We start from the raw sequence: 56,271 nt of genomic DNA, 5'->3' as shown, positions 1-56,271 counted from the left end.
CGCTTGGTCAGGAAGTGGATATTGCAGCGGACCGACCACAGGAAGTCTTCGCAACGCTTGAAGGTGCGGTATTCCTGCGGATCGAACACGCCCCGCGCCACCAGCTCCTTGCTGTCGCGCACTCGATAGACGTATTTCGCGATCCAGAACACAGTGTGCAGGTCGCGCAACCCGCCCTTGCCGTCCTTGACGTTGGGTTCGACCAGATAGCGCGACTGGCCGCCACGGCGATGACGCTCCTCGCGCTCGGCAAGCTTGGCCGTCACGAATTCAGCGGCCGTGCCCTGCACTACTTCTGCATCGAAACGTGTGACGAGTTCGTCGTAGAGCGCCTGATCACCTGTAAGGAAGCGCGTTTCCAGAATCGCCGTGCGGATCGTCATGTCACCGCGCGCCTGGCGGATCGATTCATCCACCGACCGCGTAGCGTGGCCGACCTTCAGGCCCATGTCCCACAGGCAATACAGAATGACTTCGGCGACCTGCTCGCCCCAGGCGGTCTGCTTGTAGGGCAGGATGAACAACAGATCGATGTCGGATTCCGGCGCCATCAGCCCGCGGCCATAGCCGCCGGTGGAGACCACCGCCATGCGTTCGGCGCCGGACGGGATTGGCGAATGATACAGATGCTTGGTCGCCGCGGCGAACAACATGCGGATGATCTCATCCTGCACGTGGCAGAGTTGCTCGGCACAGCGTCGGCCGTGGCGGTCCTTTAACAGGACGGCTTCGGCGGCTTCACTGGCCTTAAGCAGTTCCGCCTTCAGCAGCTTGGCGACCGCGGCGCGAAACAAATCGTTCTTGCCGCGATGCTGCGCTGCAAGCGCATCGATCTCTGCGGTAATCCGCGTCGTGTCGAAGTCGGTTTCGGTTGTTGGTCTGTCTTGTGTAGCAACGCTGTCCATGAACAACCCGGATATCGGACGGCGCAAGCGCTGTCACGGTGATTGTAGCCCTACAGCTAGTCCATGCTGCCTTTTGCGCAATCCGGGCAACAACGTTCTCGCGGCGGTGTCCTTGGCGCATCATATCTTCTCGTTGACGGAACGCCATAACTAATTGAAATTAAAGCACGTTTTCGCAAACAGAGCGACCCCGGCGTGGCGCCATGACGCCTGCAGGATGCAAGTCGCCTTCGAACCTCACGTTTCGACAGTCCATCAGGGAGAGACCAGAATGTTCACGATGTCACGGCGCGCTGTCGCCGGTCTGATTGCTGCGGCTGCACTGCTGCCCGGAGCTACGTTCGCGGCCGAGCCGCTCAAGGAAATCCGGCTCGACTGGGCGACCTATAATCCGGTCTCGATCATCCTCAAGCAGAACGGCCTGCTGGAGAAGGAATTCGCCAAGGACGGCATCAAGGTCGTCTGGGTGCAGTCGGCCGGCTCCAACAAGGCGCTCGAATTCCTCAATGCGGGGTCCATCGATTTCGGCTCGACCGCCGGCTCCGCCGCGCTGGTCGCCAGGATCAACGGCAATCCGATCAAATCGGTTTATGTCTATTCCCGCCCGGAATGGACCGCGCTGGTGACCGGCAAGGACTCCAAGATTGCCTCCGTCGCGGATCTCAAGGGCAAGCGCGTCGCGGTGACCCGCGGCACCGATCCCCACATCTTCCTGGTCCGCGCTTTGCTCGGCGCCGGCTTGACCGACAGGGACATCACGCCAGTTTTGCTGCAGCATGCCGACGGCAAGGCCGCGCTGATCCGCGGCGACGTCGATGCATGGGCCGGTCTCGACCCGATGATGGCGCAGGCCGAGGTCGAGGACGGCGCCAAACCGTTCTTTCGTAAGCCCGACGCCAACACCTGGGGCATCCTCAATGTGCGCGAGCAGTTCCTGAAGGACTATCCGGACGCGGCGCGCCGCGTCCTCGCCGTCTATGAAGACGCCCGCAAATATTCGCTGGAGAACTATCCGGAGCTGAAGAAGGCCTTTATCGGCGTCACCAAACTGCCCGACGCCGTGGTCGACAAGCAGCTCAAGGAACGCACCGAACTGACCCACAGCCGCATTGGCGCACCACAGCGCGAGTCGATCCTCGCCGCAGGCCTTGCCTTGCAGCAGGCTGGCGTGATCGACGCCAAGGTCGATGTGAAGGCCACGGTGGATGCGCTGATCGACGATCAGGTCCCACTGCCAAAGAGCTGACGCTTTCGCATCTGCGAAGCCACCCTTCACCCTCCCCGCAAAGGGAGGGTGAAGCTTTTGAGTATCTTGCAAACCAAATCGAGACGCGCTTCAGCTATGGCCATGACGCTCGACACGACCGCACCCGACGTAGCGGAGACGCGTGAAAAACCCGCATCCAACAGGCGTTGGCAGCGTTTCGCGCGGCCAGCGCTCGGCGTTGTGCTCCCGCTCACACTGGCGCTGGCATGGGAGCTGGCTGTCTGGTCCGGCTGGTCGAACGGCCGGCTGGTGCCGCCGCCGTCGCGCGTCTTCACGACCATCATGGAGCTGGCACGGACCGGCGAACTCTCGCGCCACATCACCACGACGCTGTCGCGCGTTACTGCCGGCTTCGGCCTCGGCGTTGTCGCCGGCACGTTGCTCGGCGCTATCTCCGGCTATTGGGGCATCGCAAGGCAATTGCTCGATCCGACCATCCAGGCGCTGCGCGCGATCCCATCCATCGCCTGGGTGCCGCTGTTCATCCTGTGGCTCGGCATTTTCGAGACCTCGAAAGTCGCGCTGATCGCCGTCGGCGTGTTCTTCCCGGTCTATCTCGGCGTGATGGGTGCGATCCTCTCGGTCGATCGGAAGATCGTCGAGGTCGGCCGCACCTTCCGCCTCTCCGGCCCCGCCATGATCCGTCGCATCCTGCTGCCCGCGGTGCTACCAGCCTATGTCGTTGCACTCCGCGTTGGCCTTGGACTCGGCTGGATGTTCGTGGTTGCCGCCGAATTCATGGGCGCATCCGAAGGCCTCGGTTATCTCCTGATCGACGGCCAGCAGCTCGGCAAGCCAGCGCAGATCCTCGCCGCCATCACCATCTTCGCGCTGCTCGGCAAGACCACCGACTGGCTGATCGAACTGATCACCACGCCACTGCTGCGCTGGCAGGATGCGTTCCGACCGGGTGGAGAGGCCTGATGCTCGCCCTCGACAAGGTCGGCAAGACCTATCCCAACGGTGTCCATGCGCTGGAGCGCTTCTCGGCCGCGATCCCGCAGGGCGAGATCGTCGCCATCATCGGCGGCTCCGGCTGCGGAAAGTCGACACTGCTGCGCGCCGTCGCCGGCCTCGATCGCGCTTCGACCGGCAGCATCCGCATCGACAATATCGATATCACCGCGCCGCATGAAAAAATTGGCATCATCTTTCAGGAGCCACGGCTGCTGCCATGGCTGAGCGTCGCCGACAATATCGGCTTCGGCCTGTCCGACCTTCCCGCCGCCACACGCCGTGAGAAAGTCGCGCAGGCCCTGGCGCGCGTCGGGCTGTCGGATAAAGCCAAGGCATGGCCCCGCGAATTGTCCGGCGGTCAGGCGCAGCGCGTGGCCATCGCCCGCGCATTGGTGCCGCAGCCGGAGGTGCTGTTGCTCGACGAACCATTCTCGGCGCTCGACGCCTTCACGCGCCGCGATCTGCAGGATCACCTGCTGGATCTGTGGGCAGATACGCGACCGACGCTGATCCTTGTCACCCATGACGTGGATGAAGCCGTTGTGCTGGCAGATCGTGTGCTGGTGATGCGGCCACGACCCGGCCGGCTATTTGCTGAAATACAAGTCAACCTTGCACGCCCACGCGACCGCGCCTCGCCGCTGTTCGAAGCGGTGAAGCGCCGCGTGCTCACTGCGCTGGATCGTTCGCTCGATCGCAATGTGCCTGATAGCGCACCTGCCGAGACCGTCGGCGCGTGGTGGTGACAACATCGCCGCAGGCGAATAAAAGCTGCAACTAACAAAATTCAGGGAGAGATATCATGGATGCCGCCACGCTTCGCGCCACACAGGCCCCCATCAAGGAACTCTACAAGACCGATCCCAAGGCTGCCTTCATCACGCTCAAAGCCAAGGGCTCGATCGACAATGACGGCATTGCCTGCAAGGTCGAGACCGGCCGACAGATTGCAGCCGCTGGCCTGCATCCGGCCACAGGCGGCTCCGGCCTCGAACTCTGTTCGGGCGACATGCTGCTGGAAGCGCTGGTGGCATGCGCCGGTGTCACGCTGAAGTCGGTGGCAACCGCCATCGAAATCCCGCTGAAGTCCGGTAATGTGACAGCCGAGGGCGATCTCGATTTCCGCGGCACGCTCGGCGTCGACAAGGAAGCCCCGGTCGGCTTCGCTGAAATCCGTCTGCGTTTCGACGTCGACACCGACGCGCCGCAGGACAAGCTCGACCTGCTGCTGAAACTGACCGAGCGTTATTGCGTGGTCTACCAGACCATCAAGCATGGCCCGAAGGTTTCGGTGTCCCTCAACAGAGTGTAAGCAGGCTGGACGATTCATAAGGAAAGAGGAGGCCAAGTACCTCCTCTCGTCTGGCTGCCATGTCCCCCGAACTTGCCTTCATCCTGACGCTCACTCTGCGCATGGCGATCACCGCCGCCTTCGTAATCACTGCTTCCATCATCACCGAACGCTCCGGCCCGGTGATCGGCGCATTGGTGGCGACGCTACCAATCTCAGCGGGTCCGTCCTACGTTTTTCTCGCCATCGATCACGATGCCGCCTTCATCGCGCAGGGCGCGCTGACGAGCCTGCCGATCAACGCCGTGACAATGTTCTTCGGATTGACATACATCTACCTGGCCCGACGCCATAACGTCGTTGTCAGTCTCGGCACGGCGATGGTGGTGTGGTTCGGCCTTGCCATACTGGTCCGGCAATTCGAATGGTCATTGCTGGGAGGTCTCCTTGCCAATGCGGTGGCCTTCAGCATCTGCCTGCCGCTGATGGCGCGGTTTCGCCACGCGAAGATGCCGCTCATCACACGGCGCTGGTACGACATACTGCTGCGCGCGGCACTGGTGTCCTCGTTGGTCGGCGCAGTCGTCACGCTATCCGCAACCATCGGCCCGGCCGGTAGTGGCATCCTTGCGCTCTATCCCGTGGTGTTCACCAGCCTGTTGCTGATCCTGCATCCGCGCATCGGCGGTCTGCCGACCGCTGCGGTAATGGCCAATGGCGGCTGGGGTCTCATGGGCTTCGGCATCGCCGTCGCTACCCTGCCCTTGACCGCGCCACGCTTCGGCTCGGCGATCGCGCTTAGCGTCGCGCTGGCAACTTGCGTGATGTGGAATCTCGGCCTGTGGTCGCTGGGCCGCAGGAATATTCGCAGCGTTTAGCCTTTGGGTAGCTTGGCCTTCAGCGCATAGAGAGCATCCAGCGCCTCGCGCGGCGACATCTCGTCGGGATGCAGCGCCTTCACCGCATCCATCAGGAGTTCCGCCTCGCTCGGAGGAGCCGCCTCGGCCGGCGCACGCGCGGTGATCGCAAACAGCGGCAAATCATCCATCAGCGCCTTGGCGCTCTGACCACGATCCTGCGCCTCAAGCTTGGCCAGCACCGACTTCGCGCGCGCGATCACGGCCGGCGGCAGGCCCGCGAGTTTGGCCACCTGAATGCCGTAGGAACGATCCGCCGAACCGGGCAGCACCTCGTGCAGGAACACCACGTCGCCGTGCCATTCCTTGACCCGCACCGTGGCATTAAACAGCCGCGGCAGTTTCGCCGACAGCGCCGTGAGCTCGTGATAATGCGTCGCGAACAGCGCACGGCAGCGGTTGCTCTCATGCAGGTGCTCGATCGCCGCCCAGGCAATCGACAGCCCGTCGAAGGTCGCGGTGCCGCGGCCGATTTCGTCGAGGATGACCAGCGCGCGTTCGGTGGCCTGATTGAGGATCACGGCGGTTTCGACCATCTCGACCATGAAGGTCGAACGTCCGCGCGCGAGATCGTCCGCCGCGCCGACGCGCGAAAACAGCCGGTCGACGATGCCGATGCGCGCCCGCGAGGCCGGCACAAAGCTGCCGATCTGCGCCAGCAGTGCGATCAGCGCGTTCTGACGGAGGAAGGTCGATTTACCCGCCATGTTCGGACCGGTGATCAGCCAGATCTGCCCGGATTTTTGCCCCGGCCCCGGCGACAGGTCGCTGGCATTGGCGATGAACGACTGGCCGTCGCGCTTCAGCGCCTGCTCGACGACGGGATGCCGGCCGCCTTCGATGGCAAACAGTAGCGAGTTGTCGACTTCGGGGCGCACATAGTTGTCATCGACCGCCAGCTTCGCCAGCGCCGTAGCGACATCCAGCAGCGCAAAAGCATGCGCCGCTGCTCTGAGATCTTCCGACGCCTCAGCCACCATGCCCGACAGTCGCTCGAAGATTTCCAGCTCAAGACCCAGCGCACGGTCGCCAGCATTGGCGATCTTGGCTTCGATCTCGCCGAGTTCAGACGTCGTGAAACGCACCTGCCCCGCCAGAGTCTGGCGATGGATGAAACTCGCATTCAGCGGCGGCTGCATCAGCTTGTCACCGTGCTGTGCCGTCACCTCGACGAAATAACCGAGCACATTGTTGTGACGGATCTTGAGGCCCTTCACGCCGGTGTCATCGGCATAGCGCGCCTGCATCGCGGCGACCACGAGGCGCGAGGCGTCGCGCAGATTGCGGGTCTCGTCGAGCGCGGCTTCGAAGCCCTCACGCACGAAACCGCCATCGCGCTTCAACAGCGGAAGATCTTCGGCCAGTGCCCGCGCAAATGTCTGGGCGAGTTCGCGCGACGGCCGCTGCAGCGCAGCCATGGCAGCAGAGATATCCGCCGGCAAATTGTCGATGGCACCGAGGCGTGCAAGCACCTGATCGGCCGCAATTACGCCGTCACGCAGGGATGCCAGATCGCGCGGGCCGCCGCGACCGACCGACAGACGCGCCAGCGCACGGGACAGATCCGGCGCGGCGCGCAAGGCGACGCGGAGATCGTCGCGCAAGCCGCTATCGGCTACGAATGTCGTGACCGCATCGAGCCTGCGGCCGATGGCCACGTCATCGGTCAGTGGCGCGGCGAGACGCTGCGCCAGCAGGCGGGAGCCGGCGGCCGTCACGGTGCAATCGATGGCGTCGAGCAGCGAGCCTTTACGCTCGCCGGCCAGCGTCCGTGTCAGTTCGAGATTGGCGCGCGTCGCCGGATCGATCGCCATGGTGGTACCGACCGCCTCGCGGGTCGGCGGCGACAGCGGCACGCGTTTGCCGACCTGAGTGCGCTCCACGTAAGTGACGCAGGCAGCAGCCGCGGTCGCTTCCAGCCGCGACATCGCGCTCAGACCATCCATCGTGGCGACGGCAAAATAGTCGCACAGCCGGCGTTCGGCAGTGGCGCCGTCAAACACATCGCGGGTCAGCGGCGTCACGGCGGATAATTCGCGCAGCAACTGGCTGAGGTCCGGATCGCTGTAGAGCGCGTCCGTGACGATCACTTCGTTCGGATTGATCCGCGCCAGCGTGGCGCCGAGTTCGCCGGTCGCACATTCGGTGACAATGAATTCGGCCGTCGAAATATCGATCCAGGCCAGACCGATGCGATCCGCGCCCGATGAGCCTTTGCTGCGCGCGATCGCCAAAAGATAATTATTGGCGCGGGCGTCGAGCAGATTCTCCTCGGTCAGCGTGCCGGGCGTGACCACGCGCACGACGTCGCGACGGACCACGCTTTTGTTGCCACGCTTGCGCGCCTCGGCGGGATTCTCCATCTGCTCGCACACGGCGACGCGGATGCCGAGCGCGATCAGGCGATGCAGATAGTCGTCGGAGCGCTCTACCGGCACTCCGCACATGGGAATGTCGTTGCCCTGGTACTTGCCGCGCTTGGTCAGCACGATGCCGAGCGCCCGCGAGGCAACTTCCGCGTCCTCGAAGAAAATCTCGTAGAAATCGCCCATCCGATAGAACAGCAGCAGGCCGGGATTGGCGGCCTTTATTTCAAGGTACTGTTCCATCATCGGCGACACCTTCGTGGTGTCTTCCACGCGGGCGGCCGGCTGGTCCGGGGCGGTAATGGCTTGCTGGATTGTCATGGCGGCGGACGCTAGCAAATTTTACCCGGCCGATCCCACCCGCCCTGGTTTCAAATCCCAGTTTTCCCCATTGAGCGATCCAGTTGACAAGTCAACTGCGATTTCATATCCGCAAATGGAGGGACAGGCCTGCCATCTGGTGGGCGCATTTGACCGGGTCAGTGGGGGTTCTTAAAACCACCGCGAAAATCCGGCAATCGAGCGCGGATGCAGTCCCCCAGGGAGAGAATTGATGAGCGATGTCTTCATTTGCGACGCCGTCCGCACCCCCATCGGCCGTTTCGGCGGCTCCCTCGCCAAAGTCCGCGCCGACGACCTCGCCGCCGCCCCCATTAAAGCCCTGATGGACCGCAATCCTGGCGTGGATTGGACTGCCGTCGAGGAAGTCTATTTCGGCTGCGCCAATCAGGCCGGCGAAGACAACCGCAACGTCGCCCGCATGGCAGCGCTGCTGGCCGGCCTCCCCGATTCCGTCCCCGGCGCCACGCTGAACCGTCTCTGTGCCTCCGGCCTCGATGCCGTTGGCGCCGGTGCCCGCGCCATCCGCGCCGGTGAAATCGATTTCGCCATTGCCGGCGGCGTTGAATCCATGACCCGCGCGCCGTTCGTGCAGGGCAAGGCCACCGAAGCCTTCTCCCGCTCGGCGGAAATCTTCGACACCACCATCGGCTGGCGTTTCATCAACCCGCTGATGCGCGAAAAATACGGCGTCGATGCGATGCCTGAGACCGGCGAGAACGTCGCGCAGGATTTCCAGATCTCCCGCGCCGACCAGGACGCTTTCGCGATCCGCTCGCAGCAGAACGCGGGCAAGGCGATCGCTTCGGGCTATTTCGCCGAGGAAATCGTCCCAGTGATGGTGCCCGGCGGCAAGGCCGGCCCGACCGCCGTCGACAAGGACGAGCATCCGCGCCCCGAAACCACACTGGAAGGCCTCGCCAAGCTGCGCCCGATCGTCCGCAAGGATGGCACAGTCACCGCCGGCAACGCCTCGGGCGTCAATGACGGCGCCTGCGCCATGATCCTCGCTTCCGGCGCCGCAGTCGAGAAGCACGGCCTAAAGGCCCGCGCCCGCATTCTGGGCCTCGCCTCGGGCGGCGTCGCGCCGCGCATCATGGGCATCGGCCCCGTACCGGCGACCAAGAAGCTGATGGAACGTCTCGGCCTCAAGATCAGCGACTTCGACCTGATCGAGCTCAACGAGGCCTTCGCGTCACAGGGCATCGCCGTGCTGCGCCAGCTCGGCGTCAAGGAAGATGCTGATTTCGTCAATCCGCACGGCGGCGCGATCGCGCTCGGCCACCCGCTCGGCATGAGCGGTGCCCGCCTCGCGATGACGGCCGTGCACGGCATGGAGAAGCGCGGCGGCAAGCTGGCGCTCGCCACCATGTGCGTCGGCGTCGGTCAGGGCGTCGCCATGGCCATCGAGAAGCTGAACTAAAAAACTACGTCCACAAGCAAGCCGCCGCGGGATCCGCGGCGGCCAAAGGGGAAACCAGCATGACGCTAATCTATCCCGTCGAAAGCAATGCGGCCCACGCGCCGCGGCTGTCACCCGGCTACAAGAGCACCATCAAGCGCGCCCCACAGAAGCCGCTGATCATGATCAAGCAGTCACTGTCGGAACTGACCGGCCCGGCCTATGGCCACGAGACCGTGCGCCCCGGCGATGCCGACCTCACCACCATGCACGCCGGCGAACCGATCGGCGAACGCATCATCGTGCACGGCACCGTGATGGACGAAGATGGTCGCGGCGTGCCGAACACGCTGGTCGAACTGTGGCAGGCCAACGCCTGCGGTCGCTATATCCACGTCGTCGATCAGCACCCCGCCCCGCTCGATCCGAACTTCACTGGCGCAGGCCGCGCCGTGACCGACGCCAAGGGCAACTACAAATTCGTCACCATGAAGCCCGGCGCCTATCCATGGGGCAACCACCACAATGCCTGGCGCCCCGCCCACATCCATTTCTCGGTGTTCGGCCACTCCTTCATCTCGCGTCTGGTGACGCAGATGTATTTCCCGAACGATCCGCTGTTTGCGTTCGACCCGATCTTCAATTCGGTGACCGACGAGAAGGCGCGTCTTCGCATGGTGTCGGATTTCGATCTCGACGCCACCGAGCCCGGCTGGGCGCTCGCCTATCGCTTCAACATTGTGCTGCGCGGCCGCAACGCGACCCCGATGGAGAACAAGTCATGACCGGCATCACGCCATCGCAGACTGTCGGTCCTTTCTTTGCCTACGGCCTGACGCCGAACGGCCAATACGCCTGGAACGACGCCTTTACCAACAACTTGCAGACGTCGGACGTATCCGGTGAAAAGATCCGCATCGAAGGTGCGGTCTATGACGGCGACGGCGCGATCGTGCCGGACGCTATGCTGGAAATCTGGCAGGCCGACGCGCAGGGCCGCTTCGCCGACCCGCAGGATTCCCGCGCCATCCCGAACGCCTCATTCAAGGGCTACGGCCGCTGCGGCACCCATGTGACCGGCGGATACTCGTTCGACACCATCAAGCCCGGTAGCGTCCCCGGCGCCGACGGCAAGCCGCAGGCACCGCACATCCTGTTGTCCGTGTTCGGGCGCGGCATGACCATGCAGTCGACCACGCGTATCTATTTCGACGACGAAGCCGCAACCGCAACGGATGAAGTCGTGAACATCGTGCCGGTCGACCGCCGTGCAACGATCATCGCGAAGAAGACTGCGCCTGGTGTGTATCGTTTCGACATTCACCTGCAGGGCGACAACGAGACGGTGTTCTTCGACGTGTGATGGCGCTACCCACGCGATACAAAAGAGCGGCCCGCGGGCCGCTTTTTTTATTCCATCACCGCCGGATGCTCGTCCGCGCCCGGCTTCGCCGCCTGTGCGCGCAAGGTCGCCTTGGACGAGCCGATAATCAGCGCCATCGGAATCGCGCAGAGCGTCACCAGCATCACCATCTGATAATCCAGCCCGAAGGCGATGATCGTTGCCTGCAGCGTGACGATGGCGTCCATCATGGCGCGACCAGAGTCGGTGGCGAGGTTGATCGCGCTGGTTACATTGGGCATCTGCAGCGCGTTGTTGAACGGTGTGATGTGCTCGACCAGTACCGCATGAGCCATCCGCGTGCCTGACGTCAGCTGCGCGATCACGATGGAAATGCCGATCGAGCTCGCGACATTGCGCAGCAGCGTCAGCATCGAGGTGCCGTCGGTGCGCAGATGATTGGGCAGCGTCAGGAACGCCACCGTGGACAGCGGCACGAAGACGAGACCAAGGCCAAATCCCTGCGCGATCGAGACGATCACGATCTCCGGCACACCGGTCTGGTCGGTCCACATCGAGGTGAAGAACAGCGACACCGACATCAGCGCCATTCCCACCATGATCAGTGTACGCGCCTCGACATATTTCATGATGCGCCCGACCAACATCATCGCCACGAAGGTGCCGGAGCCACGCGTCGCCAGTAATAGACCTGCCGTGAGGATCGGATAGCCGATCACGTTCTGCAGATAGGGCGACGACAGCGCCATGGTCGAATACAGCACCAGCCCCATGACGGCCATGAACACGCAGCCACCTACAAAATTCTTGTCCTTGAAGATCGCGAACTGGATGAACGGCTTCGACGTCGTGAAGGAATGCGCGAAGAAATAATAGAAGCCGATGACCGAGACGATCGCCTCGATGACGATTTCGTTGGATTCGAGCCAACCGAGCTGCTCGCCGCGGTCGAGCCCGAGTTGCATCGCGCCGATACCGATGGCCAGCGCCCCGAAACCGAACCAGTCGAATTTCAGTTCTGCATTGGTCTTGGTCTCGTCCATGAAGGCCAGCAGGCCAAACACCGTGACGATGCCGAAGGGTAGATTGACGAAGAACACCCAGTGCCAGGAATAGGTTTCAGTCAGCCAGGCGCCCAATGAAGGCCCCATGATCGGGCCGAGCATCACGCCCATGCCCCAGATCGACATCGCCTTGGCGCGTTCATGCAGCGCGTAGCTGTCGAGCATCACCGCCTGCGAGAGCGGCACGAGTGCCGCGCCGAACACGCCCTGCAACAGGCGAAAGCCGACCATCTGGTTGATGTCCTGTGCGAGCCCGCACAGCACCGAGGCGACAGTAAAACCCGCCGAACAGACGATGAAAATCTTCTTGCGGCCGAACCGGTTGGCGATCCAGCCCACCGGCGCGGTCATGATCGCCGCGGCGACGATGTAGGAGGTCAGCACCCAGTTGACCTGATCCTGCGACGCCGACAGCGTGCCCTGCATATAAGGCAAGGCCACATTGGCGATGGTGGTGTCGAGCGCTTGCATGATGGTCGCGGTCATGGCGCAGATCGTCACCATGTTCCGGCGAAAGCCGGGGACCGCACTGGGGGATGGCGCCGACGTGCTCATGGGATCAGTCCTGAGCAGCCTTGGCCGACGACAGACCGAGCAGGCCCGCCAGCGACCGATGATGCTTGGTATCGATGGTGGTGTAGGTGCTCATGCCGGCCTTGAGCCGCTTCACGAACGGATCCGCGTAATCGAGATAGATTCGCACCGGTACGCGCTGCACGACCTTGATGAAATTGCCGGTGGCATTCTGCGGCGGCAGGATCGCGAATTGCGCGCCGGTGCCGGGGCTCAGCGAACCGACGGTACCCTTGAAGGCATGGTTCGGAAACGCATCGACGTCGATCTCCACGGTCTGGCCGACGGCGATGTAAGTGAAATCAGATTCCTTCAGATTGGCATCGACCCATGGCCTGTTGTCGTCGATCACCGTGAGGATCGGTGTGCCGGCCATCGCGAAGCGGCCGAGCTGGATGTTATCGACCTGCGTCGCGACACCGGAGATCGGCGCCTTCAGCACGGTGTGGTCGAGATTGCGCTGCGCCTGATCGAGCGCCGACTGCGCCTGCGCGTAAGGCGGAAACTGGGCCAGCGGCAAGTCGGGATTGCCGAGCAACTGGTTCATCGAGGTCGCGAGCTGCTGCTTCAGGAGTTCGAGCTGTGCTTTCGCAGTCACCGCTGCGGTCGCCGCATTATCGAGATCGAGTTGCGAGCCGAAGTTGCTCTTGACCAGCGTCGACTTGCGTTCGACGTCGCGCTGTTTGAAGTCGACGCCCTGCTGCGCCAGATCCTGCATCTGGCCGTAGATCTTCACGTTGCTGACGAGATTGTCGTAGGTGGTCTTTGCCTGGGCCAGCTTGGCCCTGGCATCGTCGAGCGCCAACCGGAACGGGACCGGATCGATCTCGAACAGCACATCGCCTTCCCTCACGTGCTGACCTTCACGTACGACGACCTTGTCGACCTTGCCGGAGATGTCCGGTGTGATCAGCACCTTCTGCGCGCCGACATAGGCATCGTCGGTGCCGACATAGCGACCGCCCGACAGATAGAAGGCGATGCCGCCGACAAGAACGATGGCCGGCAGTACGACCAACAGCAGCGTTCGCCGATAGCGCTTTAGAAATCCTGTCAGACCCTGACGCTGCGTCGTCGCGGCGCCATCGGATCCGCCCTCGGGCGCATCCTTGTCGGGAAATTTCAGCACGGGCTCAGCCATAGACTTGTTCCTTGGTCTTTGTGGCTGCGGGGTTCAGCGCAGCGCGGATATTGTCTTTGATGGTTTCGAGATGCGCGACCAGCTGGTGCATGTCGGCCTCGCTCACGCCCTCGAACGCGACCTGCATCAGGTTGCCGCGTAGCACCGCCAGCTTTGCCGTCAGCGGGCGCGCGGCCTCGGTGAGATAGAGGCGCTTGATGCGGCGGTCGGTGTCGTCATTGCGGCGTTCGATCAGGCCACTGTCGCAGAGCTTGTCGATCAGTCGCGTCAGGCTGATCGGCGCCATTTCCATGGCGTCGGCGAGATCGGTCTGTTTTTGCCCCTCATTGCGCTCGACCTTGGCAAGCACTGCCCATTGGGCGCGGGTCATGCCGAACTGGCGCGCTTCCTTGTCGGCCAGCAGCCGCAACATGCGCTGGGTCTCGAACAAAGCGGACAGGAAATCGGTGCCGGTGTCAGGCTGGCAGGACATTGATGCGCTCCGTAAACTTAGCTTATTGTAAGCAAGCTTATGAATAACGCATCGCTGGACGATACGACGCAGCCCCGCGACTAGCGCATGGCTGGATCTTCCGACAGCAAAAAGCCCGGCTCGAAGGCCGGGCTTGAAGTTTTCGGGAGCGATCGAAAGGATCAGTATTTGGCCACGACGGCCGGGCTGAATGCGTAATTGATGCCTGCGCGGAAGATATGGTCGTGGAAAGCGACCGAGGTCTGGTTGGCGGTGCCTCCGAAATAGGTTGCCGAGCCGAGGTCGAGATACAGATATTCCAGTTTGGCCGACCAGTTGGTGCCGAACTTCTTTTCCAGACCGGCGCCCAGGGTCCAGCCGACTCGGGTCTGCGATTCCGACAACAGCGTGCCGGGAATGGTCACGGCGGCGCCAGCAGGCGTCGTACCTGCAGAGCCCGGCCCGAAGATCTGGCCCGTCACTGTCGTCTGGGTGGAATACTTGACCTCGCCGACAGCGAGACCGCCGGTGCCGTAAAGCAGCAGGTCCGGCGTTGCCAGCAGGCCGACCCGCCCGCGGAAGGTCGCAAACCACGGGAAGCTCCACGAGCTGGTGGCCGACGTCTGCGTCAACAGATTGAAGTCACCACCGGGCAAGGTGGTCCGGAGCGAACTCACCGGCGACGTGGCGCTGCCTCGTTCACCGGTCCCCTGGATGTCGGCTTCGAGACCGACGACCCATGTGCGGTCGAGCTGCCAGTTGTAGCCGATCTGGCCGCCACCGAGGCCACCATTGACGTCCTGCTTGACCGGCGACGCAAAGGCGGTGCCTGGCAGGAAAGTGGCGTCGCCCTTGCCCCAGCTATAGCCGCCATTGAGGCCGACATAGAAGCCGGTCCAGTTGACGCCGGGGTCCACCAGAACCGGCGCCTTGGTGTACATGCGGGGCGACAGATCGGCGGCGCCCGCTGTGGACGAAAGCGCCATGATGGCGAGGCCTGCAGCGGCCAATACGGTGCGTTTCACCATCAGTCTCCTCAACAACAGATCGACAAAGGCAGGCCGAAGGCCCTGCTTCGATGATGTGTAGTTGAATAAGACATCCGCGACTTGGAACGGACGCGACGCGGCAGGACTGGGCGAGACAGCCACGGCAATTCGTTTGACTTGTTGCGTTCAGGCCACATGGCGCATCGCGAACTATCAAAGACAGAAATACCAGAAAACGCGCTGGCGGCGATCATTATGAACGTGATCCGGCACTGGCACGACCAAGATATAGTTCAATGCTTGCAGGACTGATCCTCGTGACTTCAAGGCCCGGTCCCGAAATGCCCGATTCGTTCATCGCGACTGCTTCTGAAAATCTGCCGGCGCCGCAGCTACAATTCGGGCGTCTGACATTCAATGTCGACTCCTCTCTTCCGACGGACGCCCCGTTTTCGCCCAGTGCTGCATTTCGCAGGTTGCCGGGCACCATCGTCTTTATTGGCGCGGGATTTCCTGCGGATAGCCACATGCCGGATGGCACTATCGCATCACCTGCCGACGACGTTGTCTTTGCGGCTGTTTTGAAGGGCTCCGCTCGCGCATCGCAGCATGGTCGCGAAGAGATTATCGAGCAGGACCATGCGGTCTTGATGACAACCAGGGACGTCGGTTGGCATACGTCATCTCGTGGGACGCAGCATCTGATCGTTCAGGTCGACCGTGCCGCGCTGGCGATCAAGCTGGCGAATCTCAGCACCTGGCTCATGCGACCTGTCCTTCTGGAGGCTCAGACGTTGCGGCTCTTGATGGCGCATTGTCAGGCAGCGATCGACCTCGACGGGTCCGCCCCACCCCATCTTCAGCACCATGTCATAGCCGATCTGTGTAGCCTGATCGCACTTCTGACAATCGGTTGGGAGGACCACCCCGAGACATCTCCACCTTCCAGTACCCGCATGCTGCGCTTGCACGCGATCAAGACAAGTATCGAAGCAGGCCTCGGAAATCACTGCCTCTCAGCCGAAACGCTGGCGGCGGCTCAGCAGATATCTCCCGACTATGTCCGCAAGCTGTTTCGCGAACACGACCTGAGCCTGTCGGAATATTTGCTCGAGAGGCGTTTGGCTTTTGCTCATGCACTCTTGCTCGACCCGCTTCGCGCCAATGAGCGAATCGGGAAGATCGCCGACGAGGCCGGCTTCAATGATTTGTCTTATTTCAACCGGACGTTCCGGCGCCGATATGCCACCTCGCCATCGGATTTGCGCCGGGAGCGCAAAAGCTCCACCTGATCCGGCTCTGTATCGCCCATTCAACCTTTGCAATCGCCCGGCTGTCCCCCATCTGCAGGGGGCGCTTGTCGTTTGGCAGCGCTGGATCTGGTGTAAGACTGGGGCCTAGCGCCAAAAAGACGGGCACAATCACACCTAACGGGTTAAACTACCTCCATATGGCAGTTCCGAAACCAACTTTCCCGGCTCCGGGCCACGATCACGACCGCTGTACGGCGGACGCGATGCATCATGCCGAGCATGTCTGTGCGGCCCGGTCGCAAAAGCTGACCCCGATCCGCCGGCAGGTGCTTGAAGCGCTGCTCGCAAGCCATCGGCCGCTTGGGGCCTACGAAATCATCGATGAGCTTGCCAAGACCATTTCGCGGCCGGCACCCATCACCGTGTATCGCGCACTTGATTTTCTGATGGAGAACAGCCTCGTTCACCGCATCGAGAGCCGCAACGCGTTCCTGGCCTGCGCGCACGACCACGGCACAGCCTCGATGGTCGCGTTCCTGATCTGCGACCAATGCGGGTCGGTCGGCGAGGTACCCGCCACGAAAGTTGCGCAGAGCCTGAACGATGCCGCACGGACGACTGGCTTCGTCCCGAAACTGTCTGTTGTCGAAATCACCGGAACCTGCGCGCACTGTCAGGCGTGACGATCCCATAACAACACGGCGATCAAGCCGGGCCCGAGGCTTCATGTCTGCAGAAACCATCATCAGCCCACCCGGCGGACGCGCACTCACCGCCGGCGCCATCGCCCTCGTGCTGATGCTGTGCCTGACCTGGGGCTTCAACCAGATCGCCATCAAGCTGGTGCTGCACGATATCCCGCCTTACACGCAGGCGATGCTGCGCTCGGCCGGCGCGCTGCTGGTCATCCTGGCCATTGCGCGCGTGCGTGGCGTCAAGCTGTTCGAGCGTGACGGCACGCTGAAGGCAGGCCTGTTCGCCGGCGTGCTGTTCGGCATCGAATTCGTGCTGATCTTTCACGGCCTGCAATTCACCACCGCGAGCCGCGCAGCGGTTTTCCTCTACACGATGCCGTTTTTCGTCGCCTTCGGCGCCTATCAGTTTCTGGGAGAACGTCTGCGCCCGATACAATGGGCCGGACTCGCCGTGAGCTTCGCCGGCGTCGCCGTGGCCATCGGCGTCCCGCAACCCGATGTCACCACCGACGTCCTGATCGGGGATCTGATGATCGTGGCCGGGGCCGGCCTGTGGGCTGCGACCACGCTGGTGGTCAAGATGACCCCGCTCCTCTACGTCCCACCTGAGAAGGCATTAGGCTACCAGGTGGGGCTTTCGGTCCCGATTCTGGGTCTGGCCGCGCTGCTGGCCGGTGAGACCATGACCCGGGTTCCCGGCCCTCTGGCGCTGTCCCTGCTCTCTTTTCAGGCCTTTTGGGTGGTCGGATTCACGTTTTTGCTGTGGTTCGGGCTGATCAAGACCTATTCGGCCAGCAAATTGTCGGCTTTTACCTTCATCACCCCTTTGTTTGGCGTCGCGGCGGGCTATCTCATCATGGGCGACCATCTGACGCCCGCCTTTGGCGTCGCCGCGCTATTGGTCATCGCGGGACTAATTCTCGTTAACCGACCGGCCAAGGCCTAGGCCACTGATCCATTGCTGGATGTCATCTAAATCTGATATTCGAGACCCCATGAACAAGTTTGAAAATCCGTCTGATATCGCCGGTCCGGCGCCCCGCCACCTCACCACCCAGGTCATGGTTGGCAACGTCGCCGTTGGCGGCGGCGCGCCGATTGTCGTGCAGTCGATGACCAACACCGACACCGCCGACATCCAGGGCACCATTGAGCAGGTCGCAGCGCTGTCGCGCGCGGGCTCGGAAATGGTCCGCATCACGGTCGACCGCGACGAGGCGGCAGCCGCCGTTCCGCATATTCGTGAGGCGCTGGACAAGCAGGGCATCACGACGCCTCTGATCGGCGACTTCCACTATATCGGCCACAAACTGCTTGCTGAATTCCCGGCCTGCGCCGCGGCGCTCGACAAATACCGCATCAATCCGGGCAATGTCGGCTTCAAGAACAAGCGCGACAGCCAGTTCGCCGACATCATCGAGATCGCCAACAAGAACAACAAGGCCGTCCGCATCGGCGCCAACTGGGGTTCGCTCGATCAGGAGCTGCTCACCAAGCTGATGGACGAGAACGCGCTGTCGGCGCAGCCAAAGGATGTTCGTGCGGTGACGCGCGAGGCCATGGTGCAGTCGGCATTGCTCTCGGCCGCGCGTGCGCAAGAACTCGGCATGCCGAAGAACAAGATGATCCTGTCCGCCAAGGTTTCGGCGGTGCAGGACCTCATCGCGGTGTATCAGACGCTGGCTTCGCGCTCCGACTATGCGATCCATCTGGGTCTGACCGAAGCCGGCATGGGCTCGAAGGGCATTGTTGCCTCCTCGGCCGCGCTCGGCATCCTGCTGCAGCAGGGCATCGGCGACACCATCCGCATTTCGCTCACCCCCGAGCCCGGCGGCGATCGCACGGTTGAAGTTCAGGTTGCGCAGGAGCTGCTGCAGACCATGGGCTTCCGCACTTTCGTGCCGCTGGTTGCGGCATGCCCGGGTTGCGGCCGCACCACCTCGACCACGTTCCAGGAACTGGCACGTTCGATCCAGGACTTCATCCGCGACTCGATGCCGGGCTGGAAGACGCAGTATCCGGGCGTTGAGAACCTCAACGTTGCGGTCATGGGCTGCATCGTCAACGGCCCCGGCGAATCCAAGCACGCCAATATCGGCATCTCGCTGCCCGGCACCGGCGAAAGCCCGGCCGCACCAGTGTTTGTCGACGGCGAGAAATTCCGCACGCTGCGCGGCCCCAGCATTGCGGCCGACTTCAAGGCACTGGTGATCGACTATATCGACCAGCGCTACGGCGCCAACGCCAAGGCGCCGGAAGTGGTGACTGCTGCGGAGTAAGTCTCCGCTCACGCAGATTTCGAATTGAACGGCCGGGCATTGTCCCGGCCGTTTTCGTTTCATCGCTTTTACAGCGGAATCCGCCGAAACTCGCGATTGGTCAGCCCGGCTTCTTCCAGATCCAGATCGCGCTCGATCCGCCGCCGGCTTTCGTCGGTGATCTTGCCGTCGCGCAATTGCGTGTGGATGAACTTGCGCTCGGCCTTGATGAGTTCGCGCACCAGATCGATCCCCACCGCCGAGACGTCGACCTCGGGATCGAGCTCGCCCGGCAACTGGTTCGACCGGCTTTCATGACGCGCGCGCAGCAGTTTCACGACTTCGTCGGAGAGCTCACGGTCGTCGGTCATGGCATCGAGCCGCGCCAGTGCTGTAGCCAGCGCCTCACGGCGTGTCGCGAGTTCGGCCTCGTGTTCGGCGATATATTCCGCGCGGCCGATCCTGGTGACGCCGAGCCACTTCACCACAATCGGCAGGCACAGGCCGAAGCCGACCAGCGTGATGAGAATGATGTTGAAGGAGACGAACAGGATCAGGTCGCGCGCCGGGAACGCGTCGTTCGAGACCATCGTGAACGGCAGCGCTAGCGCGGCGGCCAGCGACACCGCGCCGCGCACGCCGGTGAAGGCGATAACGAAGGTCCATTGCCAGTTCGGAGCCGGATCGCGTTTGCGTAGATCCGCGCTCAGCCAGCGCGGCACATAGACCGCGGCATAGACCCAGACAAAACGCGCCACGACGATCACGACGGTGACCAGCGCCGTGGCCAGCATGATGTCGGCGAATGGAAAGGCTTTCGACTTTTCGACGAGCGCCCGCATCTGGAAGCCGGTCAACAGGAACAGCAGGCCCTCGACCAAATAGATCACCAAATCCCAGAAGAAGATGCCCTGCAGGCGCGTCGCCGCCGAGATCAGCAGCGGACCGTTCCAGGAGATGTAGAGGCCGCAGGCGACGGTGGCGATGATGCCGGAGCCACCGAAATGTTCGGGGATCAGATAAGCGACATAGGGCGTCAGCAGCGACAGCGTGATCTCGACCTGAGGATCGCGCGCACGGTGACGCATGCGCAGGCTGAGCCAACCGATGGCAAGGCCGAAGACGAGTTCGCAGGCGAGAATGGCGACGAAGGTGCCCGCCGCCTTTGACATCGAGAACGCTCCCGTGGTGATCGCCACCACCGCGAAGCGATACAGGATCAGCGTCGTCGCATCATTAGCGAGACCCTCGCCTTCCAGCACCACCAGAATCCGACGCGGCAGGCCAATTTTTCGCGCAATCGCGAGCGGCGCCACCACATCCGGCGGTGCGACGATGGCGCCGAGCAGGAAGCCGACCGACCATGGCAGGCCGATCAGGACATGCGTCGCGGTGGCAACCAGGCACGCCGTAAAGATCACGCAGCCGACAGCGAGCAACGTGATGATGCGCAGATTGGCGCGGAATTCGCGCCAGCTCATGGCGACGGCGGCCGAATAGATCAGCGGCGGCAGCACGCCGAGCAGCACCACATCGGGCGGCAGCTCGATCGATGGCATGCCCGGCACGAAGGCCAGCGCAATGCCGGCCAGCAGCAGCAGGATCGCCGGAGCGATGCTGATACGCTTCGCCATCCACGCCGTGCCTGCGAGGGCTGCGATCAGGACCAGGAAAATTTGAAACTTGGCTTCCACGCGGGCGGCATCCTCGATGGGTCTAATTTGCCCGGCGCAGCGGCAAGGTCAATGCGGGCGCATGCTGAACTATCAGATCGCGCTTGCCGCGATATTGACCATCAACGCCACCAGCGCAGTGTTGAAGATGAAGGAAACGATGCCGTGGGCCGTGGCGGTGCGGCGAATGGACTTCACGGTGATGCCGACGTCGGAGACCTGCGCGGTCATGCCGATGACGAAGGAGAAATACACGAAGTCCCAATAGTCGGGCTGTTCCTTCGTGTCGTCATCGCCAGACGGAAATGCCAGCCCGCCGGGTTTGGCTCCGCGATAGAACTGATGGGCATAATGCAGCGAGAAGGTCGTGTGCACGGCGGCCCATGACGAGGCGATGGTGACGATGGCCAGCGTCAATTCCCAGGCCGTGCGATGGCCCTCGCCGAGTTCGAACACAATGGCCGCGATGCTGGCGAAGGCACCCAGGGCTGCCACCAGCAGGATGATGAAACTGCCATCGTCCTGCAAGGCGGCGTTGCGGCGAATGTGTTTCTGGCCGCCACTGCGCAACATCATGCCGTAGACCAGCACGAGATAGAACGCGATGAACACGTCCCAGCCGATCAGCAGGCGCGTCACCAATCGCAGCGAGGATGGCAGAATGAAGAACGCGATGACGCCGATCAGAAGCGCCAGAAACGTGCGCGGCCGCCCGTAAACAACGCGGATCGGCGCCGGCATCTTGCGAAAACGGACAAGGAGCTCATCGAGATCCTTGCCCGTCTCCGACATGATAAGGACTTCCTTAGTTCTTGCGCTCGGCCACGAAGCGCGCGGCAGCGCGCAGCACGTCGCCCTTGTTGCCGAAGATCGACAGCGAGGCGTCGGCGGTGGCGATCAGGTCGGCGACGCGCTTCTTGGCACCGTCGACGCCGAGCTGGGTGACGAAGGTGGTCTTGTTGAGCGCGGCGTCTGCACCGGCGGGCTTGCCGAGCGTCGCCGCATCAGCTTCGACGTCCAGCAGGTCGTCGGCGATCTGGAACGCTTCGCCGAGCGCGCGGCCGTAATCGTCGAGCGCCTTGTATTCCTTTTGCGTGGCCTCGCCGAGCAGCGCGCCGGCGATGACGCCGTAGCGCAGCAGCGCACCGGTCTTCATCTGCTGGACACGCGCGACGTCGACAGGCCCCTTGTCGCCGAAGCGGCCTTCGCCGGCGAGATCGAGCATCTGGCCGCCGACCATGCCGCCCAAACCGGCACAGCGCGCCAGCGCGCGGGTCAGCAGCAGCCGTACCGTCGCATCGGAATGAACCTCATCGCGGGTGATGATGTCGAAGGCCAGCGTCAGCAGCGCGTCGCCGGCCAAAATCGCGGTGGCATCGTCGGTGGCCTTGTGCAGGGTTGGACGGCCGCGACGCAGGTCGCTGTTGTCCATCGCCGGCAGATCGTCATGGATCAGCGAATAGCAGTGGATGCATTCGAGGGCTGCGCCGACCAGAAGGGCCTGGTCGCGATGCACGCCGAACACCGCGGCGCTCTCCACCACCAGGAACGGACGCAAACGCTTGCCGCCGCCGAGCGAGGAGTAACGCATCGCATCCATCAGCCGCTTCGGCCGGGCGATTTCATCGGGCAGCACGCCATCGCCGAGCACACGGGTCAGTACGGCTTCAGTATCGTCCGCGGTCTGGTCCAGGCGCGAGGCAAAATCTTTGGTGGAAGCACCGGTCGACATTAAGAATAGCTCCAGAACAATTTGGCCGGACAATCCTCTATGGCAAAGGCCACGTCAATTGCGCCTGCGGCGTCCCGCCGCGATTGGTCGCGGCAAGCTTAACCGGCTTGAAAAGCAGCCTTGCTGTCTTGAAAGATATCTGGAAACCCCGCTCTATCAGCGGCATAGCTCCGACCGGGAACGCCCGTCTTGCGCCTTATCCGCCGCCTCATCCTGATCGGGATTCTGCTCCTCGCGCTGCCCTATCTGCTGACGCCGCTTTATGCCGTCGGCCAGCCGATTTCGGCGCTGATGGCCTGGCGCTGGATCACCGGTTCCCCCGTGGTGCGGATCTGGGTCGATCTCAAGACCATGTCGCCTGCCCTGCCCCGCAGCGTGGTCGCGTCCGAAGACGCCAAATTCTGCAGCCATCGCGGCATCGACTGGGATTCCCTGCAGAACGCCATCGAGGATGCCCAGGATGGCGAGGTCTCCGGCGGCGGTTCCACCATCACCCAGCAGGTGGCGAAGAACCTGTTTCTGTGGCCGGGCCGCAGCGTGGTCCGCAAGGGCCTCGAAATCCCGCTGGCCATGTGGGTCGATCTGGTGCTGACCAAGCAGCGGATCCTGGAAATCTACCTGAATATCGCCGAAATGGGCCCGTCCGGGCAATTTGGCGCCCAGGCCGGCGCCCAATATGCTTTCAACCGGCCGGCCTCAGGCCTGTCGGCCCGGGAAGCCGCGCTTCTCGCGGCGATCCTGCCCAATCCGGTGACCCGGAGCGCCCGGACGCCGGGACCGGGGGTGCGGCGTTTGGCGGGAACCTATATGGTACGGGCGCAGGCGGCGGAGCTGCAACGCTGCTGGCTGGACAACCGCGGTTCTTGAGGCTTTTGCGGCCAATATCGCGCAAAATTCTCGAACACCCGCCCTAGCCATGTCGTCGTCATTCCGTTATAAGCCGGCCCTTATCAGCGATTTTGCCCGCGCGATCCGTGCTGGCCGCCTGTCACCGGGCGCCGATCGAAACCATCTGCCAAAGAATCAAGGATCTTTCCTATGGCCGTTCCGAGAAGAAAAACATCGCCGTCGCGGCGTGGCATGCGTCGTTCGGCTGACGCGCTCAAGACCCCGACTTATGTCGAGGACAAGGACTCCGGCGAACTGCGCCGTCCGCACCACCTCGACCTGAAGACCGGCATGTACAAGGGTCGCCAGGTTCTGAAGGTGAAGAAAGAATCCTGATCCCTGGATGGAGCGCAGCGCCACGTCAGGTGGCGCCGCCTTCGCTCATCCACGGAAGGTCCGGATCAAGCGGGTCGAAGCGCCAACGGGTCATCGAGAAAGCTGTTCAGACAATAATTCTGAACTGGTCTTCCGCCCGAATTCGCTCCAACTCTGGAGCTAATGCGTTGTCCCGGTGATGCCATGGCGTCACCTCGGTGATGTCGTCACTTCGGTGACGTCTTGCATCGCCAACATACGTTCTGGTTCTCTCGCTCGCAAAGAAGGCCTTCGATGGCGTCGATCGGTTTCCCGCTGCTGCTGATCCCAGTAGCGATCTGCAACATCATCGCCTTCCTGATGCCCGACCTCGCGCTGTCGGGCCCGATCCCCCTCTTCCCGATCACGCTGATGTCCAAGGACATCTGGATGGTGACGCTCAACGACCTGCTCGTTGCGCTCAGCATTCTCTTGTTGTGGCTCGAAGTGATGCGCGCTGCGCGCCCGGCGCCGAAATATTTCACCGACCATTTCCTGTCGCTGCTGGTGTTCGGCGCTGCCGCCGCCGAGTTCGTGATGCTGCCGAAATTCGGCAACGCCACCTTCTTCCTGATCACGCTGACGGCGATGGTGGATTTCCTCGCGGGTATCTCGCTCCGCGCCCGCCGTCCGCGCCGCGTCGCGGCTCCGGTCTATGCGCCCGAGCCGGTGCGCGCCGAGCCAGCCCCACGTCATGAACCGGTACCGTCGCCGGTCGCACCGACGCCGCCCGCTCCCGTCCCAGCCGCGACATCAGTCGCCGAAGCCGTGCTGACCGATCGTCCAGAGCCCAGGATGGAATCGAGGATCGAGCCGAAGCTCGAAGCAACTCCGGTCCCACCGGAAGTCGTGGCGCATACGTCACCGCAGATTCAGTCGCCGGATTTGCAGCCGGGCGGCGTTGCGTCGCCTGACGACAAGCCGAAGACGTAAGCGGTCTTATCCCTCCCCACTGCGCGCAGCTTCGCTGCGCTTGGGGAGAAAAGTCAGATCACGCGCTGCGTCCGGCCGCTCGCCGATCCCGCAACATACATATTTGCCACTGACCGGTAAGCCGCCTCGACATCGGCCACATCCGCGCGGCGCAATGTGCGGGTTTGCGGCGCCTGTTCGGCCGTCGCGATCAGATGCGCGATGAAGGCAGCGTCGGGCCGTGCCGTGCGCGACGACACCGGCGCACTGCGTTGCACCGGCTCGGTCCGCGTCAGCGCGACCGTGTCCACGACATCCGCATTTTTCTCGACCACGAAATCGCCGGCGCGCCGCATCGGATGCGGCGTCGTGGCGTAAGCTCGGATCGCGGAAATCGACATCGTTAACAGCGCTCGCGTCTCAATTCGGGACGAGGGTTGCCCCTCCACCCTCTGCGTCGCAAGGGTCGTGCCGCGGCTCTCCACAACTCAGATCGGGGCCTCATCAGGTCTGCGAAGGCCTGCCCGGCTACACTTTCTTAAGTCTTTAGGAACTTTGACTAACGATTGTGGCGATCTGAGCCGTATTGTTGGGGGCGAATCACCCGACGGCGTCCCAAAACGAGGCGACTTTGACATCCGCTGTTTCCCAGAGCGCCGGTTCTTCCCCGAAGGACTCCTCCGCTTCCGAGCCGCAGGCGGCAGAGATTCTGGCCGCACTCGGCCAGGCCGCCTTCATCTGGGACATCGCCAGCGACCGGATCACCTGGAGCAATCAGGCGAGCGCGATCTTCACCGACATTCCCGCCGCGACCATCGCCAGCGGCGCCGAGCTGGCGACTCTCATTGAGCCTCAGCGCGGCATTCGCACCGAGGCACTGTCCAAGGCACTCGCTTCCGGCGGCGGCACCTACCGCATCGAATACGGACTACGCGCCTCGACCACCGCCACCGTGCTGTGGATCGAGGAAAGCGGCAACTGCCGTGCCGATGCCGCCGGCAAGGCAGTACGTGTCGAAGGCGTCGTCCGCATCGACAGCGAACGCCATGCCCGCGACGAGCAACTGCTGAAACTGGCGCAGAACGATCCCGTCACCGGCGAACTCAACCGCGCGCATCTTCTGGCATCGCTTGCCGAAGCCATCGAGGAAGCGACGCGCTTCCGCTCGTCCTTTGCCTTCATGCTGATCGGCATCGATCATCTGGCGCGGATCAACGACGCCTTCGGCTTCGATATCGCCGACGAGGTGATCGTCGAGATCGCCAGGCGGATTCGTGCGCGGCTGCGCGGCGGCGACGTGATGGGCCGCTTCTCCGGTAACAAGTTCGGCCTGGTCCTGAAGAACTGCACGGTCGACGATGCCACGATCGCCGCCGAGCGCTTCCTGGCCGGCATCCGCGACGAGGTGATTCCGACGCAGTCGGGCCCGGTGTCGGTGACCGCCACCATCGGCGCAGTCAGCGTTCCCCGCTATGCGCAGAACGTCAACGAAGCCGTCAACCGCGCACAGGAAACCCTCAACGGCGCCAAGCGCCGCCGCCACGGCAGCTTTGCCATGTGGCGGCCGAATGTGGAGCGCGATGCGCAGCGCCGGGTCAATATCCGCGTCACCGACGAGATTGTTACCGCGCTGAACGAGCGCCGCATCGTCACGGCCTTCGAGCCCGTGATGCATGCCGACAGCCGCACCCCCGCTTTCTACGAAGCGCTGGTGCGCATGAAGCAGGATGACGGTCAATTGCTGCTGGCGCCGGATATCGTGCCGGTCGCCGAGAAACTGGGGCTGATCCGGCTGGTCGATCACCGTGTGCTCGAACTCGTCGTTGCCGAGCTCGCCGCCGCACCGGATGTGCAGCTCTCGCTGAACATCTCGCCGGATACCACGATGGATCCGGACTGGTGGACCTCCATCGAGTCGATGATGGCGGCGCATCCCGGCGTCGCGCAGCGGCTGATCGTCGAGATCACCGAGACCGTCGCCATCCAGGACCTCGACGATGTCCGCGGCTTTGTCACGCGGCTGAAGAATTTCGGCAGCCGCATCGCCATCGATGACTTCGGCGCCGGCTATACGTCGTTCCGCAACCTGCGCAAGCTCGGCGTGGACATCGTCAAGATCGATGGCGCCTTCGTGCAGAATATCGCGCATTCCGCCGACGACCGCGCCTTCGTGCAAACCCTGATCGACCTGTGCCACCGGCTCGGCATCAAGACCGTCGCCGAATGGGTGCAGGACGAGGCCTCTGCCGTGATGCTGCGCGACTGGGGCTGCGACTACATCCAGGGCCGCTTCACCGGCCTCGCATCATCCGCACGTCCGTGGCTGGACCCGGCATCGCTGCCGAAGCCGGCGGTGGGATAGTTCACGCGTCATTCCGGGGCGAACGCAGCGTTAGCTGCGGGCGACCCTCAGCCACTCCAATGGGAGTGGCGGGGAATCCCGATATAGTATGAACACATCAAGATTCCGGGTTCGGTCCCGTCGCCTTCGGCGCCGGCCCGCCCCGGAATGACAGCTTCTGGGGGGACGCTCATGATCTATCTCGGCAATCTGCTCACTGCGCTGGTCGCGGCATTGCATATCTATTTTCTCGTGCTGGAAATGTTTCTCTGGCAGAAGCCGCAGGGCCTGAAGACCTTCAGGAATACGCCTGAGAAGGCCGAGATCACCGCGGTGCTCGCCGCCAATCAGGGCCTCTATAACGGCTTCCTCGCCGCCGGCCTGATCTGGGGCCTGCTGCATTCCGCGCCAGCCTTCGCATTCCAGATCAAGGCATTCTTCCTGCTCTGCGTGATCGTGGCCGGCGCCTATGGCGCAGCAACGGTGAGCAAGCGCATTCTCTATGTGCAGGCCGTGCCGGCGGCGCTGGCGCTGATCGTGTTGTGGCTGGCGACGTAGGCAGACCCAAGCCGTCATTCCGGGGCATACGAGCCCTTGCTCGTGCGAACCTCAGCCACTCCCATTGGAGTGGCTGGAATCCCGCAATGAGTCACACTTCGAAATTCCGGGTCTGAACGTCAGCTGGCTATGCCAGCTGACGTTCATCCGGGAATGACGAGCTTGTTGCCAACCTCAAATCCTTGCCTCACACTCCCCGGTAACGACGGCGCCCGCACGGGAACGACTGTCGAGTGACATATCATCAGGGAAGGCAACGACATGAGAACTTCGCTTCTTCATCGCTTCGCCACGACGACCCGATTTGTCGGGATGGCGGCGATTGCGCTGACAGCCACATCCGCCGCGATCAATCCGGCAGCCGCGCAGAAGAAATACGATCCCGGCGCCACCGATACCGAAATCAAGATCGGCCAGACCGTGCCGTTCTCGGGCCCCGCCTCGGCCTATTCGTCGATCGCCAAGACGCAGCTCGCTTATTTCAAGATGGTCAACGAGCAGGGCGGCATCAACGGCCGCAAGATCAATCTGATCCAGTATGACGATGCCTATTCGCCGCCGAAAGCCGTCGAGCAGGTACGCAAGCTGGTCGAGAGCGACGAGGTGCTGCTGACGTTCCAGATCATCGGCACTCCGTCCAATGCCGGAGTGCAGAAATATCTCAACCAGAAGCAGGTGCCGCAACTGTTCGCCGCCACCGGCGCCAGCCGCTTCACCGACCCCAAGAACTTCCCCTGGACCATGGGCTACAATCCCAACTACCAGAGCGAAGGCCGGATCTACGCCAAATACATCCTGAAGAACCACCCCAACGCCAAGATCGCCATCCTCTGGCAGAACGACGACCTCGGCCGCGACTATCTCACCGGCATGAAGGCCGGCCTCGGCGACAAGGCCGCGTCGATGATCGTCTCGGAGGCGTCCTATGAGCTCACCGACCCGACCATCGACTCGCAGATCGTCAAGCTGAAGTCCTCCGGCGCCGACCTCCTGTTCAACGCCTCGACGCCGAAATTCGCAGCGCAGGCGATCAAGAAGGTCGCCGATCTCGGCTGGAAGCCCACCCATATCGTCGACATCAATGCGACGTCGGTGGGCGCGGTGCTGGTGCCCGCTGGGCTCGATAACTCCAAGGGCCTCATTTCGACCAATTACGGCAAAGACCCGCTGGACCCGCAGTGGAAGGACGATGCCGGGATGAAGCGCTACTTCACCTTCATGGAGAAATACTATCCGGAGGGCGACAAGAACTCGAACTTCAACACCTATGGCTACGGCAATGCGCAGCTGATGGTGGAAGTGCTGAAGCGCTGCGGCGACGACCTCACCCGCGCCAACGTGATGAAGCAGGCGGCGTCGCTGTCCAACATCCAGAGCGACATCCTCCTGCCCGGCATGAGCGTCTCCACCTCCCCCACCGACTACCGCGTCAACAAGCAGCTGCAGATGCAGCGCTTCAACGGCGAGCGCTGGGAACTGTTCGGCCCGATCATCGAGGATGATGTCGCGGGTTAGGCTCCACACAATAAAGCCACGCGCGGGTGTCACCTGCGCGTGGCTTTTTTCGTAGGGCGGATTAGCGAAGCGTCATCCGCCACCTCGATGCTGCAACGGCGGATGACGCTTCCGGCTAATCCGCCGTGAACATTGATGCCCGCCTACGCTGTCTTCGCAAACATCGTCAGCACGCCATCGGCGATATTGATCGCCACCACCTGCGCCGAACTGATGCCCTTTTCCTTGAGCGCATTGGCGGCCGCCGGCGAGGCGTCGATCGAGGCGCGCAGCGCCTTCAAATCCTCCTCGCTGGATTTCGATACAACCTCCTCGACCTGCTTCTTCACCGCCTCCGGCAATTGCTTCACGTCCACCACCTGGATGCTGGAGATCTTGGCGCTGGACCGCTCGCCGGATTTGGCCGGCGCATTTTCAGCCTGGTTCGCAGCTCCCTGTGCGAGCACAAAACCCGGCGTGCCGAGCGAGAGAACTGCCGCGAGGGCCGTCGCTGCCATGATCCGCATGGTTGGTCCTTTCCAGTTGAGGAGGGACGAACCATTAGCGGCGAAGTGTGCGGAAGGTCTGGAGTCGGTGCGGCAGCGAGATGAAAGGAATGGGGCATTCATGTGGGCTATCTAAACCAAAGCAGAGTCACTACCCCGCCATTGACGCTCCCCGAGGCCAAATCAAGCATGACCCGGTTCGTGGCGGCTGAAGGCGCTCGCACCGGTTTAGATCCACCACCATGATGAATATTCTACAGCCCAGAACGTCGCTGGCTGATCTAACTGGATCGTCTGAGCTTATGCACCTTCAGACTGCGAGTCGTTCCAACGGTATGCTCAACTTCAGCCTAAGGCCATTTCGCCGCCAATCGTGCTCGATCTGGCCTCCCAGTTCACCGGTCACACTGCGCTCGCTAAGAATGCTGCCAAAGCCGCGAGCCTGCGGTTTCTCATCTATTTCCGGGCCGCCAATTTCGTTCCACTCAAGACGGAAGTCGTTATCGGTGGTGCCCCATGTAACGCGAATAGAGCCATCCGGCCGAGAGAGAGCCCCATACTTGACAGCATTCGTCGCGGTCTCGTGCAACACTAAAGCAAGGCCCGTTACGGCCTTCGCTCCGACAGGCACATCAGGTCCTTCCAGGACAATGCGGTCTGGGGAGCCATCTTCATAGGGATGCAACACTGTGCGCACGAGCGCATCAATCGTTGTCTGCTCGCTTTCGTGCTCTGTGCCCATGATACCAGGACGGACAAGGTCCTTGGCCCGCAAGAGCGCGTCCAATCGACCACGAAGAGCATGGGCCATCTCCTTCGGGCTTCCGGCAGACCGAACACTGAGACTAATCATTGAGTGGAAATTGGCGAAAATGTTCTTTACTCGGTGATCCGCTTCCCGAGCAAGCAACTGTTGACGCTCTTGCGCATTCTTCTGATTGGTTACGTCCACCACCACGCCAACGAAGCGATCCGGCTTACCGTCCGCGCTATACAAGCACTCGCCACGCGCTTCGACCCAGCGGATATTTCCATCCTTTCGTAATACCCGGTATTCTTGCACATACTTCTCTCGGGTGACTACGGTGCGGTTGACAGCGTCAGCGACCCGTTGGGCATCCTCGGGATGAATGCCCGCATAGTACTCCGACAACGGCGCTCCCTCATCTCCTTTGGCAGGATCGACCGAGAACATTTCCGCAAATCGAGCATCGGAATAGAAGGTGTCGGACTGCACATGCCAAGCGAATGTACCCACCATCCCGGAAGCGTTCAGAGCTTGGCGCAATCGCTCCTCGGCTTTCGCTAAAGCACGCTCCGCCAAAACCTGTTGCGTCGTTTCCACGACAATAGCGAGAACGCCTTCCGGACGACCATCTTCGCCCAGCACGGGGCTGTAATCGAGGTTCATCCAGACTTGCTCGGGAACGCCTGAGCGATGAAGTGTTAGCTCTTGATTGCGGTAAGAAAGCGTATCCCCACTCAAGCCCACCTTCATCACCTGGTCGTTGAAGTCCGCGACCTCAGGCCAACCTTCCCGCACTTTAGACCCAAACAGGAGGGGATGACGGCCTCCTGCAAAAATTGAGTAGGCGTCATTGTAGATCATGATGCCGTCTGGCCCCCACAGGAGCACGATGGGGATTGGTGAGCGCAGCAATATGCCAACCGTGGTCTTCAGGCTTTCAGGCCACTCAGAGATTGGCCCCAAGCTAGTGTTCGACCAATCGAGCGCACGAATAAGAGCGCCATTTTCACCGCCGCCAAACGGGAAACGTTCGTCAGCCTCCGAGCCGTTCACGTGGGCTACACCTCTTTGATGCCTGTTCCTTTGATGATCGACCATCTTCCAATTCCTCGATCCTCGCGAGTCCTAAATTTTCTTTGCCGTTTCGACCTTTGGGACGGCTCAAGCTATGGTCATGTCTGCCTTTAGGTCATTCACGCGCCAAAGGCATTTCGGCCTCAGATCTGGTTCTTGAGAACTCAGGCCGAGTGAAGGACTTTGCGAGCATTCTTCGGCAGGCCTGAAGAGTTCGTCTCAAGCTCTTCAGCCATACCCTACGCAAGCGTTCACATTAGAAGCCCTCGAACTCTGAACTTGTCTCGCTATACCAAAAATGAAGTCCTCCACTTCCAAAATGCTCGTTGTATAGCTCCCAATTGGTCACCTGACTGCTATACGCCATTGACTTGACGCTCATCTAGATTATATTCCCACGCATCCTACTCACGAGGGGCGCTTCTCGAGGGCGCTTTCGAAGTGGAGTTTGGATGCGGCGCCTGCGGACGTGCCTCGCAAGCACGGACTCGGGAGGTCGGGGGTCACCGTCCGGGCCCACTACGGGGCTCTGCCGCTAGCGTGCGGCTGGACTGGGACAGGTAGGCGCGGGAAATCCGCTACCGCCACGTCCCAGGAAGAACGGTCCTCCACCAGAAATCGCCGCGATGGCGCGCCGAAAGGCGATGCGCGGATCGCAAGGGCCTTCGCAAGGCCGGAGCGACACGCGAGAACGACCCAGTTGCGCCTTTCGGCGCGTCATCCCCCTCATTGTCGAGGGGGAAAACCGGTCCACCCGCTTTGCGCCGAGAGCGCGATACGGACGGCGCGTGGGCGCAGATCAGATTTTCCTTTTTCAGAGCGTGGCTGTTTGACAGTTGCAACGGTGCGCGCGCGTGCGAGGCGGGTCCTCTTAACCTCGCCCCGCTCTTTGCGGGGAGAGGTCGGAGACGGCGCGAAGCGACGACTCCGGGTGAGGGGCGTGGCACAAGGTCTCCGCGAGGGATCACTCTCGGATCGGCAACGCTCTTCGTACAGAACGACCCGCGAAGACCGCGCATCTGTTGCGCATCGTGCATGGCCCCTCACCCGAAACCTTCGCTACGCGAAGCTTTCGACCTCTCCCCGCAAAGCGAGGGGAGAGGTGAGAATGGAACCGCGTTTCCCTTACGTTAACTTCTGCGTAACTGCGCCTTAAACCGCGCCCGCTAGGCTCCGCGACATCTGATGGCGTGGTGTTTGCGTATGGCGTGGGGCAAGAAGAAAAGCGGGCGCAAGGAGCCGACCTTCGGGTTCAGCGCGGCGCTGTCCGATCTGCGCCTCACGGCGGATGATCGCGTGCCCGGCGGCGGCGATGACCGGCCGAAGAAAACGCCCAAACAGGCGCCGAAGCGCGAGTCCAATAGTGGCGGCGGCGACAAGCCGCGCAAATCCCGCACATCGAGCAAGGCGCGCAGCTCAGGCGCGTTCGGCAAAAGCATCAAGCGGCTGGTCTACTGGGGCGCGGTGCTCGGCCTGTGGGCGGCGATCGCCATTGCCGGTGTCGTGATCTATGTCGGCGCGCATCTGCCGCCGATCCAGTCTTTGGAAATTCCCAAGCGGCCGCCGACGATCCAGATCGTCGGCATGGACGGCACGGTGCTGGCGACGCGCGGCGAACAGGCCGGCGCCAATGTCTCGCTGAAGGATCTGCCACCCTATCTGCCGAAGGCGTTCATCGCCATCGAGGATCGGCGGTTCTATTCGCATTACGGCGTCGATCCGATCGGCATCGCGCGCGCGGCGGCGACCAACCTGATGCATCGCGGCGTGTCGCAGGGCGGCTCGACGCTGACGCAGCAGCTCGCCAAGAACCTGTTCCTGACGCAGGAGCGCACCATGGCGCGCAAGCTGCAGGAAGTGGAGCTGGCGTTCTGGCTGGAGCGCAAACATTCCAAGGCCGAGATCCTCGAACTCTATCTCAACCGCGTCTATTTCGGTTCCGGCGCCTACGGCGTCGAAGCCGCCGCGCAGAAATATTTCGGCAAGCCTGCGAAGAACGTCACGGTGGCGGAAGCGGCGATGCTGGCCGGGCTCGTGAAGTCGCCGTCGCGTCTCGCACCGAACCGCAATCCGGAAGGCGCGGAAGCCCGCGCCAAGGTGGTGCTGGCGGCGATGCAGGACGCCGAGTTCATCACCGCCGCGCAGGCCAAGGGCGCGACGGGCGTGCCGCAGTACAACGTCAAGCCGGTCGGCGCCGGCACGGTGAACTATGTCGCCGACTGGATCGGCGAAGTGCTGGACGACCTCGTCGGCCAGGTAGACGAGAGCATCATTGTCGAGACCACCATCGATCCCAAGCTGCAAAGCGTGGCCGAAGCCGCCATCATCGACGAGCTGGCGGCCAAGAGCGTGAAGTTCAACGTGACGCAGGGCGCGCTGGTGGCGCTGACGCCGGACGGTTCGGTGCGCGCCATGGTCGGCGGGCGGAACTACTCGGAGAGCCAGTTCAACCGCGCGGTGACCGCGAAGCGGCAGCCGGGATCGAGCTTCAAGCCGTTCGTCTATCTCACCGCCATCGAGGCGGGGCTGACGCCGGAAACCATCCGCACCGACGCGCCGATCGACATCAAGGGCTGGAAGCCCGAGAACTACACCCACGAATATTTCGGCTCGGTGACCCTGACCCAGGCGCTGTCGATGTCGCTGAACACGGTGGCTGTCAGGCTTGGACTCGAGGTCGGCCCGGCCTCTGTGGTGCGCACCGCGCATCGGCTGGGCATCGCCTCGAAGCTCGAGGCCAATGCGTCGATCGCGCTCGGCACCTCGGAAGTGTCGATGATCGAACTGGTCGGCGCCTATGCGCCCTTCGCCAACGGCGGCCTCGGCGTCTCGCCCCATGTGGTGAACCGGATCCGCACGGTGGAAGGCAAGAAGACGCTATATACGCGCCCGGTCGAGACGGCGAGCCAGGTGATCGACGCCCGCGCCGTGGCTGCCATGAACACGATGATGCAGCAGACGATTTTGTCGGGCAGCGCCAAGAAGGCCGAACTGCCGGGCTGGCAGGCCGCGGGCAAGACCGGCACCAGCCAGGATTTCCGCGACGCCTGGTTCATCGGCTACACCTCGCAGCTCGTCACCGGCGTCTGGCTCGGCAATGACGACAATTCGCCGACCAAGAAGGCGACCGGCGGCGGACTGCCGGTGGAGATCTGGTCGCGCTTCATGAAGACGGCGCATCAGGGCCTGCAGCCGCAGCCGGTGCCTGGATTGGCGCCGTCGAATTCGTTCAGCACCAATCCGATCGGCCAGGCCTTGTCGCAACTACTGCCCGGATCGAACGCACCATCGCCATCAGCGCCACCGGAACGCGGCTATGTGCCAAGCGCCCCGGTCTATAACGGCACTCGCGCGCAACCCAACGACGCGCCGACGCAGGCGAATTATCCGGCGCAGCAGCGCCAGCGCCCGCAGCAGAATGTGCGGCCGGAAGCCGCGAGCGGATTGGATGGCTGGCTGACGGAGCGGTTGTTCGGGAGATAGCGAGCGAGCGTCCCGGACACGCGATGCACAGCATCGCGGCCGGGACAGGAAGCTCAGTCCTGCACACCGAAGCGATGCAGGTCGTTGCCATGGGTATCGAGCCAGGCCTTGGCACGTTCGGTCGCCGGGCAGATCCGCCCGACCACGCGCCAGAACTTCACCGAATGGTTCATCTCGACGAGATGCCCGACTTCATGGGCGGCGAGATAGTCCAGCACGAAGGGCGGCGCAAGGATCAGACGCCACGAGAACGACAGCGAGCCCTCGGTGGTGCATGACCCCCAGCGGCTCGATTGATCGCGGATCGAGATCCGCTTCACCTTGACGTTCAACTGCGCCGCATAGCGGTTCGATGCCTTGACGAGATCGGCTCTGGCTTCGCGCTTGAGGAAATCGTGGATACGTCGGTCGATATGCTCGACATCGCCGGCGACACAGATGATCCTCTCGCCGCTATCGCGGGTCTCGGTCCACACCGTCCCCCGCCCTGCACGGTGCACGATTCTATGCGGAGTTCCCCGCAGCGGAACCGTTGTGCCGTGTTCGAATGGTGCTGCCTTCGGCAAACGACCGAGACGCGCGGCGATCCAGGCGCCATGACGCTGCGCGAAGTCCTTTGCATCTGCCAATGACCCGCGCGGCGGCATGGTCAGGATGGCTTCGCGCTCGCTCGGATGAATGCGCAGCGTATAACGCGTCGCTCGGCGGTGCCTGCGCAGGCGTATGGCGAAGATTTGCGAGCCGTGTTTGACGGCAAGCGTGTCTGGTTCGGTGGGGCGGCGATAGAGAAGTGCGCGGAAGGCCATGTCAGTAGTCCCGGTCGTCAGTAGATCGACCGGATTCTGCCATAACCGCCGCCACGGGAATTGCTCGGCGCAAAAACAAATCATTTGCCCAATATACGGGGTCAAAAGGCGATTTGTCCCCTACCGGATGGGGTCCGGAACAGGAATCTTGATTCAAAAGAACGCTGAATTTCGGAATCTAGGAGTGAATCGCGCACCGCTGCTAGAAATAGGCGGAAAATCCGGTTTCCGCGCCTGTTTTCAAGGGCTTAGAAAGCGCGCCAGCGCAACTCACACGCGATCATCGCGCATTTCAACGACACTGTTTTTGATTCAACGATGTTGATCGCGCGCATGCGATGACAATGCATCATCATCGCACGCGCTTGTAGTGAATCACTCTGCAGCGGCGGCGCGATGCCGTATGTTCGCCGCACTCAGCATGAAGTCAGATACGCGCGGCACGATTTCAGATTTGAATCGCGATCCATTGAACACGCCGTAGTGTCCGACGCCCTTCTGAACGTAATGCACACGACGATCATCGGGGATCGAACTGCACAACATATGCGTCGCTTCGGTCTGACCGAGGCCGGAGATGTCGTCGTTCTCACCTTCGACGGTCATCAGCGCAACGTTCACGACCTTCGAGGGATCGACGAGCTTGCCGCGATGGGTCATCTCGCCCTTCGGCAGCGCGTGTTTGACGAACACCGTGTCGACGGTCTGCAGGTAATACTCTGCGGTCAGATCCATCACCGCCAGATATTCGTCGTAGAATTCGCGATGCTTGTCGACGAGATCGCCGTCGCCCTTCACAAGATTCTCGAACAGCTTCTTGTGTGCTTCCACGTGGCGGTCGCGATTCATGCTGATGAAGCCGGTGAGCTGCAAAAAGCCTGGATAGACGTCGCGCATGATGCCTGGATGCGGAAACGGCACCTTGGTGATCACGTTGTTGCGGAACCAATCCATGCCCTTTTCGGCAGCGAGATTGTTCACAGCGGTCGGATTGCGGCGCGTATCGATCGGGCCGCCCATCAGCGTCATCGACAGCGGCACATAGGGATCGTTCTCGGCTTCCATCACCGACACCGCAGCAAGCACCGGCACCGCGGGCTGACAGACGGCGAGAACATGGACGTTGCCGCCGAGCACGTGGAACATCTCGATCACGTAGTCGATGTAGTCCTCGAGGTCGAAGCGGCCCGCGGCCAGAGGTACCTGACGCGCATCCGACCAGTCGGTGATGTAGACCTCATGGGTCGGCAGGAAGGCCTCGACGGTACCACGCAGCAATGTCGCGTAGTGGCCGGACATCGGCGCCACGATCAACACGCGCGGCTGCGGTGCGCGTAGCGGACGCGGATGCTTGCGATCGAAATAAAGAAGACGGCAGAACGGCTTTTCCCACACCGAGCGGATCTCGATCGGCGTGCGTACGCCGTTCACGTCGGTATCGTGAAGGCCCCATTCCGGCTTGCCGTAACGACGCGTGGTGCGCTCGAACAATTCGCAGCCCGCCGTCACCGACTTGCCGAACTCGGTCTGCGAGAAGGGATTCAGAGGATTCTGAAACAGCATCCTGGTAGCGTCTGTCATCGCGCGCGCCGGATTGAGCGACGCGTAGGCCATCTCATACATCCAGTACATCGGCGTGGTCAGAGCCGGGCTCGTCTCGGACGGCAGGGCTGGCGGCCTGCCAAATTCACCTATCGGCATCTGTCCTCACTTGTTGGCGTCTGCTTTTGCAGTGCACTATAGTGGGGGTTGCGTAAGAAAGCGTCAATGCGCCGCGCGCATGACTTGCAGGCGGCTGACGGTAAAAATGGCGCTTATCCCTTGATAAATCGTCTTATTCGCCGCCGGAGATCAGTGTTCCCGCGCACCTGGCACTGTTTAAAAGCCCAAGAAATATCGCGAATGAAACAATAAACAGCACGACGTTGATGGCGAGCGCAGTGAGCATCAGGTCGGCGCGGAAGGTGTGGTCGAACAGCAGCGCGCGCATGCCTTCGAACACATAGGTTGGCGGCAAGATCCAGGCGACAACTTGCAGCCAGCTCGGCAATACCGAGACTGGATAATAGACACAGGCCAGCGGCATCAGCCCGAACATCAGCGTCCAGACGATACTCTCGGCGCCGAGGCCGTTACGCAGCACCAGACCGGAGACGAAGATACCGAGCGACCAGCTGGTAAAGATCAGATTGCAGAAGAACGCGATCAGCGGCAGGCCGAAGGCGAACAGGTTGAATTTGAAGAACACGATCGCGAGGATCACCATCGGGATGATGCCGATGGCGAGGCGGATCAGGCTCATGATCATCAGCGAGATCAGAAACTCGATCGGCTTTAGCGGGCTCATCATCAGGTTACCGAGATTGCGCGCCCACATTTCCTCAAGGAAGGAAATGGAGAAGCCGAGCTGGCCGCGAAACAGGATATCCCACAGGATCACCGCGCCGATCAGCGTACCGCCCGCCTGCGCGAAGAACCCGGCATTCTGCGAGATGTAGTTCTGCAGGAAGCCCCAGGTGATGATCTGCAACGCCGGCCAATAGACCAGCTCCAGCATCCGCGGCCAGGACGACACCAGCAGATACCAGTAACGCAGCACCATCGCATTGATGCGATGCATGGCGATGCCGCGTGAGTGTTCCATGAGGCTCATGACGCCTGCTCCCGGTCGCGACCGCGCGCGACGTCGAGGAACACGTCTTCCAGCGTCGTGCGATTATAGCGCAGCAAGATCTGCTCCGGACTGTCGTCGTCTTCGACGCGGCCTTTCTTCATGATGATGACGCGGTCGCACAGCCGTTCGACTTCCAGCATGTTGTGCGACGCCAGGAGGATCGTGGCGTTGCGGTTCCGGCGATAGGTCTCGAGATGCTGCCTGATCCAGTCCGCGGTATCCGGATCGAGCGAAGCGGTCGGCTCATCGAGCAGCAACAGCTCCGGCTCATTGATCAGCGCCTTGGCCAGCGCGACACGCGTTTTCTGACCTGCTGACAGCTTCCCGCTGGCGCGATCGAGGAAATCGGTGAGGTCGAGGTCTTCGGCCAGTTGCGCGATGCGCCCCTTCAAATCCGCCACCGCGTAGAGCTTGCCGAACACCGTGAGATTCTGCCGCACCGTGAGGCGCATCGGCATGTCGACATAAGGGCTTTCGAAATTCATCCGCCCAAGCACTTCGGCTGATTGCGCCGGCATCGCGCAGCCGAGCACCGAGACCGTCCCGGAGGTCGGCAGCGTCAGCCCCATGATCATGGCAATGGTGGTGGTCTTGCCCGCGCCGTTGCCACCCAGGAGACCGGTGATGCTACCGCGCGCGATCCTGAAGGAGATGTCGTCGACAGCACGGTTGGTCTTGTAGAGTTTGACGAGATGCGCCACGTCGATCGCCGCCGCAGCACTGCGATCAACTGTCGCCGCATGACCTGACTTGATGTCTTCAATCGCCATTGCGGCCGTTCCATGCGGCATTGTGGCGACGAAGGCAAGCTTGGGCGCTTCAAGTGGCCGCAGCCCGCATGGGTTTGTGGTCATCGCCCGGGACGTCTAATGTCCTGATATGACCGATATTTCCGCCTCCGATTTTCGCCAGCCGCGCCGCCATGTTCGCCTCGACACGATCCTGCGGCTGCGCTGGCTTGCGGCGCTCGGCCAGTTGGCCGCGATCTTCGTCGTGGTGCAAGGCCTCGAATACGACGTCGCCATCATTCCCTGCGTGACGATCATCGGCCTGTCGGCCACCCTCAATCTCGTGCTGCAGACGCTGTTCAATCCGGTTCACCGGCTGGAACCGGTCTTTGCAGCCGCCCTGCTCGCGCTCAACATCATCGAGCTCGCGGGCCTGCTCTACTGCACCGGCGGATTGCAAAATCCGTTCTCGTTCCTGTTCCTGGCTCCCGTGCTGATCTCGGCGACGGCCTTGCCGACGCGCTTCACCATCGCGCTCGGCGTTCTCGCGGCAGCCTCTGCCACCGTGCTGGCCTTCTTTCATCTGCCATTGCCGTGGGACTCTGCAGAACCGCTGGTGCTGCCGCAAATCTATCTGCTCGGCGTCTGGTTCTCGATCCTGACCGCCATCGGCGTGACCAGCCTCTATGCGTTTCAGGTCACCGAGGAAGCCCGCAAGCTTTCGGATGCGCTTGCCGCCACCGAACTGGTGCTGACCCGCGAGCAGCATTTGACCCAGATCGACGGTCTCGCCGCCGCTGCCGCGCATGAATTGGGAACGCCGCTGTCGACCATCTTCCTGATCTCCCGCGAACTCGAGAAGAACATCCACAACAACCCGGAGCTCGCCGACGACCTGAAGACCGTCCGTGAACAGGCCCAGCGCTGCCGCGAGATACTTTCGAAGATCACGCAGCTGAATTCGAGCGGCGCACCATTCGATCGCATGCCGCTCTCGCAACTGATCGAGGAAGCCGTGGCGCCGCATCGCGATTTTGGCATTGCCATCAAGATACGTATCGCCGTCGCCAATGCGCCCGAACCGGCCGGCATGCGCAATCCGGCGATCCTCTACGGCGTCGGCAACATTCTGGAGAATGCGGTCGACTTCGCGCGCGAGCAGGTCGAAGTGAACGCCTGGTGGAATGTGGAAAGTATCGTGATCTCGATCTCGGACGATGGCCCGGGCATTCCACCAGACCTGCTGAAGCGGATCGGCGAGCCCTATCTGTCGCGTCGGCGCCCCGCCGAGGAAGGCGAACACCGCGGCCTCGGCCTTGGCGTGTTCATTGCGCGCACGCTGCTGGAGCGCACCGGCGCCAGAGTGACGTTCAGCAATCGCGTCTTTCCGGATCACGGCGCGGTGGTGCAGATCTCTTGGCCGCGCGACGCGTTCGAGACTATGGACCAGCTGGCCGAGGTCGACTGATACAATTCTCACTGTCGCGTGAACCCAGCCGACAGTTGCATCTCATTGACAGCTAGACGCGTTTGAGCCAATTTTATCTTGGTTGATACGACCTGCCGGTTGCGCCCTGAACGGGACGGTGAACGTATCACTTCCTTTGCCGACACCCTTTGTCCGAGCGACCGGGTCAGCAACGCAACCACCTGATGCCTCCTGGTTCGCTCATGCAAAGGACGAAACAGATGCGCGATTTTCGCGATGCAAAGGCTATGGCGCAGACCCTGCGCGAAAACCTCTCTACCAAAGCCGTCACGATCAGTCACAGCGAAAGCCTGGAGCTGATATCGAGAATATTGGGTATCGCTGACTGGAATACCTTGTCGGCGATGCTGCAGGTCGGTCGAAGTTCGCCGCAAACGCCGGTTATCAAGCTTCAAACCGGAATAGCAAGTTACCCGGCCATTCCGCTGAGAGATCTCGTTCCGTTCCCGACAACGACCTACCCGCTTTTTGTCGGACGGGAGAAAACGATACTCGCTCTGAAAGATGCCTTCGAGCGGCAGCGAGAGGTCGTGCTTGCTATTCAAAAGAACGAAACTGTTGATGAACCTGGTTTCGAGGACATCTACGACATTGGCGTTCTCGCCCAGTTGCTTGAAATTCAAAGACTTGATGACGGCACGCTCAGGGTTCTGGCACAGGGACGCCAACGCGTCGTGATTCAGCGTTTCGTAGGCGAGACCGGCTCGTACAGAGCCGACGTTACAGGCGTGAGTGAGGGTCCTATTCCCGATGAGCCCGAACTGATCCAGCAGGCAGTCAAACGATTCGAGAGCTACGTTGCGGCTCACGACATGCGCGTACCTCCGATTTGGCCGCCACTGGAAAGAACCCTCGACCCCGGACGGGTTGCCGATGTCATCGCCTCGCATATCGTCCTGCCGATCAGCGAAAAGCAGAAGCTGTTAGCGACCCTCGATCCAGTGAAGAGGCTGAAAAGCGCCGATGCCCTTATCGACCTGTCGACGCTGCCGCTTTCGCCCGCGCTTCACGCGACACGGCGACGCGCTATCGAATATGCCGACCAGAGAGGCCATCAATATGCAACATTGGAGCACCTGTTGCTTGCACTGGTCGATGACACCGATGCTGCGGCGGTGCTGCGAGATTGCAATGCCGATTTCGGCACGTTGAAAGCCGACCTGATCCGCTACCTCGATAAGGAACTCAAAAATCTGATGATCGAGACCGGCAAGAACGGTCAGCCGACGGCAGCATTCGTGCGTGTGTCTCAGCGTGCTGCGGTTCACGCGCAGGAGCTCGGCTGGTCTGAAGTGAAAGGGTCAAACACCCTGCTGGCCATCTTTCCCGAAACAAGAAGTCCGGCTGTCCGCCTGCTGAGCGGACAAGGCATCACCCAGAAACTGGTGGCTGCCTCGATCGCTGGAAACACAGGATCGGTCTGACGACGTCCGGACGTCCCAGAGTGTCGTTCACAAATGCCGGCTTGGGCGATCGTGATCGCCAGGCCGGCAAGTGTGTGATGCGCCTTGGTTAGACCGCCGGATCTGGAAAGGCCGCGGCCTGCTGCGATGCCCGGCGCTTGATGAAGCCGGCCATAATCAGCGCCACCAGACCGAGAATGACCGGCGGGAAAACAACGGCATTGACCGTGGGCCACCCATAATTCGCCAGCAACTGGCCGGACGAGAACGAGCCCACGGCCATCAGGCCGAACACCAGAAAGTCGTTGAAGGCCTGCACCTTGTTGCGCTCCTGCGGCCGATGGGTCTCCAGCACCAGCGCGGATGCGCCGATGAAGCCGAAATTCCAGCCGATGCCGAGCACGACGAGACAGACCCAGAAATGCATCGCGCTGATGCCGGCGATGCCGATCACCGCGGCGATCGCTTCCAGCGCCAATCCAGCGGCCACGACCTTCGATGCGCCGAAGCGCGCGATCAGCGATCCCGTGAAGAAACTCGGCCCGTACATCGCCACGATGTGCCACTGCAGGCCGAAATTTGAATCGCTGAGCGTCAGCCCGCACAGCTTCATCGCCAGCGGCGCCGAGGTCATCACGAGGTTCATCATCGAATAGGACACCACACCGCAAATCGCGGCGGCGATGAAGCGCGGTTGCCGCACGATCTCCAGCAGCGGCCTACCACCATGCATGTCCGCAGGCGCGGGCTTCGGCGCGTCCACCGTGGAGAGCAACGCCATCGCGATCAGGGCAACCACCGCCTGCGCCGCGAAACTCGCGGCAAACAGATAGGGCGACCAGATATCCATGGTCCATTGCACGAGTTGCGGCCCCAGTACGCCGGCGAACACGCCGCCAGCCATCACCCAGGAGACGGCTTTCGGACGATAGGCCGCGCTGGCGCCATCGGCGGCGGCAAAACGATAGGACTGCGCGACCGCGCCATAGAAGCCGCCGAAGAATGTCGCACAACAAAACAGCGCGAAGGACGCTTTCAGGATCGCGATGGCGCCGAGCAGGCCGCAGATTGCGCCGGCGCCGCTGCCGATGATGAAGGCGACGCGGCGACCATAGGCGCGCGAGATCATGCCGACCGGCAGCGTTCCGCAGGCAAGGCCGACGACATAGATGGAAATCGGCACCGTCGCGAGCGACACGCTCGGCGCCAGCGTAGCGCCGACAATCGCGCCGGTGGCGAAGATGACAGCCGAATTGGCGCCGCCGAGCGCCTGCGCCGCCGCCAGCCGCAACACGTTGGAACGTGCGCGTGCATCATCGTGAATCTCTGGGGTGGCCGCGTCGATCATGGGGAAATCCGCCCGGATGTGGCCCGGTTCGTTCCGGAGCCTTTATTCGGACCGACTATGCCGACCGCCCTGCGGCAGATCAACACACGCCAGCGCGCACGCACCATGCGCTGATCATCCGGGCGGCCGGGCAAATACCAGGATCAGATTGTTAGCGGGCATCTCGATGACGTCTGCCAGCTTGAGACCGACGCCCTGCGCGACGTGCTCCAGATCCTCGACATCCCGCACGCCCCATTCAGGATTACCGTCGCGCAGACTGGTGTCGAACACGGCATTGCTGACGGCCGTATGTTTGCCGCCACGCTTGAACGGACCGTACATAAAGAGACGCCCGTCCGGCCGCAGATATCTTGCTGCGCCCGCAATCAAGCCTTCCGCGACGGGCCACGGCGCGATGTGAACGACATTGGCGCAGAAAACCGCGAGCAGCGCGCCCGGGCCAGTGCCGTTCTCCATCTCCGGACACCATGCGGGATCCAAGAGATCGATCCGCAGTGGCGGCCTGACATTCGTCAATTGTGCATGCGCGCGCCAGGCGGCGATGCTTTTCAGATGGGCGTCGTTGAGGTCGCTCGGCCACCAGGTGATATCGGGCGTTTGTCCAGCGAAGTGAATGACATGCTGGCCGGTGCCGCTGCCGACTTCCACAACGTCACCGCATGACTGCTGCAGGAAAGTCGCAAGAACCCGCCAGATCGCCTCGTGGTTGCGATGGAACGCTGCGGCATCGAGCCGGCCATCATCTTCCACGCGTCGGCCATCCCTGCCGAATTCGACCACATATTCCGCCATCAGGCCCTCACTGCTGCGGGCAGTATCCCGAACTTGCGTTCACGAACAAGAGAAGAAAGAGGTCGTCCCAACACCTGTAATTGGGTTATTATTCTGGCGAATACCCGATCTGAAGAAGGATCGACCGCAAAATTGGTGCGCCCATGATCTTCCGTCAGCTGTTCGACAGTGTGTCCGGCACATATAGCTACCTGCTTGCGAGCCGCCACGGCGGCGAGGCGCTGATCCTCGATCCGGTCCTGGAAAAGGTCGATCGCTACTGTCAGTTGCTGCGCGAGCTCGACCTGAAGCTCGTGAAGGCGGTCGATACGCATCTTCATGCAGACCACGTCACCGGCCTCGCCGAGCTGCGCGACCGCACCCATTGCGTCACCATCATGGGCGACCAGAGCAAGGCCGACGTCGTCGCCATGCGCGTCAGCGACGGTGACAAGGTGACGATCGAGGGCGTCGAGCTCGATGTGATGTATACGCCCGGCCACACCGACGATTCCTACAGCTATCTGATGGGCGACCGCGTCTTCACCGGCGACACGCTGCTGATCCGCGGCACCGGCCGCACCGATTTCCAGAACGGCAGCGCGCGGGCACAATATGATTCACTGTTCAACCGCCTGCTGAAGCTGCCGGACGAGACCATGGTGTTCCCCGCACACGACTACAAGGGCGACACCGTCAGCACCATCGGAGAAGAGAAGCGCTACAATCCGCGCCTGCAGGTGAAATCCGTGGAGGACTACATCGAGCTGATGGGCAAACTCAATCTGCCGAACCCGAAACTGATGGATGTGGTCATCCCGGCCAATATGAAGGTCGGGCTGAAGCCGGATACCCTGAAGAAACAAGGCCTGGCGCTGTCTCCGCAGGAGGCCATTGCCCATCTCGGCGATCCCGCCATCCTGCTGGTTGACCTGCGCGAGAGCGGCGAGCGCGCCAAGCACGGCGTGCTGTCCGGCGCGCTGCATGCGCCCTACCCGACGATCTCGGATAGTCTGCAGCCCGGCGGCATGTTGCGCGAGGTCGCCATTGCCACCAAGCGCCGCATCGTATTCTTCTGCGCCTTTGGGGAACGCTCGGCGATGGCCGTCACTGCCGCGAAGGATGCGGGGATCGACAATGCCGCACATCTGGACGGCGGCATCGATGCGTGGAAGAAAGCTGGCGGCCCGGTATTAGCGGCATGATATAGCGAGCACGGCGGATCAACCGCCGGTTCGGCAATGGGGAGGACTACAATGGCGTCGACACGATCGGCTGCGCCAATGCTGCTGGCAATGGTGTTCGCACTCTCCTTGCAACCGGCCTCCGCACAAACCGCAGCGCAGGCCCCCGCACCAACATCTGCCGGTCCCGTCGATCCGGCATTGATGCAAGACCTCGTAGTGGCGAACCGCGTCCTCACCGACCTCAATGTCATCGACGGGTTCGGCCATGTCAGCATGCGTCACCCGACCGATCCCAACCGCTATTTGATGGGACGCTCGCTAGCTCCGGCGCTGGTCACCGCCGACGACATCATGGAATACGACCTCGATTCCAATCCCGTCGATGCGAAGGGACGCGCGAGCTTTCTCGAGCGCTTTATCCATGGCGAGATCTACAAGGCGCGGCCGGACGTCAAAGCCGTCGTCCACACGCATTCGCCCGGGATCATTCCCTTCAGCGTCAGCAGCACGCCGCTGCGGCCAGTGTTCCACCTCGGCGCATTCCTATTTCCCGAAGTGCCGGTGTTCGAGATCCGCGACAGCGCGGCATGAGCAATATGCTGGTCAGCAACGCACAATTGGGCAAGGCGCTGGCCACAACGCTCGGCGACCGCAGTGTGGCGCTGATGCGAGGCCATGGCAGCGTCGTCGTTGCCGCCACCATTCCAATGGCGGTGTTTCGCGCCCATTACAGCAATGTGAATGCACAGTTGCAGTCACAAGCGCTCGCGCTGGGCGGATCGGTGAGCTATCTGCTGGGCGAGGAAAGCCAGAAAACGCTTGGCGTCATCGACCAGATCCATGGCCGGGCCTGGGATCTGTGGAAGCGCGCAGCGCTGGAGAAGATGGCGCCCAAATAGCGACGCATTGCGTCAGGCTTCGTGAACCCGAACCTCGATGTCGTCATAGCCTTTAGCGCGATAGACGATCACCGAGATCATCCAGCTAAGGATGAAAATCGCGATAATGAGATAACCGAGCGCGCCGAAATTTTCGTTCAGCGCCTCGATGCCGTCCCAGAAGCTGCCTGACAGGTCGAGCTTGCGGCCGATCAGGCCAAGGGCCTCGACGCCGCCGATCACCAGCGCCACGATCACCGACACCAGCGTGATGATCATGTTGTAGTAGAGCTTGCGGATCGGCTTGACGAAGGCCCAGCCATAGGCGCGCACCATCAACACCGAGTCCGTCGCATCGACCAGCGACATGCCCGCCGTGAACAGCGCCGGAAATACGAGGATCGACCACATCGACATGCCATCTGCGCTTTGCGAAGCGGAGATGCCCAGCAGCGCGATTTCGGTCGCCGTATCGAATCCGAGCCCGAACAGGATGCCGAGCGGATACATGTGCCAGCTCTTCGAGATCACAGCGAACACCGAGCGCAGCATGCGGCCGATGACGCCGCGCTGCGCGAGCAAGACATTGAGATCTTCATCGATGAACCGCTCGCCGCGCTTCACCGCCTTGAACAGCCGATATACCGAGACGAGAATGAAGATATTGGCCACCGCCACGATCAGCAGGAAGAACGCCGAAACGCTGGTGCCGATCAGGCTGCCGATTTCCTTGAAATTCGCAAACCTGTCCTGCAACGCCGACACGGCCAGCGCCACGAAGATCGAAGCCACGACCACCACGGTGGAATGACCGAGCGAGAAGAACAGGCCCACCGACAACGGCCGCTTGCCAGACTGCATGAGCTTGCGCGTCACATTGTCGATGGCCGCGATATGATCAGCATCCACGGCATGGCGCAGGCCGAACGTGTAGGCAAGCAGCGCGGTGCCCAGCAGAACCGGCTGGTCACGGAAGGCGATCAGGGCCCATATCCAGGCCAGCACATTGGCCGGGATCAGAATGGCGTAGATGGCGATGATGCGGCCGCGCAGGTTGTCGGCGCCATCGTTGAACAGTGTGCGGATCATGGAGATTCTTGCAGTCCGGATTACCACCGGATTGTCTCAGGAAGGCCCGTCAGACGCAACCTGGCCTCATTCGCGTCCAATTCGCCGCATTTCCGGCCCAAAGCGATTAACCGCAGCGGCCAGTTAGGTGGCAGCAGGGGTGCCGCTTCCTATATGTATGTGATAACAATGACACAAAATTCGCTGCGCGCCGATCGCGCGGAGCCAACCTGAGGCATTGATGGATACCGAACAGGAACAACAGAAGACGCCTGCTGAACTGAAGGAAATCCGGCTCGCACGCAAGGCGGCGCAGGAAGCTGAAGGCGTGAAGGCCATGGCCGAGATTGCAGCGGCTGATGTTGCCATCCGCAAGCGGACCGAAGAGCTGCGCACGCTTCGCCTAGCCCGGGAAGCCGAAGAGCTGGCTAACCCGCCCGAGCCAAAGCCGAAAGCTACCAGAAAAAAGAAAACGAGCTGATGCCAACTGACGACAAAGCAACGAAATCCGAACGCGACGCCGCGGCCAAAGCGGTTCTCGACAACATGGCCCGATTGAAAGCCATGCGCCTTGCCCGCGAAGCCGCATCGCCCCCCGCTCCGGCCAAAAAGAAGGCCACTGCAAAATCGGGCAAAACTTCTTCAGGCAAGACGTCTTCCGGCAAGACATCGTCGAGCAAATCGGCGGAAAAAGCGCAGGCTCTGGCAGCGTGGCTTGCCGATCAGCGCAGCGGCGGTCGCAGGACCTGATTATCGCAAACGTTGACTGTCGCAGGACCTGCTTTCGCAGGGCCTGATCTATCTCAGGCCGCGGTCGGCGCCGGCCACTCGATCATGGTGCGGGTCTTGGTCGCGGAATCGTAAACCTGAATCTGAAGCATCTGAAACTGGTTCTTCAGTTTCATGCCGGCTTCCTCTGCGGCCTCGACCGTATCGTGATGCGATTTGAAATGGCCATCCACCACCAGTGAATAACCTTCGGTCGGCGCCCTGTCGGCGCGGATGAATTTGCGCGCCTGCGGTTCGTCGAGCTCTAACTTCGGCTTTTTCATCGTCACTCCAGAAATGGATTGGCCAGATTTTGAATCGGGCAGGATTAGCCCTCGTTTACACGGTCATGCGGAAAAGCACAGGGCAATTGCGGGATTACGTCAATATCTGCTTCAATCACGGTCAGAATGAGGTCAACGCAAGTGATCCTGCGGGGGAAACGATGAGCGGACGAGTGGGTCGACCCGGCGACGACGAACCGGCCAAGGACGATCCCAAGAAGCCTAAGCCCGCGGCACCGCGGCCTGAGGACGACGAGGAAGACGGTGATATCGCCACGCCGAAGCGCGATCGCGACGACGAAGATATTTAGAACCTGATCCGCAGGCACGGAGTCGCATCGCCAGGCAGAGCGCTGCTATTCGCTTCAACGATTCCGGATCAGACTCTGGCACCGTGAACACATCGCCACATAAGATAACGGCGCGCCATGACTGACGCGCCGTTGAACTTTCAATAGTAGCGATCGCCGAGCGTCAGGCTGCCTTGAGGCCGACATCCGGCAGCGTCGGGCGGTGACGCAGCGCCTTGGCCATCATCCCCTCCACTTCCGCCTTTTCATGCGGCAGCAGCGCCAGGCGCGGCGGACGCGTCAAAGCGGTGCCGCGGCCCATGATGTGTTCGCACAGCTTGATGCACTGGACGAGGTCGGGACGGGCATCGAGATGCAGCAGCGGCATGAACCATTCATAGATTGCCATCGCTTCATTGAGCCGGCCGGCCTTGGCCAGACGGAACAGCGTCTCGCCCTCGCGCGGAAACGCGTTGGACATGCCGGACACCCAGCCGACCGCACCCATAGCCACACTCTCGACGATGACGTCATCGAGGCCTGCGAACAGCACGAAGCGATCGCCGACCATGTTGCGGGTGTCGATGAAGCGGCGGGTATCGCCTGAGGAATCCTTGAAGCACACCACCGTCTCGACATCGGCCAGCGTGGCGAGAATGTCGGGGGTCACGTCGTTCTTGTAGATCGGCGGGTTGTTGTAGAGCATGACCGGCAGATCGGTCGCGGTCGCCACCGCACGAAAATGCGCGGCAGTCTCATGCGGCTTGGACGAATAGACCAATGCCGGCATTACCATGATGCCATCGATGCCAACGCGCGCGGCTTCCTTGGCGGTGTCCACGGCGAAGGCCGTGGTGAATTCGGCGATGCCGCAGAGCACGGGTACGCGGCCCTTCGCGACTGACTTGGCCGTCTCCATGATCGCGACCTTCTCCTTCCGCTCCAGCGAGGTGTTCTCGCCGACCGAGCCACAGATAATCAGGCCGGACACGCCGTCGCGGATCAGACCATCCATGACCTTGGCGGTGGCATCGAGATCGAGCGACAGGTCGTCATGAAACTGGGTGGTGACAGCCGGGAAGACGCCTTCCCAGGAAATGCGAGGACTCATGGCAAAACTCCGTGTAATGCCGGCGCGCGTAGCGCGCCGGTTGATGAGGATAATGGGCGAGAATTAGAGGATCAGAGCGTCGCGCCGACCTTGCGCAGCTCGGCGAGCACCGGCGCTTTCGGCAGCCAGATCTTGTCGAATTCGGCGATCACGGCTTCGGTGTCCTTGACGGCCACCTGACGCACCGGCACCGACGTTGCCTTGAAGTTCTCGATCAGTGCCGGCTCACCAGCAGCCAATTCGTCGATCTGCGCATCGAGAGTCGACTTCACGGCTTTGGTAATCAGCTCCTTGTCGGCGGCGGGCAGCGACTGCCAGACGCGGCCGGACACGACGGCGGCCATCGGCATGAAGACGGCGTTCATCTGCAGAATCGATTTCGACACCTTGTCGAAGCGCTGGTTCCAGGAGAATTCCAGATCGGCTTCCAGACCATCGACCTGGCCATTCGACATGGCGTCGAACACCTGCGGCGTTGGAATCGGCGTCGGCGCGGCGCCAAGCGACGAATAGAAGTCGCGATAGACCGGGGTCGGATTGATACGCAGCTTCATGCCCTTGATGTCGGCGAGGGTGTTGAGATCCTTGACCGCGAAGACCGCGCGCATACCGGTGATGCCCCAGCCGAGGCCGATGGTGCCGGTTTCCGCAGGCAGCACGTCGAACAGTTTGACAGCCGCGGGATGACGCACGAATTTCGCCACGGCCGGCGTCGAGCGCACGATGTAAGGCGCATTGATCGCAGCAATATGCGGCACGCGCGAGCCAAGCTCGGCCGCCTGGATGAAGCCCATATCGAGCGCGCCGGTCTGCAACTGCTGCATCATCGCTGCCTCATTGCCGAGCTGACCGGAATGAAACACCGTCATGGTCAGACGGCCCTTGGTCTCTTCCTTGAGCTGATCGGCAAGTTTGAGTGCAGCCTTGTTCCAGGAATGGCCATTCGGTGTGATCAGGCCGAGACGTAGCTCCTTGGCCTGCGCCAATGCGAGGGACGGCGCCGAGAACACCGATGCAGCTGCTGACGCAGCAAGGAAGCGACGACGTGAGATGGTCATGACGGAGGCTCCTGAAGTTGATGTGTTACTTGATGAGGGCGAGAGACAGATACGGATAGAGCGAGAGCAGCACCAAGAGGATGCAGGAGATGAAAAAGAACGGCAGCGTCACCATGAACATCTTGCCGGGCTTGGCGCCGGTGACGGCTGCAGCGACGAAGAAGCAGAGCCCAACCGGCGGCGACAGCAGGCCAAGCACGAGGTTGATCACGACAACCACGCCGAAGTGACGCGGGTCGATGTGATAGATCTCGGTGGCGACGGGGAGCAGGATCGGCACGGTCATGATCAGGCCGGGCACGCCGTCGATCACCGTCCCGATGACCAGCAGGATGACGTTGCAGATCAGCATGAAGCTGATCGGATCCTTGGCAACGGTCTGGATCCAGGCCGCGGTCTCCTGCGGCACCTTGCCGAAGATCAGAACCCAGGAGAACACGGCAGCCGCGGCAACGAGGAACAGCACGATGGCCGAATAGATGCCCGAGCGCAGCATCATCTGCGGCAGCTGGGACCACTGGAATTCCTTGGTCCAATATCGCCCGACCAGCGCAGCGGCGACAGCGCCGACCGCCGCGGATTCAGTCGCATTCGCCAAGCCGCCAAGGATGGAGCCGACGATGACGATGGGAATGAGGAGCGTCGGAGACGTCCGCAGGATGGTCGCGATACGCTGTTTCGGCGTCTGATAGTCGGCACGCGGATAGTTATAGACATAGCCCATCAGCGCGATGACGACGCAGAACATCACGGTGAGGATGACGCCGGGAATGATACCGGCGATCAGCATGTCGCTGACCGACACCTGCGCCAGCACGCTGTAGACGACGAACATCACCGAGGGTGGAATGATCGGCCCGAGCATGCCGCCATAGGCCGTGAGGCCTGCCGCGAAGGTCTTATCGTAGCCCTTCTTCTCCATCTCCGGCACCATGATCTGCGCCATGATCGCGACCTGCGCGGTCGCCGAGCCCAGAATGGAGGAGATGAACATGTTGGCGAGAATGTTCACGTAAGCGAGGCCGCCTTTCAGCGAGCCGATGAACGCCATCGCCATATCGACGATGCGCTTGGTGATGCCGCCGCCATTCATGATCTCGCCGATCAGGATGAACAGCGGAATCGCAATCAGGCCGTAGCTATCGACGCCGCCGAACAGTTGCAGCGGATAGGACTGGAACAGCACCGGATTGCCGGATGCCATGATGTAGACGAAGCCAGCGAGGCAGAGACAAAGGCCGATCGGCACGCCGACCAGCATGATGACCATAAAGGCGCCGAGGGTGATCATGTCAGTTCACCCCGTCGAGTTCGGAGAGCTGGAAGCCCTTGGATGGCAACCGCGGGACGAGACCGAGATCCTCGAGCAGATTAGCCGTCCCATGGATGGTGATCGACACGGCGAAGATCGGCAGCGTCAGATAGAGCAACCATGTCGGCCAGTTCAGCGTCTGGGTGCGCTCGGTGTAGAGAAAGTTGAAGGTCTGCCCGGCAAATTTCTTCGCGTCGAAGCCGGCGCTCACGATGCCGACAGGGTCCATCCACAGGATGCAGGTGACGATCAGGCCTAGGCCGAAGACGACGACCATGCTCGTGGCGATAATCTTGAATATCCGCTGGCTTTTGGCTGACAGACGCTCGGTCATCATGGTGACCGCGAAATCGAGCCGCAGGCGGGTCATCGCGGAGGCGCCGATGAAGGTCAGCCAGACCACCGAATACACCGCGGACTCGTCGATCCAGTAGATCGGGAAGTGCGAATAGCGGGTGACGACGTTCACCAGGATCAACGCCGTCAGCAGATACATCATGCCCATGAGGGCTACGCGCTCGATGGCGAGCAGCCCGGAGGACGCCGCCATGATGACCCGGCGGGCCCCCATGGCTGGGGCCGTCGACATCGTCTGGTCACTCATCAACGGCCCCCAACTGTCACGATTGTGATATGATTTTCAGATCGTATAATTTATACATTTTCTCTGTCAAACGCTGATTTGCACAAATTCACGGCTTGAGGATTTTTTGTGCGACAGCGAAGACGGAGTGACATCCGAGATCAATCCGGGCGAAAGCCGGAGAAAAGGCTCGATAAATCAATGAGCGCGCCGTTAAAGCACCGCACCCTGTCGGCCATGATCGCCGATCAGCTCCGGCAGGCGATTCTCGACGGTACCCACCCGGCCGGCGCGCAGTTGCGCCAGGACGCGCTGGGGGAGGCCTATGGTGTGAGCCGAATCCCGGTGCGGGAAGCCCTGTTCCAGCTCGAAGCCGAAGGGCTGGTGAAGATCGTCCCGCAAAAGGGCGCCATCGTCTCGGAACTGTCGCTCGACGAGATCAACGACGTGTTCGATCTCCGCATCATTCTCGAACCGCGGATGTTGGCGCAATCCGCCCCCTATTTTGCGGACAACGACTTCGCCGCGCTGGACGATATCCAGCGCCGCTTCGAAAGCGCGATCGCTGCGGGAAACATCAGCGCGTGGGGTCAACTCAACGCCGACTTCCACATGGCGATGTATGTCCATGCGCGGCAACCGCGCACGCAGACGATCGTGATGGCGCTGCTGCAAACCAGCGATCGCTATACGCGCATGCAACTCTCGACCACCACCGCAATGGGCATCGCCGAGAAGGAACACGCCGAGCTCATCGCGCTGTGCCGCAGCCAGAAGATCGACGACGCCTGCCGTTTCCTCGAGCGTCACATCGAATCGGTCCGTGCCGATCTTCTGCGCGTCATCGGCCGCACCATTCCGAAGAGTGGCGCGGCCTAGACGGACCGCTCAAATCACGATGATTGCGGTTTATGCGAGCTCCTGCTCCACCAGCCCGGCAAGATAGCTCGCGCCGATCGGCAGCAGATCGTCGTTGAAATCATAACCGGGATTGTGGACCGGTACGCCGCCTTTGTCCGCGCCGCGCTGGCCGAACATCAGATAGGCACCGCGGTTGCGTTCGAGCATGAACGCGAAATCTTCACCGGCAAGAATTGGATTGCCTTCGCGCAGCACTTCAGTGACGCCCGGCACCGCCGCCGCGGCTTCTGCCGCACGCACCGTCTCGTCGGCCGTGTTGATCGTGGCCGGATAGGCGTGGCGATACTCGATCTCCGCCGTGCCGCCGCAGGCTTGCGCAGTCAGCGTCACCGCGCGCATGAACAACTCCTCCACGCGTTCGCGTACCTCGGGCTTGAGCGTACGTACCGAGCCGCGTAACTCCACCGTCTCGGGCAGAACGATGTCCGAGGTGCCACCATGGATCTGGCCGATGCTGATGATGGCGGATTCCAGTGCATCGACCTGACGGGACGGAATCGCGTTCAGCGCATTCACCACCTGTGCGGCCATGGCTACCGTATCGATGCCCTGATGCGGATGCGCACCGTGCGAGGAACGGCCGCGCAGCGTCACCTTGAAATAGTCGATCGCCGCCAGCGCCGTGCCGGTCAGCGCCTTGACGGTGCCGAGCGGCATGTCCGGGCTGTTGTGGATCGCATAGATGGAATCGCAGGGGAAACGCTCGAACAACCCGTCGTCCATCATCGCCTTGGCGCCGGCAAGCCCTTCTTCGGCCGGCTGAAAGATCAGATGCACGGTGCCGGCGAAATTGCGCGTCTCGGCAAGATACTTGGCCGCCCCGAGCAGCATGGTGGTGTGACCGTCATGGCCGCAAGCATGCATGCGGCCTGGATTCTGCGAGCGATGATCGAAGCCATTGCCTTCGTCCATCGGCAGCGCGTCCATGTCGGCGCGCAAACCAATGGCCCGGTTGCTGCCGACCGCCTGATGGCGGCCACGGATCACGCCCACCACACCGGTGCCGCCGAAGCCGCGATGCACCTCTATGCCCCACTCCGACAAACGCTCCGCCACGAGCGCGCTGGTGCGCTCCTCCTCGAAGCCAATTTCCGGATGTGCATGGAAATCCCGGCGCCATGCCGCCATTTCCGGGTGCAACTGATCGAGACGTTCGCGCGGGCTCATGAGCACTCTCATCGTGGTGATTGTTACGCCGGGTAACCTAGCGGGGTGCTTATGGTCTCGCAACCAAACCAGCGGCATAAAGCAGCTCACCGCCGGAGCCGTAGATCAAGCGGAGCATTCAGGATCAGCAGGCGCGGAATCGTCACGCCACCAGATCATCGACGTCTGGCGTCGAGCCGTTTTGACACGCCATGCAATGCGATTTGGAAAAATCGCCGCGCTATTCAGAACAAAAAACGAGAACTCAGATAAAATTGAAATTGTTATGCAATTTCAATCACTATCCCGACATATGGCTGGTTCGTCTGTCACCACTTCGCGCGGAATCCGGCCGTGCCGCCAACGCTATAATTATCGTTGAAACTGGTCTTGACCAGCGCTTCACCATAAACCGTGTACTTGTCGTTGCCCCAGTTGTAGGTGCCGCCGAATCCGAAACCCGCCGCAAGCTTTTCGTAGCCGCCCGTGAAGTTCGTTCCGGCCACATCGACGCGCGTACCATCCAGGAACTCGTAGTACACATTTGTGATACCATAGACGTTGGCGCGAGTGATCTCGCCGCGAGCATCGCGCCAGTTCCGCTGATGATCAAGCGCAACACCGAGCCGGCCGTTCAGACTATCGCTGCGGCCGAGCGAGATCTTGTTGGCAAAACTGTCCGCGAAGTCTACATCAAGCGCCGAATAGACCAGTTGCGCCTGCGGTGTCAGCGCCCAGGGTCCGTTGACGCCGAACCGCTTGCCGGTCTCGATACTCGTTGCATAGCCGACGCCACCGATCCCGTTCGCCATGTCACGGCCAAACACGTCCGATTTCAAATTGCTGTTAAAGAAAGTGGCTTGCGCCTGACCGTCGACATAGAAGCCGCTCTCGCCATACCAGGTCAGCGTTCCGCCGAAGCCCGTGCCGGTGGCACTGACGCGGCCATCGCCGTATTTGGAGCGGATATCAGCGATGGCGGTGCCAAAGTGTGCGGTGACGCCGCCGATCAACGTGCCGTCCTGATTGACGTAAAGCTGGACATCGAGTCCGGTGCGCGCCTTCCATTGTCCGATGTTGGTGCCGCTCAGGGTGGTCGAACTGGTCGGTTTGAAGCTGCCGTAAGAGCCTTCCGTGCGGCCCCAGAATGCACTCCGCTCCGTCATCGGTTCACCGCCGGGTGAGGCCGCTTCTCCACCGTCAGCGCTGGTGTCCCAATAGCGATTGCCGACGCGCTGCTGCAACGTCGATAAGCCGTTCAGAGCGTGCAGCACCTGCGGCATGGCTTCATAGAGCGGCACACCTGGCTGATAGATCGGGCCGGATGGAGCGGCGGGCGGAGGATTGAACAGACTTGAGCGCAGATACCAGTCGCCATCCGTCGGTATTGTGACGCCGTTCTTCTGCAGCGTGTAGGCATAGGCGCCGGCGACTATGGCCTGCTGCCCG

54 protein-coding genes (2 of these 54 cut by a window edge) are annotated in these 56,271 nt (G+C 61.9%); 28 read left to right on the top strand and 26 right to left on the bottom strand.

The features are described 5' to 3' along the window. Positions 1-905 carry the beginning of a [protein-PII] uridylyltransferase gene (locus CIW50_RS05265; protein WP_149530149.1) on the bottom strand. Its footprint begins 1,891 nt before the window's first position, so 905 of the gene's 2,796 nt are visible here — the first part of the coding sequence; it begins with the start codon at positions 903-905; its stop codon lies off the left edge, out of view. 271 nt (positions 906-1,176) lie between these two features. On the opposite strand from CIW50_RS05265, the gene CIW50_RS05260 reads away from it, so the two are divergent. The 5 genes from CIW50_RS05260 to CIW50_RS05240 all read left to right on the top strand — a co-directional run bounded on the left by CIW50_RS05260 (position 1,177) and on the right by CIW50_RS05240 (position 5,298). Beyond that, positions 1,177-2,151, top strand: coding sequence for an aliphatic sulfonate ABC transporter substrate-binding protein (locus CIW50_RS05260; protein ID WP_149530148.1), 975 nt, complete (start codon positions 1,177-1,179; stop codon positions 2,149-2,151). A gap of 96 nt (positions 2,152-2,247) precedes the next feature. Further along, positions 2,248-3,096, top strand: coding sequence for an ABC transporter permease (locus CIW50_RS05255; RefSeq protein WP_149530147.1), 849 nt, complete (start codon positions 2,248-2,250; stop codon positions 3,094-3,096). Further along, on the top strand, positions 3,096-3,875 hold the full coding sequence (locus CIW50_RS05250; protein ID WP_149530146.1) for an ABC transporter ATP-binding protein: 780 nt from the start codon (positions 3,096-3,098) through the stop codon (positions 3,873-3,875). Before CIW50_RS05255 ends, CIW50_RS05250 begins: the two co-directional genes overlap by 1 nt. A 56-nt stretch (positions 3,876-3,931) precedes the next feature. Further along, positions 3,932-4,441 carry an OsmC family protein gene (locus tag CIW50_RS05245; RefSeq protein ID WP_149530145.1) on the top strand — a complete coding sequence of 170 codons (510 nt, stop codon included), beginning with the start codon at positions 3,932-3,934 and terminating at the stop codon, positions 4,439-4,441. Between the two features lie 59 nt (positions 4,442-4,500). Beyond that, on the top strand, positions 4,501-5,298 hold the full coding sequence (locus CIW50_RS05240) for a hypothetical protein (protein WP_149530144.1): 798 nt from the start codon (positions 4,501-4,503) through the stop codon (positions 5,296-5,298). Here CIW50_RS05240 and mutS read toward each other — a convergent pair. Continuing rightward, positions 5,295-8,024: a DNA mismatch repair protein MutS gene (gene mutS, locus CIW50_RS05235; protein WP_149530143.1), complete on the bottom strand. Its 2,730-nt coding sequence runs from the start codon at positions 8,022-8,024 to the stop codon at positions 5,295-5,297. The genes CIW50_RS05240 and mutS overlap by 4 nt on opposite strands. Before the next feature lie 232 nt (positions 8,025-8,256). Here mutS and pcaF point away from each other — a divergent pair, with 232 nt between their 5' ends. Genes pcaF through pcaG form a run of 3 tightly spaced genes read left to right on the top strand, consistent with a single transcriptional unit; the run spans position 8,257 to position 10,807 of the window. After that, positions 8,257-9,465: a 3-oxoadipyl-CoA thiolase gene (pcaF, locus tag CIW50_RS05230; protein ID WP_149530142.1), complete on the top strand. Its 1,209-nt coding sequence runs from the start codon at positions 8,257-8,259 to the stop codon at positions 9,463-9,465. Positions 9,466-9,524: 59 nt separating this feature from the next. Then, on the top strand, positions 9,525-10,229 hold the full coding sequence (pcaH, locus tag CIW50_RS05225; RefSeq protein ID WP_149530141.1) for a protocatechuate 3,4-dioxygenase subunit beta: 705 nt from the start codon (positions 9,525-9,527) through the stop codon (positions 10,227-10,229). Next, on the top strand, positions 10,226-10,807 hold the full coding sequence (pcaG, locus tag CIW50_RS05220; protein WP_149530140.1) for a protocatechuate 3,4-dioxygenase subunit alpha: 582 nt from the start codon (positions 10,226-10,228) through the stop codon (positions 10,805-10,807). The genes pcaH and pcaG overlap by 4 nt, the downstream gene beginning before the upstream one ends. A 47-nt stretch (positions 10,808-10,854) precedes the next feature. Here the strand turns inward: pcaG and CIW50_RS05215 are convergent, their stop codons facing one another. The 4 genes from CIW50_RS05215 to CIW50_RS05200 all read right to left on the bottom strand — a co-directional run bounded on the left by CIW50_RS05215 (position 10,855) and on the right by CIW50_RS05200 (position 15,064). After that, positions 10,855-12,426 carry a DHA2 family efflux MFS transporter permease subunit gene (locus tag CIW50_RS05215; protein WP_149530139.1) on the bottom strand — a complete coding sequence of 524 codons (1,572 nt, stop codon included), beginning with the start codon at positions 12,424-12,426 and terminating at the stop codon, positions 10,855-10,857. Between the two features lie 4 nt (positions 12,427-12,430). Beyond that, positions 12,431-13,585, bottom strand: coding sequence for an HlyD family secretion protein (locus tag CIW50_RS05210; RefSeq protein ID WP_149530138.1), 1,155 nt, complete (start codon positions 13,583-13,585; stop codon positions 12,431-12,433). Continuing rightward, positions 13,578-14,057: a MarR family winged helix-turn-helix transcriptional regulator gene (locus CIW50_RS05205; RefSeq protein ID WP_149530137.1), complete on the bottom strand. Its 480-nt coding sequence runs from the start codon at positions 14,055-14,057 to the stop codon at positions 13,578-13,580. Before CIW50_RS05205 ends, CIW50_RS05210 begins: the two co-directional genes overlap by 8 nt. Positions 14,058-14,218: 161 nt before the next feature. Beyond that, a complete protein-coding gene (locus tag CIW50_RS05200) occupies positions 14,219-15,064 on the bottom strand; it encodes an outer membrane protein (protein ID WP_246664150.1) in 846 nt (281 codons plus the stop codon). A gap of 257 nt (positions 15,065-15,321) precedes the next feature. Here CIW50_RS05200 and CIW50_RS05195 point away from each other — a divergent pair, with 257 nt between their 5' ends. The 4 genes from CIW50_RS05195 to ispG all read left to right on the top strand — a co-directional run bounded on the left by CIW50_RS05195 (position 15,322) and on the right by ispG (position 19,252). Continuing rightward, positions 15,322-16,317 (top strand): helix-turn-helix transcriptional regulator, encoded by a 996-nt coding sequence (locus tag CIW50_RS05195; protein ID WP_149530136.1) that lies wholly within the window; start codon positions 15,322-15,324, stop codon positions 16,315-16,317. A 158-nt stretch (positions 16,318-16,475) separates the two neighbouring features. Beyond that, a complete protein-coding gene (locus tag CIW50_RS05190) occupies positions 16,476-16,961 on the top strand; it encodes a Fur family transcriptional regulator (protein WP_149530434.1) in 486 nt (161 codons plus the stop codon). 43 nt (positions 16,962-17,004) lie between these two features. After that, positions 17,005-17,919: a DMT family transporter gene (locus CIW50_RS05185; protein ID WP_149530135.1), complete on the top strand. Its 915-nt coding sequence runs from the start codon at positions 17,005-17,007 to the stop codon at positions 17,917-17,919. Positions 17,920-17,968: 49 nt separating this feature from the next. Continuing rightward, positions 17,969-19,252 (top strand): flavodoxin-dependent (E)-4-hydroxy-3-methylbut-2-enyl-diphosphate synthase, encoded by a 1,284-nt coding sequence (gene ispG, locus CIW50_RS05180; RefSeq protein ID WP_149530134.1) that lies wholly within the window; start codon positions 17,969-17,971, stop codon positions 19,250-19,252. 68 nt (positions 19,253-19,320) lie between these two features. On the opposite strand, the gene CIW50_RS05175 is transcribed toward ispG, so the two are convergent. The 3 genes from CIW50_RS05175 to CIW50_RS05165 all read right to left on the bottom strand — a co-directional run bounded on the left by CIW50_RS05175 (position 19,321) and on the right by CIW50_RS05165 (position 22,636). Beyond that, positions 19,321-20,925, bottom strand: coding sequence for a Na+/H+ antiporter (locus tag CIW50_RS05175; RefSeq protein WP_149530133.1), 1,605 nt, complete (start codon positions 20,923-20,925; stop codon positions 19,321-19,323). Between the two features lie 72 nt (positions 20,926-20,997). Continuing rightward, entirely contained in the window at positions 20,998-21,696 is a 699-nt protein-coding gene (locus CIW50_RS05170; protein WP_149530132.1) for a DUF1345 domain-containing protein, read from the bottom strand. A 13-nt stretch (positions 21,697-21,709) separates the two neighbouring features. Further along, the gene (locus CIW50_RS05165; RefSeq protein WP_149530131.1) at positions 21,710-22,636 is read right to left on the bottom strand and encodes a polyprenyl synthetase family protein; all 927 of its coding nucleotides are present in this window, start codon (positions 22,634-22,636) and stop codon (positions 21,710-21,712) included. A gap of 189 nt (positions 22,637-22,825) precedes the next feature. Here CIW50_RS05165 and mtgA point away from each other — a divergent pair, with 189 nt between their 5' ends. From mtgA to CIW50_RS05150, 3 genes are all read left to right on the top strand, one after another. Next, positions 22,826-23,503: a monofunctional biosynthetic peptidoglycan transglycosylase gene (mtgA, locus tag CIW50_RS05160; RefSeq protein ID WP_149530130.1), complete on the top strand. Its 678-nt coding sequence runs from the start codon at positions 22,826-22,828 to the stop codon at positions 23,501-23,503. A 171-nt stretch (positions 23,504-23,674) separates the two neighbouring features. Further along, a complete protein-coding gene (gene rpmF, locus CIW50_RS05155) occupies positions 23,675-23,860 on the top strand; it encodes a 50S ribosomal protein L32 (protein ID WP_068732923.1) in 186 nt (61 codons plus the stop codon). Positions 23,861-24,133: 273 nt separating this feature from the next. Continuing rightward, a complete protein-coding gene (locus CIW50_RS05150) occupies positions 24,134-24,811 on the top strand; it encodes a hypothetical protein (protein ID WP_149530129.1) in 678 nt (225 codons plus the stop codon). A 53-nt stretch (positions 24,812-24,864) separates the two neighbouring features. On the opposite strand, the gene CIW50_RS05145 is transcribed toward CIW50_RS05150, so the two are convergent. After that, complete coding sequence (locus CIW50_RS05145) at positions 24,865-25,191, bottom strand: hypothetical protein (protein ID WP_246664149.1); 327 nt, start codon at positions 25,189-25,191, stop codon at positions 24,865-24,867. 230 nt (positions 25,192-25,421) lie between these two features. Between CIW50_RS05145 and CIW50_RS05140 the strand changes: the two genes are divergently transcribed. From CIW50_RS05140 to CIW50_RS05130, 3 genes are all read left to right on the top strand, one after another. Continuing rightward, the gene (locus CIW50_RS05140) at positions 25,422-27,152 is read left to right on the top strand and encodes a bifunctional diguanylate cyclase/phosphodiesterase (RefSeq protein ID WP_149530128.1); all 1,731 of its coding nucleotides are present in this window, start codon (positions 25,422-25,424) and stop codon (positions 27,150-27,152) included. Between the two features lie 171 nt (positions 27,153-27,323). Beyond that, on the top strand, positions 27,324-27,689 hold the full coding sequence (locus tag CIW50_RS05135) for a DUF1304 domain-containing protein (protein ID WP_149530127.1): 366 nt from the start codon (positions 27,324-27,326) through the stop codon (positions 27,687-27,689). Between the two features lie 261 nt (positions 27,690-27,950). Continuing rightward, entirely contained in the window at positions 27,951-29,204 is a 1,254-nt protein-coding gene (locus CIW50_RS05130; RefSeq protein ID WP_149530126.1) for an ABC transporter substrate-binding protein, read from the top strand. 143 nt (positions 29,205-29,347) lie between these two features. On the opposite strand, the gene CIW50_RS05125 is transcribed toward CIW50_RS05130, so the two are convergent. Together CIW50_RS05125 and CIW50_RS05120 are read right to left on the bottom strand one after the other, a co-directional pair. After that, positions 29,348-29,710, bottom strand: a complete 363-nt coding sequence (locus CIW50_RS05125) for a hypothetical protein (RefSeq protein ID WP_149530125.1) — start codon at positions 29,708-29,710, stop codon at positions 29,348-29,350. Positions 29,711-29,999: 289 nt separating this feature from the next. After that, positions 30,000-31,535: a PAS domain-containing HWE histidine kinase family protein gene (locus tag CIW50_RS05120; RefSeq protein ID WP_149530124.1), complete on the bottom strand. Its 1,536-nt coding sequence runs from the start codon at positions 31,533-31,535 to the stop codon at positions 30,000-30,002. A gap of 1,179 nt (positions 31,536-32,714) precedes the next feature. On the opposite strand from CIW50_RS05120, the gene CIW50_RS05115 reads away from it, so the two are divergent. Beyond that, a complete protein-coding gene (locus tag CIW50_RS05115) occupies positions 32,715-34,994 on the top strand; it encodes a transglycosylase domain-containing protein (RefSeq protein ID WP_149530123.1) in 2,280 nt (759 codons plus the stop codon). Positions 34,995-35,047: 53 nt separating this feature from the next. On the opposite strand, the gene CIW50_RS05110 is transcribed toward CIW50_RS05115, so the two are convergent. From CIW50_RS05110 to CIW50_RS05095, 4 genes are all read right to left on the bottom strand, one after another. Beyond that, a complete protein-coding gene (locus CIW50_RS05110; protein ID WP_149530432.1) occupies positions 35,048-35,884 on the bottom strand; it encodes a M48 family metallopeptidase in 837 nt (278 codons plus the stop codon). Between the two features lie 291 nt (positions 35,885-36,175). Then, the gene (locus CIW50_RS05105; RefSeq protein WP_149530122.1) at positions 36,176-37,501 is read right to left on the bottom strand and encodes a polyhydroxyalkanoate depolymerase; all 1,326 of its coding nucleotides are present in this window, start codon (positions 37,499-37,501) and stop codon (positions 36,176-36,178) included. A 133-nt stretch (positions 37,502-37,634) separates the two neighbouring features. Then, positions 37,635-38,453 carry an ABC transporter permease gene (locus tag CIW50_RS05100; RefSeq protein WP_149530121.1) on the bottom strand — a complete coding sequence of 273 codons (819 nt, stop codon included), beginning with the start codon at positions 38,451-38,453 and terminating at the stop codon, positions 37,635-37,637. Continuing rightward, positions 38,450-39,244 carry an ABC transporter ATP-binding protein gene (locus CIW50_RS05095; RefSeq protein ID WP_149530120.1) on the bottom strand — a complete coding sequence of 265 codons (795 nt, stop codon included), beginning with the start codon at positions 39,242-39,244 and terminating at the stop codon, positions 38,450-38,452. Before CIW50_RS05095 ends, CIW50_RS05100 begins: the two co-directional genes overlap by 4 nt. Positions 39,245-39,353: 109 nt before the next feature. On the opposite strand from CIW50_RS05095, the gene CIW50_RS05090 reads away from it, so the two are divergent. Beyond that, the gene (locus CIW50_RS05090) at positions 39,354-40,670 is read left to right on the top strand and encodes an ActS/PrrB/RegB family redox-sensitive histidine kinase (protein ID WP_149530119.1); all 1,317 of its coding nucleotides are present in this window, start codon (positions 39,354-39,356) and stop codon (positions 40,668-40,670) included. A gap of 221 nt (positions 40,671-40,891) precedes the next feature. Next, positions 40,892-42,115, top strand: a complete 1,224-nt coding sequence (locus CIW50_RS05085; protein ID WP_149530118.1) for an LON peptidase substrate-binding domain-containing protein — start codon at positions 40,892-40,894, stop codon at positions 42,113-42,115. An 88-nt stretch (positions 42,116-42,203) separates the two neighbouring features. Here CIW50_RS05085 and CIW50_RS05080 read toward each other — a convergent pair whose 3' ends face one another. Together CIW50_RS05080 and CIW50_RS05075 are read right to left on the bottom strand one after the other, a co-directional pair. Then, positions 42,204-43,442, bottom strand: coding sequence for an MFS transporter (locus tag CIW50_RS05080; RefSeq protein WP_149530117.1), 1,239 nt, complete (start codon positions 43,440-43,442; stop codon positions 42,204-42,206). A 114-nt stretch (positions 43,443-43,556) separates the two neighbouring features. Next, on the bottom strand, positions 43,557-44,237 hold the full coding sequence (locus CIW50_RS05075) for a DUF938 domain-containing protein (RefSeq protein WP_149530116.1): 681 nt from the start codon (positions 44,235-44,237) through the stop codon (positions 43,557-43,559). A 143-nt stretch (positions 44,238-44,380) separates the two neighbouring features. Here CIW50_RS05075 and CIW50_RS05070 point away from each other — a divergent pair, with 143 nt between their 5' ends. Genes CIW50_RS05070 through CIW50_RS29455 form a run of 3 tightly spaced genes read left to right on the top strand, consistent with a single transcriptional unit; the run spans position 44,381 to position 46,302 of the window. Next, entirely contained in the window at positions 44,381-45,421 is a 1,041-nt protein-coding gene (locus tag CIW50_RS05070) for an MBL fold metallo-hydrolase (protein ID WP_149530115.1), read from the top strand. 51 nt (positions 45,422-45,472) lie between these two features. Continuing rightward, positions 45,473-45,994, top strand: a complete 522-nt coding sequence (locus CIW50_RS29460) for a class II aldolase/adducin family protein (protein ID WP_246664148.1) — start codon at positions 45,473-45,475, stop codon at positions 45,992-45,994. After that, positions 45,991-46,302: a class II aldolase/adducin family protein gene (locus CIW50_RS29455; protein ID WP_246664147.1), complete on the top strand. Its 312-nt coding sequence runs from the start codon at positions 45,991-45,993 to the stop codon at positions 46,300-46,302. The genes CIW50_RS29460 and CIW50_RS29455 overlap by 4 nt, the downstream gene beginning before the upstream one ends. A gap of 12 nt (positions 46,303-46,314) precedes the next feature. On the opposite strand, the gene CIW50_RS05060 is transcribed toward CIW50_RS29455, so the two are convergent. Then, positions 46,315-47,370, bottom strand: coding sequence for a HoxN/HupN/NixA family nickel/cobalt transporter (locus tag CIW50_RS05060; protein WP_149530114.1), 1,056 nt, complete (start codon positions 47,368-47,370; stop codon positions 46,315-46,317). A 220-nt stretch (positions 47,371-47,590) separates the two neighbouring features. Between CIW50_RS05060 and CIW50_RS05055 the strand changes: the two genes are divergently transcribed. Continuing rightward, complete coding sequence (locus CIW50_RS05055) at positions 47,591-47,830, top strand: transcriptional regulator (protein ID WP_172980221.1); 240 nt, start codon at positions 47,591-47,593, stop codon at positions 47,828-47,830. Positions 47,831-47,913: 83 nt separating this feature from the next. Beyond that, positions 47,914-48,099, top strand: a complete 186-nt coding sequence (locus CIW50_RS05050; RefSeq protein WP_246664146.1) for a hypothetical protein — start codon at positions 47,914-47,916, stop codon at positions 48,097-48,099. A gap of 53 nt (positions 48,100-48,152) precedes the next feature. Here the strand turns inward: CIW50_RS05050 and CIW50_RS05045 are convergent, their stop codons facing one another. Beyond that, on the bottom strand, positions 48,153-48,401 hold the full coding sequence (locus CIW50_RS05045) for a hypothetical protein (RefSeq protein WP_149530113.1): 249 nt from the start codon (positions 48,399-48,401) through the stop codon (positions 48,153-48,155). Between the two features lie 161 nt (positions 48,402-48,562). Between CIW50_RS05045 and CIW50_RS28935 the strand changes: the two genes are divergently transcribed. Next, complete coding sequence (locus tag CIW50_RS28935) at positions 48,563-48,712, top strand: hypothetical protein (RefSeq protein WP_172980220.1); 150 nt, start codon at positions 48,563-48,565, stop codon at positions 48,710-48,712. Between the two features lie 163 nt (positions 48,713-48,875). Here CIW50_RS28935 and CIW50_RS05040 read toward each other — a convergent pair whose 3' ends face one another. From CIW50_RS05040 to CIW50_RS05025, 4 genes are all read right to left on the bottom strand, one after another. Beyond that, complete coding sequence (locus CIW50_RS05040) at positions 48,876-49,802, bottom strand: dihydrodipicolinate synthase family protein (RefSeq protein ID WP_149530112.1); 927 nt, start codon at positions 49,800-49,802, stop codon at positions 48,876-48,878. A 71-nt stretch (positions 49,803-49,873) separates the two neighbouring features. Beyond that, positions 49,874-50,860: a TRAP transporter substrate-binding protein gene (locus CIW50_RS05035; RefSeq protein WP_149530111.1), complete on the bottom strand. Its 987-nt coding sequence runs from the start codon at positions 50,858-50,860 to the stop codon at positions 49,874-49,876. Positions 50,861-50,885: 25 nt separating this feature from the next. Next, positions 50,886-52,151, bottom strand: a complete 1,266-nt coding sequence (locus CIW50_RS05030) for a TRAP transporter large permease (RefSeq protein ID WP_149530110.1) — start codon at positions 52,149-52,151, stop codon at positions 50,886-50,888. Position 52,152: 1 nt separating this feature from the next. Beyond that, positions 52,153-52,776 carry a TRAP transporter small permease gene (locus CIW50_RS05025; RefSeq protein WP_149530109.1) on the bottom strand — a complete coding sequence of 208 codons (624 nt, stop codon included), beginning with the start codon at positions 52,774-52,776 and terminating at the stop codon, positions 52,153-52,155. 180 nt (positions 52,777-52,956) lie between these two features. On the opposite strand from CIW50_RS05025, the gene CIW50_RS05020 reads away from it, so the two are divergent. Then, a complete protein-coding gene (locus tag CIW50_RS05020) occupies positions 52,957-53,634 on the top strand; it encodes a GntR family transcriptional regulator (protein WP_149530108.1) in 678 nt (225 codons plus the stop codon). Between the two features lie 30 nt (positions 53,635-53,664). Here the strand turns inward: CIW50_RS05020 and CIW50_RS05015 are convergent, their stop codons facing one another. Further along, positions 53,665-54,843, bottom strand: coding sequence for a M20 aminoacylase family protein (locus CIW50_RS05015; protein ID WP_149530107.1), 1,179 nt, complete (start codon positions 54,841-54,843; stop codon positions 53,665-53,667). 308 nt (positions 54,844-55,151) lie between these two features. Beyond that, a protein-coding gene (locus CIW50_RS05010) for an autotransporter family protein (protein ID WP_149530106.1) crosses the window boundary here: on the bottom strand, positions 55,152-56,271 show its final stretch. It continues 1,256 nt past the right edge of the window; only the last 1,120 of its 2,376 coding nucleotides appear in the window; its start codon lies beyond the right edge, outside the window; the stop codon is at positions 55,152-55,154.

Origin of the sequence: Tardiphaga sp. P9-11 (genome assembly GCF_008329525.1) — a bacterium.
In the GTDB taxonomy this organism is placed as follows: domain Bacteria; phylum Pseudomonadota; class Alphaproteobacteria; order Rhizobiales; family Xanthobacteraceae; genus Tardiphaga.
The sequence above is the reverse complement of the archived record's forward strand: the minus strand, read 5'-3'. Positions and strand labels throughout refer to the sequence as shown.

Excerpts from the sequence above, each read along its gene's own strand:
- CIW50_RS05050 (WP_246664146.1), top strand. The coding sequence starts at position 47,914 with ATGCGCCTTGCCCGCGAAGCCGCATCGCCCCCCGCTCCGGCCAAAAAG.
- CIW50_RS05060 (WP_149530114.1), bottom strand. The coding sequence starts at position 47,370 with ATGATCCGCACACTGTTCAACGATGGCGCCGACAACCTGCGCGGCCGC.
- CIW50_RS05240 (WP_149530144.1), top strand. The coding sequence starts at position 4,501 with ATGTCCCCCGAACTTGCCTTCATCCTGACGCTCACTCTGCGCATGGCG.
- CIW50_RS05100 (WP_149530121.1), bottom strand. The coding sequence starts at position 38,453 with ATGAGCCTCATGGAACACTCACGCGGCATCGCCATGCATCGCATCAAT.
- CIW50_RS05045 (WP_149530113.1), bottom strand. The coding sequence starts at position 48,401 with ATGAAAAAGCCGAAGTTAGAGCTCGACGAACCGCAGGCGCGCAAATTC.
- pcaF (WP_149530142.1), top strand. The coding sequence starts at position 8,257 with ATGAGCGATGTCTTCATTTGCGACGCCGTCCGCACCCCCATCGGCCGT.
- CIW50_RS05070 (WP_149530115.1), top strand. The coding sequence starts at position 44,381 with ATGATCTTCCGTCAGCTGTTCGACAGTGTGTCCGGCACATATAGCTAC.
- CIW50_RS05055 (WP_172980221.1), top strand. The coding sequence starts at position 47,591 with ATGGATACCGAACAGGAACAACAGAAGACGCCTGCTGAACTGAAGGAA.
- CIW50_RS05075 (WP_149530116.1), bottom strand. The coding sequence starts at position 44,237 with ATGGCGGAATATGTGGTCGAATTCGGCAGGGATGGCCGACGCGTGGAA.
- CIW50_RS05085 (WP_149530118.1), top strand. The coding sequence starts at position 40,892 with ATGCGCGATTTTCGCGATGCAAAGGCTATGGCGCAGACCCTGCGCGAA.
- CIW50_RS29460 (WP_246664148.1), top strand. The coding sequence starts at position 45,473 with ATGGCGTCGACACGATCGGCTGCGCCAATGCTGCTGGCAATGGTGTTC.
- mutS (WP_149530143.1), bottom strand. The coding sequence starts at position 8,024 with ATGACAATCCAGCAAGCCATTACCGCCCCGGACCAGCCGGCCGCCCGC.
- CIW50_RS05185 (WP_149530135.1), top strand. The coding sequence starts at position 17,005 with ATGTCTGCAGAAACCATCATCAGCCCACCCGGCGGACGCGCACTCACC.
- CIW50_RS05130 (WP_149530126.1), top strand. The coding sequence starts at position 27,951 with ATGAGAACTTCGCTTCTTCATCGCTTCGCCACGACGACCCGATTTGTC.
- CIW50_RS05245 (WP_149530145.1), top strand. The coding sequence starts at position 3,932 with ATGGATGCCGCCACGCTTCGCGCCACACAGGCCCCCATCAAGGAACTC.
- CIW50_RS05260 (WP_149530148.1), top strand. The coding sequence starts at position 1,177 with ATGTTCACGATGTCACGGCGCGCTGTCGCCGGTCTGATTGCTGCGGCT.
- CIW50_RS05020 (WP_149530108.1), top strand. The coding sequence starts at position 52,957 with ATGAGCGCGCCGTTAAAGCACCGCACCCTGTCGGCCATGATCGCCGAT.
- CIW50_RS05030 (WP_149530110.1), bottom strand. The coding sequence starts at position 52,151 with ATGATCACCCTCGGCGCCTTTATGGTCATCATGCTGGTCGGCGTGCCG.
- CIW50_RS05110 (WP_149530432.1), bottom strand. The coding sequence starts at position 35,884 with ATGATTTGTTTTTGCGCCGAGCAATTCCCGTGGCGGCGGTTATGGCAG.
- CIW50_RS05105 (WP_149530122.1), bottom strand. The coding sequence starts at position 37,501 with ATGCCGATAGGTGAATTTGGCAGGCCGCCAGCCCTGCCGTCCGAGACG.
- CIW50_RS29455 (WP_246664147.1), top strand. The coding sequence starts at position 45,991 with ATGAGCAATATGCTGGTCAGCAACGCACAATTGGGCAAGGCGCTGGCC.
- CIW50_RS05215 (WP_149530139.1), bottom strand. The coding sequence starts at position 12,426 with ATGAGCACGTCGGCGCCATCCCCCAGTGCGGTCCCCGGCTTTCGCCGG.
- CIW50_RS05145 (WP_246664149.1), bottom strand. The coding sequence starts at position 25,191 with ATGTCGATTTCCGCGATCCGAGCTTACGCCACGACGCCGCATCCGATG.
- CIW50_RS05210 (WP_149530138.1), bottom strand. The coding sequence starts at position 13,585 with ATGGCTGAGCCCGTGCTGAAATTTCCCGACAAGGATGCGCCCGAGGGC.
- rpmF (WP_068732923.1), top strand. The coding sequence starts at position 23,675 with ATGGCCGTTCCGAGAAGAAAAACATCGCCGTCGCGGCGTGGCATGCGT.
- CIW50_RS05025 (WP_149530109.1), bottom strand. The coding sequence starts at position 52,776 with ATGAGTGACCAGACGATGTCGACGGCCCCAGCCATGGGGGCCCGCCGG.
- CIW50_RS05205 (WP_149530137.1), bottom strand. The coding sequence starts at position 14,057 with ATGTCCTGCCAGCCTGACACCGGCACCGATTTCCTGTCCGCTTTGTTC.
- pcaH (WP_149530141.1), top strand. The coding sequence starts at position 9,525 with ATGACGCTAATCTATCCCGTCGAAAGCAATGCGGCCCACGCGCCGCGG.
- ispG (WP_149530134.1), top strand. The coding sequence starts at position 17,969 with ATGAACAAGTTTGAAAATCCGTCTGATATCGCCGGTCCGGCGCCCCGC.
- CIW50_RS05080 (WP_149530117.1), bottom strand. The coding sequence starts at position 43,442 with ATGATCGACGCGGCCACCCCAGAGATTCACGATGATGCACGCGCACGT.
- CIW50_RS05015 (WP_149530107.1), bottom strand. The coding sequence starts at position 54,843 with ATGAGCCCGCGCGAACGTCTCGATCAGTTGCACCCGGAAATGGCGGCA.
- CIW50_RS05150 (WP_149530129.1), top strand. The coding sequence starts at position 24,134 with ATGGCGTCGATCGGTTTCCCGCTGCTGCTGATCCCAGTAGCGATCTGC.
- CIW50_RS05255 (WP_149530147.1), top strand. The coding sequence starts at position 2,248 with ATGGCCATGACGCTCGACACGACCGCACCCGACGTAGCGGAGACGCGT.
- CIW50_RS05115 (WP_149530123.1), top strand. The coding sequence starts at position 32,715 with ATGGCGTGGGGCAAGAAGAAAAGCGGGCGCAAGGAGCCGACCTTCGGG.
- CIW50_RS05170 (WP_149530132.1), bottom strand. The coding sequence starts at position 21,696 with ATGTCGGAGACGGGCAAGGATCTCGATGAGCTCCTTGTCCGTTTTCGC.
- CIW50_RS05125 (WP_149530125.1), bottom strand. The coding sequence starts at position 29,710 with ATGCGGATCATGGCAGCGACGGCCCTCGCGGCAGTTCTCTCGCTCGGC.
- CIW50_RS05190 (WP_149530434.1), top strand. The coding sequence starts at position 16,476 with ATGGCAGTTCCGAAACCAACTTTCCCGGCTCCGGGCCACGATCACGAC.
- CIW50_RS05090 (WP_149530119.1), top strand. The coding sequence starts at position 39,354 with ATGACCGATATTTCCGCCTCCGATTTTCGCCAGCCGCGCCGCCATGTT.
- CIW50_RS05200 (WP_246664150.1), bottom strand. The coding sequence starts at position 15,064 with ATGGTGAAACGCACCGTATTGGCCGCTGCAGGCCTCGCCATCATGGCG.
- CIW50_RS05035 (WP_149530111.1), bottom strand. The coding sequence starts at position 50,860 with ATGACCATCTCACGTCGTCGCTTCCTTGCTGCGTCAGCAGCTGCATCG.
- CIW50_RS05195 (WP_149530136.1), top strand. The coding sequence starts at position 15,322 with ATGCTTGCAGGACTGATCCTCGTGACTTCAAGGCCCGGTCCCGAAATG.
- CIW50_RS05040 (WP_149530112.1), bottom strand. The coding sequence starts at position 49,802 with ATGAGTCCTCGCATTTCCTGGGAAGGCGTCTTCCCGGCTGTCACCACC.
- CIW50_RS05250 (WP_149530146.1), top strand. The coding sequence starts at position 3,096 with ATGCTCGCCCTCGACAAGGTCGGCAAGACCTATCCCAACGGTGTCCAT.
- CIW50_RS05135 (WP_149530127.1), top strand. The coding sequence starts at position 27,324 with ATGATCTATCTCGGCAATCTGCTCACTGCGCTGGTCGCGGCATTGCAT.
- CIW50_RS28935 (WP_172980220.1), top strand. The coding sequence starts at position 48,563 with ATGAGCGGACGAGTGGGTCGACCCGGCGACGACGAACCGGCCAAGGAC.
- CIW50_RS05095 (WP_149530120.1), bottom strand. The coding sequence starts at position 39,244 with ATGGCGATTGAAGACATCAAGTCAGGTCATGCGGCGACAGTTGATCGC.
- CIW50_RS05120 (WP_149530124.1), bottom strand. The coding sequence starts at position 31,535 with ATGGTCGATCATCAAAGGAACAGGCATCAAAGAGGTGTAGCCCACGTG.
- pcaG (WP_149530140.1), top strand. The coding sequence starts at position 10,226 with ATGACCGGCATCACGCCATCGCAGACTGTCGGTCCTTTCTTTGCCTAC.
- CIW50_RS05165 (WP_149530131.1), bottom strand. The coding sequence starts at position 22,636 with ATGTCGACCGGTGCTTCCACCAAAGATTTTGCCTCGCGCCTGGACCAG.